Source organism: Leptospira interrogans (assembly GCF_900156205.1).
GTDB classification, from domain to species: Bacteria; Spirochaetota; Leptospiria; order Leptospirales; family Leptospiraceae; genus Leptospira; species Leptospira interrogans.
In genome coordinates this window covers 227,524-285,194 of sequence record NZ_FTNA01000002.1, presented here as the reverse complement: position 1 = coordinate 285,194, position 57,671 = coordinate 227,524, and the positions used below count along the sequence as shown (strand labels likewise).

Genomic DNA, 57,671 nt, shown 5'->3' with positions numbered 1-57,671 from the left:
TGAAAGTTATTTGGAAAAAGAAGGTCGCAACGATTTTTCTAAGGCCGTATCTGCAATTTATAAGGAATACGAAAAAAGAAAGGATGCAAATTATGCTTTCGATTTCGGAGATCTGATATGGAAAACGGTTCAACTATTTCAAAAATCTTCGGATGCAATTTCTAAATACCGTCATAAGTGGGAATACGTGATGGTAGATGAATATCAAGATACGAATAAGGTTCAATACGAACTTGTACTTCTTCTTGCAGGAGAAAAAAGAAACCTATGTGTGGTTGGAGACGATGATCAATCTATTTATTCTTGGAGAGGAGCTGACATAGGAAACATTCTGAATTTCGAAAAAGATTTTCCAGAATCAGTGGTGATCAAACTGGAAGAAAACTATCGTTCTACATCTAATATTATATTAGCTGCTTCTAATGTAATTTCAAACAACACTCAGAGAAAAGAAAAGGAAATATTTACGAATAACCCGGAAGGTGCTCCGGTTGTGTTAAACGAATTTGAAAATGAATCTGAGGAGGCTCACGGAGTGATCACTAGAATACGCTCCGCGTATTCCGGAGGAACGGAATATAAGAATATTGCAATATTCTACAGAACTAATTCTCAGTCCAGATATTTTGAAGAAGCTTTGAGAAATGTAGGAATTCCGTATAAAATTTTCGGAGGTTTCCGTTTTTTTGACAGAGCGGAAATTAAGGATTTGATTGCATATTTAAACGTGGTTTCGAACCCTCTGGATAGCGTTTCGCTTCTTAGAATCATAAATTATCCTCCGAGAGGAATTGGGGATTCTGGAGTTGAAAAAATTCGAGAGTTTTCACTCGAAAAAGGAATTTCCATTTTGGAAGTTTTGGGTCAAGAAGACATTCCTCTCAAAAAAGCAGCTAAGTCTAAAGGAAAGGAACTTTATAATTTATTTTGCGATTTGATCGAAAAATCGGAAAAAGGTTTGTCTCCTTCCGAAATCGCATTAGAACTTTTGAATCGTTCCGGTCTCATGTCTCATCTCAAAGATGAAGGAACGGAAGAATCTGTAGCTCGTTTAGAAAACCTTCAAGAATTAGTCAATTCGATAGAGGAATACGAAAAAAATTCGGATTCTCCTTCTTTGGAAGAATATTTAAATCAGATTAGTTTGATTACAAGCGAAGAAGATTCTAAAGAACTCACCGATTATGTGAATCTAATGACTGTGCATAACGCAAAAGGACTTGAATTTGAAGTCGTTTTTCTTTCTGGATTGGAAGAGGGAACTTTTCCACATAGTATGAGTTTAGAAGAATCTCATTTTGGGGACGAAGAAGAAAGAAGGCTTTTTTACGTTGCTCTTACTCGGGCTCGTGAGGAATTATTTCTAAGTTATTGTAGGACTTCCAGAAAGTTTGGTAAGGTGGAAGATAGAATTCCTTCTCGATTTTTATCTGAAATTCCAAGAAAATGTTTTGGAAATAGAGGTTATGTAAGTAGAGAACGAACTGCTAGAAAACCTCAGGGCCCTCCAGTGGCTTCTAAAATTAGACAAGCGAATAACGAATTGGAATCACACCACGCACCACCACCTGATCCAAATAATCTCTATCTAAAACCGGGAGATCGGGTAAAACACAAACAATTCGGGATAGGAACAATTTTGACTATTTCCGGTAGGGAAAAAAATACAAAGGTCGCCATCCGTTTTGGAAACGTAGAAAAGAACTTTTTTGTTGCCTATACCCCGCTTGAGAAATTATAAGAAAGTGGAAAGTTTGTCGTTTTAAAATCCGATAATAATTAACGAAAAACAGGAAACTCAAGATGAAGAAAATACTCGCAATTTGTCTTTTATTTTTCTTTGCACTTTTTAGCCTTCAGGCCGGAAAATCGCAAGGTGTTGTAGAGGAATTCAATAAGGTAGAAGAGTACAATAAGAACGTAAAACTTTCAGACGCGGCGAAAAAAGCGACTCTCGAAAAGAACCTGCTTTCCGCAGTAAAATATACTCTTCACCACAGGTATCTAGAATATAAAGAAATTACCAAAGATTTAAATACAGATACAATGCTTTACGAACCGCAAAAGGGAACTTACACAGTTTACGTAAAATTTAAAAAGTATCTATTTTTCTATAGTTTTAAAATGGACCCGGAGATTTATCTCCAAACTCCAGAAAACGAAGTGTTTTATCTTCGTCCCGAAAATTTGGATGATCCTCATAAAGAAAATACTTCGGCGCCAGATGGTAAGAGTGGAAAGTAATTTTTATTTCGAGTATTTTCTTTTTTGAATTCGATTCTATATCTTCAGTCTGCCGTAGATTCTGTACTAGAGGCTGGCAAAATTGTATTAGAAATTTATCATTCCGATTTTAAGGTCAAGGATAAAGGAAAAAACGATCCAGTAACCGAAGCAGATCTGAAAGCAAGTTCTCATATTTCGGAAAGTTTACGTTTTTTGAATATTCCAATTCTTTCCGAAGAGGACTCTGAAAAGAAGGATGTTTCCAAATTACAAACAGTTTGGATTTTGGATCCAATTGACGGAACCAGGGAATTTATACATAAAAATCCGGAGTTTGCGATCAGTCTCGGTTTGTCTATTCTTGGAAAAGCGGTTTTAGGAGTGGTTTTTAACCCGGTTACCTTAGAATTGATCTATGGAGCAGAGGATTTAGGAGTAGTTTATCAAAAGTTGGAAAATATACCTGATTTTTTTTCAGTTAAACTCCAGAACTTTACAAAAATATTAAGTGATTTTAAACCTATTCAGAAAGTTCTTATTTCCAGAACCGAAGAAAAAGAAGGTCTTTTTTCTTCTTCTATGATTCCTTTCGGTTGGGAATTTGTGGCAATGGGCTCGATCGCGTATAAACTTGGTTTGGTGGCGGCGGGAAAAGCGGCTCTTTCCATTTCTTTAAAACCAAAAAATGATTGGGACATTTGTGCGGGAATTGCGCTTATAAATTCTTCGGGAGGCTCCGATCTAGAAATTAAAACCGGTGAACCCTATAAATTTCAAACTTTAAATGGAAAGGGAGAGGGGCTTATCGCAGGACATACTCGTTCCCTTACCCAGGTTTGGGAAAATTCTAAATCGTATTTTCAATCCGGTTTACGGGATTGGAATTAATGTATTTTGTATTAAATTCGACCTGTTTTTGGCATTTGAATTTATTTTCTTAAGTGTCCTTAAGAAATTTGTTAATCCTTTTTTATCGATTTTATATATGAGAAAAATAGAATATTCAAAAAAAACAATTTCCAATATTAGAATTGGTGTAGACGCAAGACCTTTTTCCACATCCGTTTCCGGAGTAGGTAAAATGATTCATAGCGCTTTATTGGATTTAGGAAAGAATTCTAATTTTGAGTTTTATCTTTTTTCTCATAAAGATTTACATCCTAGTTATTCTAATCTTCTAAATCTTCCCGGAATTCGTTTTATCAAAGGAGAAGGTTTTTTTTCTAAAAAAGGAGGGTTCTACTTTGCTATTGCCCTTCCACTTCAGCTTCGAAAAATCAAACTAGACCTATTTTGGGGAACTCAGCAGGTGTTGCCTCCTTTTCTTTCCAAAAAGATCGCAACTGTTTTAACATATAACGATCTGGTTGCGTATCGTTTTCCAGATACAATGAGAACTCTGGCTAGAATTCAGCAAAAGTTTTACCTTTCTCGTTCTATCAAACGAGCGGATAAATTGCTCCCGATTTCTGAATCTACTCGAAACGAGGTTGCCGAATTCTTCCATATACCACTCGAAAAAATGGAAGTTGTTTATCCTGGTATCGAACTTTCAGAATTTAAAAATATGTTTAAAGAAAAACCGGGGGAAAGGGTGGATTTATTGCCAAAAAAGTTTTTCCTTTCGGTTTCCACTGTAGAACCTCGAAAAAACTATAAATTTTTGTATAGTGCATATATTGAATATTCAAAAAAAGTAAAATCTAGTCAAAAATTTTCCTGGGTAATTGGAGGTAAGGAAGGTTGGGAAGATCCAACCTTTATAGAAACCTTGAAAAGTCCGGAAAGTAAGTCAGCAGGAATCGTTTGGATTGAAAGTCCAACTAACGTGGAATTAGCTCATATGTATCGGAAATGTTCTTTATTCTTATTTTCTTCTTTGTATGAAGGATTTGGGATTCCTCTTTTAGAAGCTTTAAGCCTTCAAAAACCTGCAATTGTAACTGATCTTTCCGTATTTAGAGAAATTGGAGGAGATAAAATTCGGTATTTAAAGTTAGAGGAAAATCTCTGGACTTCTGCGCTTTTAGATTTCTCCAAAAAACCGTATCCTGGAAAAAAAGTAGATATTCGGAAATTTTATCGAAGTGTCGCTGCGAAAACGATTTCGGATCAAATTCAAGAAGTTTTAAGATCAAAGAAAAACTGATCTTGAATTAAAATTTGAAAACAAAAATTTTTATTTTCTTTAATGAATGTTTGAAATTGCTATATTTTATTTCTTTAGAAACCAGAAAATTAGATGTAAAAATGTGGGAACTACTACGAAAATTTAACGACATTTAGAACTACTTGAAAGTTTACAAATTGTCAAATACGATTTGATTTGTAGGAATTACTGTATTTGATTAAAAATTTCTAAAGAATGATCGTGTAAAATTCTTTGAGGTTTTGGGCTAAACTAAGTAAATGTCTGTTTGGTGCAAGAGTTCGTTTTTAAAAAGTTTACTTTATAGTAAAAATAAGAGTGTAGGAACTCCCATTGTTTAACTTTGAGATACTACTAACTTGCTATAAAAGCAAAAGGGTCAAATATTTGCTTTGAAATAGAGTTTTACAATAAAAACTTAAACTAATTTTCTAAGAATCAATCAAGGTAAAAGATTGATAGAACTATCTAAACGTGAGTTCTACGCAAGAAAATGAGAAAAAATTTTTCTAAAAGTATGAGTTCCTACAATTTTAGAATTTATTTATAGATCATGATTCATGGGAGTTCCCACATTTTAGGAATCGATCTGTAAAATCCAACTTTTTTAGAAAAATGAATCGTGAGAATTCCTTACTCCGAACTCAAGTGAGATTAATATTTTTGAGTAAAGTAGAATGGGATGAGAGTTCCCAAAAAAAATTTAAAAGAAGCCTCAATAAAACCTGAAAAAAATTGTCGTCTAATCAAGTTTTGCAGTCGTTATAAGGATACAACAGAAACAACTATTTTTATAAAGGTTGAGTTGAAAGTAAATTTTAAAAAAGTATAGCCTGTGAAATCAATTTTAAGTTTTTAAGATAAACTTAAGAACCATTTTTTCCAACCCGAAAGCCTGATCAATATACCCGAAAATTCCAAACCGACCTTAGAATTGATTTGGAGATGGATTCTTTTCAAGTCTAAAGGTTGAAGTCTTACCGAGAATTCGTCTTCCCCATTTTGAAAATGAAAAAAATCTGGAAGAAACTCTAACTTGTTTCTTTTTTTTCCATTTGTATCTGTAGAATTCAAAGGAATCAAAAAAGATTTCGAATTTTTTTTTCCCTCTAGAAAGACAATTAATTCTCCTCTTTTCCATTCTAAATTTGCTTTACAATTCGTTTCCGATAAATAAGGTTCTTTTTGTGCAGGTATAGAAATGATTCCGGAGCCTACAAATCGATCATTTTTGAGATAGGATAGGAATTCTTCAAGACCCGAGAAGTAATTGTAAAAAACAGGATTCACTGGAATGATTCCAATTTTTGCGAATGGATTTTGCTGAAAAGATTTTTTCCTTTTACTTTCTATTCGTTTTTTTGAATAAGATGAAATCATGTGGAATTTGCGTTTAATTTTTCTATTCGTTTTTTTTCTGCTATTTTCTTGTAGTCTTTCTAGGGAAGAATCGATCCTTTATCAGCTTTCTCTTTACGATTTGGATAAAAATTCTGTTTCTTTGAAAGAATATAAAGGAAAAGTTTTGCTTTTAGATATTTGGGCTTCTTGGTGTGAACCTTGTAAAGATGCGGTTCCTGTTTTGGAAAAACTTTCTAAAGACTTAAATGGCAAAAATGGGGTTTTGTTAGGAATCAATACGGAGCCCGAACTTTCCAAAGAAGAACATTTAAAAGCAGCTAAAGAATTTGGAATGACTTATCCGTTTTTTGTGGATCGCGATTTTACTTTGATTAACCAATATAAGGTAGAAGGTCAGCCTGCTTTGATTGTTTTTAGTCAGTCCGGAACTCTTCTTAAAATTCAATACGGCATTCGGGAAAAAGATTATCCTAAACTTAGAGCTAATTTTTCAAATTGGTTTTCTGCACCTTAATATATAAAATGAATTTTTCGTAAAACAACGATTTTATGTATATTTAATTTGAGAATGCAACTGTAAAATCTAGATTTGTAAGAATTCCCACACCTAACTTTTACGGAAGAATTTATTTTTAAAACGGATCGATCAATTTACACTGAAGTAATGAAAAATTTTGGAATTCAAAAAAGAGCCACAAATTTCCGTTTGTAAAACAAATACATAGATAAAATATTTTTCTCATACATCGATTTTGGATTTGTATATTATATAACGATTCAAATAAAAAGAGAACCTTCTCAAAAGCATTTTGAAAAAAAGGGTTTATTTCTTAGGTTCCCTATTTACCTTTGAATCCTTGCCGACAAAGATCTTTGTCGGAATTCCTAAGTTTTAATAATGAAAGATACCAGGAGTTAAATGAAGTTTAAATGGCGGAAAACTTAGCGCAGCTATTTCGTGAATCCGCGGAAAAATACAGAGATTTACCTGCTTTTTTTTCCAAGGATTCTAAAAAAAATTATTATCCAACGACTTACAGTCAATTGTATGAACAGGGAATTCAACTTGCAGAGGCTTTGATTGAATTGGGTGTTCAACAAAAACAAAAAGTTGGTTTGTTGGCAGACAATCGGATCGAATGGATCATCGCTGATTACGGTGTGATTCTTACGGGTGCGGCCAATGTCCCTCGTGGAACGGATATTACAGATTCTGAAATCGTCTATATTCTTAATCATTCAGAAGTGGAAGTTGTTTTTATCGAAAACGATAAAATGTTAGAAAAATTTAACAGAAACAAGTCTCAGCTTACAAACGTAAAAACGTTGATTATGATGGACCCTACGAGTAACTCTCCTGGAGTCTTGAAAATGCAGGAACTAATTGAAAAGGGAAAAGCACTTCGCGCCGGTGGATCTAAAAAGGCGGAAGAAAGAATTACTGCAATTGATCCGGAAGACCTTTTTACGTTGATTTATACTTCTGGAACGACTGGGCTTCCCAAAGGAGTTATGCTCAAACATTCCAACATGATGCATCAGGTAAACTACGTAAGTCCTATGTTGGATATCAAAGCAGGTGCTCGTCTTCTATCGATTCTTCCAATTTGGCACGTGTTTGAAAGAGTAGTAGAGTATGTTTGTATTGGCCTAGGTGCGGCTACCTATTACACAAACGTAAGAGATCTTCGTCAGGATTTGGCTACGGTAAAACCTACTTTTATGGGTTCTGCACCAAGACTTTGGGAAAATATCTACAACGGAATTTATACAAGAATCAATGATCCGGCTCAAACTCCAGCGCTTCGTAGAGGGCTTTTTAAACTTGCGTATTTCTTTTCTAGAAAGAAAAATCAGGCGCTTCGTTTTTTAAAAGGAATCGAAGTGGATTATACAGGAAGAAATCCGATCGTATCTTTCTTTTATGGAATTCTAATGTTCTTTCAGTTCCTACTAACCGGACCGTTTACTCTAACAGTTTTGGCGGGAGCATTAGGTGCTTATTTTGCTGGAACCGAATTGTATTTCTTGACATCTCCTTTTTACACTGTTGCTGGTTTGGCGCTTGTTTTGAATAGTTTTACCTTAGATAAAGTCGTTCTTGCTAAAATCAGAGCTGCTACAGGCGGACAATTGGAAGCTTCCATTTCTGGAGGAGGCGCACTTCCAAGACATGTGGATGAATTTTTCGGAAATATCGGGATCAACGTATTGGAAGGTTATGGAATGACGGAGACTTCTCCCGTTATTTCCGTGAGAACTTTTGAGAAACTGATTATTGGTTCTGTGGGTGTAATCGTTCCTAAGACGAGACTTCAAATTCGTAACGATAACAATGCAGTTTTAACTGAAATAGACGAAAGTGGAAATATCACTCAAGGTAAAATGGGACTGAAAGGAGTGGTTTTTATTAAAGGGCCTCAAGTTATGAAAGGTTATTTTAAAAATGAAGAAGCCACTTCTAAAGCGATTTCAGACGGTTGGATGAACACCGGTGATATGGGTATGATCAATTTCAAAAAGACTCTGACTCTTACTGGTCGTGCAAAAGATACCGTAGTGCTTCTTGGAGGGGAGAACGTAGAGCCGGTTCCGATCGAAAATAAACTTCAAGAATCTGCATATATCAGTCAGTGTATGGTAATTGGTCAGGATCAAAAGAATTTAGGGGCTATTGTAGTTCCAGACTTCGAAAAACTTCAGGAATGGGCAAAAGAAAACGGAATTAACGAATCTAACAACGAGAAGTTGATTGAAAATCCGAAAATTTACGATCTTTACAGAAAAGAAATCAAAGCTTTAAACAATACTAAGAATGGATTCAAATCTTTTGAGCAAGTGACTCCTTTCATTTTGATTTCTAAACCTTTTGAAGTTGGAGATGAACTCAATAATATGATGAAAATGAAACGTCATGTGATCACTGAAAAATACAGCGATAAGATTAAAAAAATCTATTCTACGAATCAAGATTAGAATTTTCTAATTTTTAATTTCCTTTTGAAAGCCGACTCAAGGTCGGCTTTTTTTATTTCTTCTGAGAATTTGTCGTCGGACCGATAAAATTTGTATGACCGGCACACAAAAAACCCAAAAACATTCCGTATTTTCACCTTCTGGACACGGAGATTTATATGCCCTCGATAATTTATATTTTTCTCCCTTGAGAGAGAATGAGGTTTGGGATTTTTCCAAATTGGTTCAATTTTCTCCATTCAATTTGGGTTTTTTTTGTATGAGAGCTGCATTATCGGTTCGTTGTGAGCAAAAAATTATTGCACAAGGATTCAGTCCAGGATTTGTTCTGGGGCTTTCCAAAATTGATGAATTTGAACATTTAAATTTATTTCAGACTAAGGGTTTTATTCCGAAAGTTTTTGGAAAAGAATTTCCTATGAAAATAAATTCTACAATTCATCCAATTTTGAATCCAGTTCTTGCTACGTATGAAAAAATGTTATTTGAAGAATGGAATCCGCAAGCGTTTGCCCTAGAAGGCCATTTTGAGAATCGGGAAATTTTAATAACGGGGGTTGTTCTTCCGGAAGAGGAGAAGAATCTTCCAAAACTTTTAAAACATCTGATACAACTTCTTTCTGGAAAGTCCGGAAAATTTTATTTAAGAACTGGGAAACATTCCTATCTCTGTTTAAAAAAAGAAAAAGAAAGTTTGGGACCTGTTTTTTTTCAAGGAAAGGAAAGAATTTGGGATTCCTTTGTGTTTTTAATATTAGAAATCGAAAAGTTTTAGCTTAGATGTTTGCTAAAAAGGAATGCTTCAATACTTTCATAATTTTCTTGTTCGGAAAGTTCTAGAATTTTTCTTACCAAGATTCCTGCTTGATGCAGCGAAATCGATCGAATGATTTTTCGAATTGGACTTAAAAAAGGAATTGAAACCGAAAGTTCACGGATGCCAATACCAACTAAAAAAATGGTAAAATCAGTATCTGATGCAAGTTCTCCACAAAGACTTAGGGGTTTGTCGTAATCCCTAGAAACTTCCACGATTCGAATCAAAGCTCTTAAAAAAGAAATATGATATGGATTATATAAAGAAGAAACGTGAATATTGTTTCTATCTACTGCCATGATATATTGAAGTAGATCGTTTGTTCCTATAGAAAAAAAATCCGCTTCTCTTGCGATTAGATCTAAGGCCGCAACTGCAGCAGGGGTTTCAATCATGGCACCGATTTTAATTTTTTTATTATATCTTTCTTTTTTTGCGCTCAATTTGCGTTTACATTCTTCTAAAAGTTTTCGTGTGCGAGTAATTTCTACGGGACCAGTGATCATAGGTAGTAATATACTTACATTTCCAAAAGCAGATGCTCGCAAAATTGCCGTTAGTTGTTCAGAATACCATTCTGGATTGGATAAAGAATATCTTATCCCTCGATTTCCTAAAAAAGGATTTTCTTCTAATTCTCCTGTTGAAAATTTATCGGCTCCAATGTCAAAGGTACGAATAATTACTGGTTTGTCCTGCATTCCTTCTGCAATTGCTTTATAAGCAAGGAACTGTTCTTCTCCAGAAACGTTACTATCCTGATATTTTAAAAATAAAGACTCACTTCTAAAAAGTCCTACCCCTTCCGCTCCGGACTTGATCGCTTGTTCACAATCTAATTCTGTTTCTAAATTACATTTGATCCTAACTCTGATTCCGTCCTTAGTTATCGCCCTTATCTTTTTGGTTTCATTTTCTTCTGTGGGGTAGGAAGAAGAGAATCCGTAGTATTTTACTTCTTCAAGAGTGGGAAAACGAATCGCGTTTCCGGATTCTGCGTCTAAAAAGATGAATTCGTTGTCTTTGACATGAGAGGAAAAATCTTTCAATCCTACGATTGTAGGGATTCCGTAGTTTCTGGCTAAAATAGCCATGTGTCCGGTTTTTCCGCCTAGATCAGTTGCGATTCCACGGATACGAGTTTTATCCATGAGAATCATCTGTGAAGGTGTAAGTTCTCTTGCGACTAAGATTAAATCTTCTTTTAAACCGGATAAAAAAGAATCTTCTTCTTTTTTACCTGCGATAAATTCAATCAGTCGATTGGAAACATCTTGAAAATGATCTACCCTTTCTCGGAAAAATTCATTTTCCATGGCTTTGAATTTTTCAGAAATTTCATGGGTAACGTTTTGAACCGCTAGGATTGCATTTTCTCCAAGTTCTAGAATTCTTTTTCGAACCGAGGTGGCAAGGCTAGGATCCGAACAAATCATAGCCTGTGTTTCTAAAATCTCTTGGATTTCTTTTTGATCTGGTCCAGAGGTTTCCAGAGACGTAATCAAAATTCTTAAGCTGTGAAGACTTTCTTCTAAAGCGACAGAGAACTTTTCTACTTCAGCTTCTTTTTCGGATTCGTGAACGTAGGTTCCTGTGAGAATGGTATTCCTTCTCTTTCCGGTTTTTAAGACCTTACCGTATAGTTTTCCCGGAAAGGCTGTAATTCCAGGAAAAGCTGTACGTTTGGAAGGAATCATTCTAAAACGAGTTTCAAACTCGACTACAGAATTCACCAAAAGAAGAATCTGACAATTCTTTTCTGAGTCAAAAATAGAACGAATCAAAAAGACTCAGATTTGACCGAAATTGAAATTACTAAATGAAAACGTTTAAACGACGACTGCTTTTCTTTTGAATAGTGGGATTCTACGACTTTTATATTTACTGATTTCGTCTCCAGTGACATTGCTCATCACCAATTTAGCCATAGAAATATCCAGCGCGTGCCCTGCTTTAGAAGCCAGATAATGTCCTATGATAGGACGACCGGCGATGGAAATATCTCCAAAAAGATCTAAGATTTTATGACGAACACATTCATTTTCAAAACGGAGTTGTTGGTTTAGATAACCGTCTTGAGTGAGTACAATTGCGTTGTCTAAAGAGCCGCCCATAGCAAGTCCTCTGGCTTGAAGTGCTTCTACGTCTTTTAAAAAACCAAAAGTCCTTGCAGGTAGAATCTCTTGTTTGATTTTTTCTCTGTCTAAAGAGACAGTGATACTTTGTCCTTTGAGTAGAGGGTGATTGAAATCTATCGTATAGGTTACTTTGAGTTCGTCACTTGGAAGTAAAACCAGATATTTGTCACCGTCTACAACCCAGAGAGGACTTTGAATATAAATGGGTTCTACAATTTCGGGATATTCTATGATTCCAGCTGATTCAAGTGCTTGTAAAAAAGGAAGAGAAGAACCGTCCATGATCGGAACTTCTACTGCGTCTATTTCCAGAATTAAATCTGTCAAACCGAGCGCATAGACCGCAGCTAAAAGATGTTCCACGGTTTGGATTTTATGAATTCCGTCTCCTAATGTGGTCGCGTTGCTGGTATCTACTACATTGCTGAGTTCTGCCGAAATGGATGCTTTTTCTAAACCTTTTCGATATTCAAAAACAATTCCTGTTCCGGATGGAGCTGGATGGGCGGTTAGATTGACTTCTTTGCCGGAATGAAGTCCAATTCCTTTGATTCTAACTGTGTCTTGTATTGATCTTCTATATAGAATTTCTTTCATAGTTTTAAATTCTCGATTTCCAATAACGTCCCATCTAAAAGACGGTCTATTTAGAATTCGAAGTTCGTTTTTAACTCTGTTTTTAGAGAGAAAATCGAAAGTCTCCATTTACTATTAAGCAAACTCTATGCCAAAAGATCTATGAAAATTGGTTTTTTAAGGTGTTTTAACTCATTGATTTGGGCCCAATCCGACATAATTTAGGTTCCATTTCTTTTATTCTGTCTCATTTTTACAACTGTGTAGCTCAAGGACCACAGGTTATAGTCTCATTACATTGACTTGGATTTTACCAAGTCAAACCAAGAATTTGAATAGTGGGTTCTTTGAAACGATTCCAAAATATAAATTTCTAATTCTTAAAATCGGATCTAAATTGTGGGAACTCCATCAGCAAAGTATTGATTTCTATGAAATCTTGAAATTGTAAGAGTTCCCACAATTTACCAAGGAAGTTCTTCTCCATTTTGATGAAAAAACTTTCCGGAGTTTTGTAAATTTAAGGATTCAATTCGTTTAATTAAACCTTCAACGCTTTCGGTTATAGAGATTCCTTGTCCACCACTCATTCGAGTTGCCACCATTCCAGGGTGAAAGATTCCTACTGAAATTCCCCGAGGACTTAAATCCTTGGCTAAACTGACTGCGATTGCGTTCAGTGCGGCTTTGGAAGCGCGGTATCCGTAATAAGAGCCGGAGTTATTGTCTGCGATCGAGCCCATTCTACTCGTTAAGAAGATTAACTTTGCATTTTTTTTCAAAGAAGAAAGTAAAACCTTTACTACCTTCAGAGGCCCTAACGCGTTTACTAAAAATTGAGTAAAAACGTTTTCTTCGTCTAAACTTTGTAAGTTGTCTGGAATTAATATTCCAGCGTTATTGATAAGTATATCTATCTTTGTATCTAAAAGTTTAGAAGGTAGATCTCGGATCGAGTTAGAATTTAAAACGTCCATACCTTCAAAGATACGAGTCGGTTTTAAGTGAATTAGTTCAGAAGAAGATTTTCTACACAGAGCAAAAACTTGATCTCCCTGAGAAAGAAATTGTTTGGTAAGTTCCAAACCGATTCCTCGATTAGAGCCGGTAATTAAAATGTTTCTTTGAGTCATATTCTAAACTTAACTATATGGATTTGTTCTAAAAGTACTTTTCGATTGACGTTTAGCTCAATTTATTTACATTACTGCTTCTATGAATTACGAGATCATTCACAAACCTTCGTATTCTTTTTTAAAAGTAAAACTATCACCTGGCCAAACCATCAAAGCAGAATCAGGCGCTATGGTTTATATGACTCCCGGAATTGATGTCGAAACAAAAATGGGGAGCGGTTTTTTATCTGCAATCTCTAGAAGATTTTTTGGCGGAGAATCTTTTTTCTTTAACGTTTTTAAAGCTTCCGTAACGGGAGGAGAAATCGGACTCGCTCCTGAACTTCCGGGTGACGTAGTAGGAATTGATCTTACAGATACGGGACTTATTGTGGAATCGGGCGCATATTTAGCATCGGATGAAACGATTTCGATAAAACCTATGTTTGGAGGAATTCGTTCCTTCTTTGGTGGAGAAGGAATTTTTCTTTTAGAAGCGTTTGGAAATGGAAAATTATTTTTAAATGCATACGGTGGAATCATACCGATAGACGTTCAAGGATCTTATACAATAGACACGGGGCATATAGTTGCATTCGATAAAAGTCTTCAGTATAAAATTGCAAAGGCGGGAGGAAGTTGGAAGTCCACTTTTTTCGGAGGAGAAGGATTAGTTATGGAATTTACCGGTCATGGAAGGGTTTTGATTCAAACAAGAGTCCCTTCTGGATTTTTATCTTGGCTTACTGCTCTTCTTCCTAATTAATAAAAAAGGAATATTATGAATATTGAAATTATTAGCAAACCGTCTTATAGTTTTGCAAAGGTTCTTTTAAATGGAGGAGAATCGATCAAAGCGGAATCCGGTTCTATGATGTCTATGAGTTCTGGAATTACGATTCAAACTCATAAAGCACAACAAGGCGGATTTTTTAAAAGTTTAAAAGTAGCTTTTTTAGGCGGAGAATCTTTTTGGATGAATACTTTTACTGCTTCTTCTGGAAACGGAGAAGTATTACTCGCACCAACTCTTCCGGGAGACGTGGAAAGAATAGAATTATCTGGAACGGTTTATGTACAGTCCAGTTCTTTTCTTGCATCTTCACCGAACATTGAAATGGATACAAAGTTTCAAGGACTCAAAGGGTTTATCAGTGGAGAATCTCTATTTTTTCTTAGACTTTCAGGAAACGGTTTTCTTTTAATTTCGAGTTACGGTGGAATAGACGTTTTAAACGTAGACGGAGAAATGATCGTAGACACTGGACATATCGTAGCCTTTGAAGAAGGTTTAAACTACGAGATGACTAAGTTTGGGGGTTGGAAGTCTTTCTTTTTAGGTGGAGAGGGATTTGTGGCCCGTTTTAAAGGAAAAGGAAAGGTTTGGATTCAGTCTAGAAACGTTCCTTCTTTAGGAAGTTGGTTTAGAAACCAACTTCCTCCGATTAAAAGATAAGGGAGAAAAATCTTGAAATACGAAATATTATTAAAACCTGATTTTCCAATTGTTCAAGTTCAGTTGAATGATGGAGAATCGATACGCGCGGAATCGGGTGCGATGGTTGCAATGAGTCCCACTGTCAAAATGATTACAAAAGCAGAAGGTGGAGTTTTTGCTTCCGCAAAACGCGCGTTATTGGGTGGTGAGTCTTTTTTTCAAAATACATTTAAATCGGAAGGTGGAACCGGAACTCTTTTTTTGACAAGCGCAACTCAAGGAGATATTGAATATCGTAAAATGAACGGAGAAGATCTGATCCTAAGCCGAGGAGCTTATGTGGCTGGCTCTGAATCTATTACGATTGATAGTAAATGGGGAGGATTTAAAGGTTTTTTTTCCGGGGAAGGTTTGTTCTTTTTAAAAGTTGGTGGAACTGGGGATTTATTTTTTTCGAGTTTTGGCGCGATTCATACGATTGACGTAAACGGGCAATATGTGGTGGACACTGGGCATATCGTAGGGTTTGAAGGAACTTTGGATTATACGATTCAAAAAGTAGGGGGATTGAAGTCTCTTTTTCTTAGTGGAGAAGGTTTAGTAGCGGTGTTTTCCGGAAGCGGTAAATTATACATTCAATCTAGAAATCAAAATTCGTTTGTATCTTGGGCCAATCAATGGAGAAGAGTGGAAAAATCTTCTTCTGACTGATTTTACTCAGAACTATAAAATACATCCAATCATTTAACTTCAATCCTGTGAAATTCTGCGTAAGAAAAAAAATTGTAGGAACTCATACTTTTAGAAATTTTTTTTTCAGACGAACTGACTAAAATAGAATTTAAATTTTGATAATGGCCGCAAAACAACGGTTTTGTGCAAAAATCGGATGGACGATGATTCTTTTGGTATTTCATAGTTCCCACAATTTTCAAAGTTTAATAAATACACCATTTATGAGAGTTCCCACATTTATTTTTTTACGAAAAAATTGATTTAGGATAAAACGGATTTTTTACACCTAACAAATATTAGATTAGACGATTACCTGAAAATCAGTTTTGGATTTCAAATTTCCGTTGATATATATTTCCAAAACGTGTTTTCCAGAAATGTGAACTCTGGTTGTCATCTGTTTAAAAGATTGTTTTTTTTGATAAGAAGTTGATTCGTTAGGTTGAAAAAGTCGTTCTTCTACTTGAAAAACTTTTTTGGAAGTTTTTCCGGAAATTTTTGCGTATTGAATTTTATATTCGATCCTAAGACGGGTTTGTTTTGATTGTTCTGATCGTACGGTAAAGCTGAAAAAAAGGTCTTCTCCGATTTTGACAGTTTTAGATTTTAATTTTAGATTTGAAATTTTTACTTTTACATCGGAATCAAACTTGAAAATTGCAAGAGCTTTTGAATTTCCAGATTTTAAAAGACCGCGTAACGCATGTTTTAAAAGTAGATCTCTTTCTTTTGAAAAGCCTATCCATTGTTGTGCGATTTTTAAAACTAAATCTGGATGATCTTTGGAAATATCGTTTAAATGATTTGCCACACTTCTTCTTACAACTTCATCTTTGTCGTCTTTTAAGTTTTCCAGTATTGGAAGTGTTTTTTCAGGATCTTGTTTTAAACCTGGAATCCCCATTCCCCAGGGTAGTCTTGGTCTACTTCCTTCAGAGGACAATCTGCGAACGCCTGGATGTTCATGAGAAGACCATTCCAACATCTGTTTCCAAGTGAGTTCTGGATGTCGGATTAAAAAAGGACGAATTGAAAATTCACAAGAGATTAATTTCGTAATTCTTTCTATTGCTTGCATTGATTTTTTAGGATAATCGATCCCAAGTATTTCAACTACGTCTCCCAAAAAAATTGTAAGAAAGATTTCTTTTCCCTCAAAGGATTTTTCAAGAGAATCCGTAATTTTGAGCAGACTTTGGGGAAACGGTTTTGGTAATACTTCTGCTAAAACTTCTCCTATTCTTCGAATCCTTTGTTTTAGTTCGAGTTGTTTCCAATCTTTTTGTTTGAATTTTTGAATCCATTCTTTCTCAGAAATGGAAGGAATTTCTTTCGAAAAAGAAATTGCAATTCGTTCTAACACATTTTTTGAATATAAATCTTTGAGTAAATCAGGCATAAAAGGATTCAAAAGGTATTAAATATTCATAAAATTCTTCTCTTTTACAAATGCAATCGTTTTGTTTTACTACTTAGAAATATATAACAGAGTACATAATATTTTGCACTCAAATAGTTCTTTATGGCGAAAATTTCTGATACCCAATTTTATAGAGATTGATAAATTCTATAACATGAGTTGTTTAAAACGATTCGTCTGATACAAAAATTTAAGAAATCTTTTCGATATAAATTACTGATTTCTATAAAATTGAGTACCGTTAATTTTATCACAAAACGCTGATTCCATACAAATATTAGGTACTTTATTATATAGTTATAAATAGTAGTATCAAAAACTTTCGTTTATTTTAAAAATTCAGATAATAAAGTTAATAGCTGATTTGTTTTTTCGTTAATTTGGGGTTTATCAGGGAAATTCCCTATAGACACTTTCATTAAATCCGATAGAATTTAATTTCTTAGGAAACGTTCTATAACAATGAATGCAAAATTTTTATTATTGGGATTATTCTTATCTTTAAATTGTTATACAGGACCTTATCGATATTACGATGATTGTTCCTTACAGTATTCTATCGATTGTGGTCGGAATTTCGATTACAGAAATCGCTCGGGGTATTATCCATATCGAAATCATTCTAATTACTACAAGGTGATAAATAATGGCAGATATAGGCATAATCCTTTTTACGTGCCTTCGGGTAGGTTTCATAATTTCGGAAGACCTTCTAAGTGGAAATTTTAAAAATCCGTTCTTAGTAGATAAAAAACGATATAGAGTATTCAAATTTATGAATGTTTTTAAGTTTAGAATTTGTTCCAAGATTTAATCTTAAATTTTACTGGGAGCAGGTTTGTTTATTTTCAATTTCTTCCAGAGTATCCGATTACGTCCATAAAAGCGGAAACGGAAAAAACAGCTTTTCCGGGGCCTGGCTCACCGTAACCTGGTGGAATCGGTAAATTATATTTTTCGAATGTAGCTTTCCATACAGTCAGAAGTTCACAGAAATATTCTAAAGGTGGGCCTGCCTGTGTTCCTAACGTTGTATAGGGTTCGGGACACCAAGCTGTAAATCGAGGCATGATTCCTTTCGACATAAAAAAATCTAAACCCTCTCTTGTAGAGGTGATTGCTTCTGCGACGGTTGAAAATCCGTAAGGTTTGGAAAGTTCTACTCCACCTACAAAGTTTGGAATTACATAAGAAGGACCGAACACTTCTGCAGAATCTACAACTCTTCGAATCCAATTGTCTCTTCCTATATAAGCTTCCTTACCGGGACAGATTTTTTGAAATAGATTTTTGTCCCAGACTTCATAGTTAGGATGGTAAACTTGGATTCCTGCTTCTTTAAATTTTTTACAATCTTCTATCTCCCATGCCTGAGAAACGATTTTACCCATCCATCTTCCAGGAAATTTGGATTCGATTGCAGTTGCATAGTCTAGATAAAAATCGATTTCATTTTTTTTCTTTAAGGAAGTAATTACACTCCCACCGGTAATTGTATAAACTTTTGCTGTATGGTCTTCTGAATCGATCCAAGATAAAACTTCTAAAATATCTTCTATATCTTTAACACCAGTGTAAGGACGCCCCGCGTTTTTTTGCTGACGATAGTTGTGATTGATATCACAGTAAGCACATTCTTCTTCTTTACCAAAATACTGACAGTTTCTAAAAACTGTGAGATAGATTAAATAACCCCATTCGATTACAGGTGCAATTTCTCCTGGGATTTTTCCGTTTTTAGTTTTATGACGATACCAAGCGGGAAGTGGAGGAAATTCCAAATTTCCTAAAAACGTTTCTCCAAGATAAAGAACTGGTTTTCCATCTGAGGACTTTTTTACTTTATACGGTGAACTTGGATTATTTCGAGTGGAGATTACCGTAGGAAGCAGATCAAAATGACCACCTGAGACTTTAATTTCTTCGGGAGCTTTTACGTCTCCTAATTCGGAAAGAGGAATATGATCAAAAGAGAATATAAAATAATCTTTGGTTTTGTACGGATCGGTTACTTCAAAAACTTCTTTGAGAAAATGAATTCCTTGTCTAAGAATATCTTGTTTAACGATCGCTTCGATTGGAATGGATTTGTATTTTTTTTCCATTTCTTCCAGAAGCGAAATAGTAGAAATTTGGCGGACTGAATTTGTAACTTCCATCTCGATTCTACATTTTTTTCCGAAGATACTGAAATGACACGCAGTTTTTAAGGGCTTTTTTAGGGATCTCTATAAAATTGAGTACTTCAAATTTTTGTCGTAAAACTCTATTCTAGAATAAAAGATTAAGTATTGTTCTGAGTTTTTACATTTTTAAAAAATACTTTAAAACTCTCGAAATGAAAACTCGTTTCTAAATTCAAATTGACTCATAAATAGAAAAAATTGCAAATCAGTATCATGTTTCAGATTCGTGATATTTGTTCTATTTTTTTAAGAATCTATTTTTATCGATTTTGTCGGTTAGAATGGATCTTGTTGTTAGTGTCTAAGTTGTTCTCACTTTTTTGCAATCTTGAAAATTTTATAACTCGTTTTATTCGATTGTATTCTTGTATTTTTTTATTCAGAGTTCTTTTGACGATTGGAGTCGTTCTTATACTTGATTCCCCATTGACCGCAGATAAGAAACAACCTAGAAGAAATGTTATAAAGACAAAAGTTGAATCGATTGGATATGTCTCGGTTGCAGATGGATTTCAAGAACCAACGGATATTCAATTTTTTCCCGGAGATCCAAAACGAATGATCATTTTGGAAAAAAGAGGAAAGTTGATAGAGGTTGATTTAACTACAAAGGTCAAGACTCTCAGAGCTGATTTTACGGGTCAGATAGAGACTCGTTCAGAAGAAGGGCTTTTAGGTCTTGCATTTTCTCCGGATTTTCAAACAGATTCTAAATTTTTTGTAAATGTAATCGTAAAAGAAGGAGGAAAGGATTATTCTAAAATTTTAGAATTTGAGTGGAAAGAGCATTTAGTTCAAAAAATTGAACATTCCAAAAGAATGATATTAAAGTTGGAACAACCTTATTCGAATCATAACGGAGGACAACTTGCGTTTGGTCCGGATCGAAAACTATATATAGGTTTTGGAGACGGGGGAGGAGCAAACGATCCATATAAAAACGGACAAAATCCAGGTACATTTTTAGGAAAATTATTACGAATTCTTCCCAATCCTCATGCTGCAGGAGCCGCTTATAAGGTTCCGGAAGACAATCCATTTGTACATCACCCCGGTTTTTTACCTGAAATTTGGAGTTACGGCTTTCGAAATCCTTGGAGATTTTCTTTTGATAAACTTACCGGTGAACTGTATGTAGCCGATGTAGGACAAAACGAATTTGAGGAAATCGATCTGATCCAGAAGGGAGGTAATTACGGTTGGAACATTCGAGAAGGATTTCATTGTTTTAAAAAAAATCCAGGTTGTGTAGATAATTTTTTGATCGATCCAATTCATGAATATTCCAGAGAAGAGGGGCAATCGATTACGGGTGGTTATGTGTATAGAGGAAAGGAAATCCCGAAACTTGTAGGTTCTTATCTATATGGAGATTTTGTAACTGGTAAAATTTGGGCTTTAAAACAAAAAAATGGTAAAAAAATTTCCAATGAATTAGTTATACAAGTTCCGTTTCAAATTAGTACTTTTGGTCAAGATATATCCGGAGAGGTATATTTTACCGACTTTGGTTCAGGAAATATCTTTCGTATAGCAAAAAAAAATTGAAAGATTTGCGAAAAATGATTCTATTGCTTGTTGAGAAACAATAGATAGAGGCTGCCCCACCGCAGTCCTGTTATCAATCCAATCTTAAGGAAAATGGGTATGAAGAAGTTCTTAATCGTTTTCTCAAGCGTATTGACCACTGGTCTTCTCGTGTTTAACGCTTGTAAGAAACCTACCGAAAGTTCCAAGGCAGCCGCTACTAAAGGAAATAGTCCTTCCGCCGTTGTTGTGTTTAGCGTAGGAGAAGCTAAAATTCTTCACGCAGATCTAACCGAAGAAAAAGCTGCTTTAGGTGCAAGTTTGAAAACTGGAGACAAAGTCAGTACCAAACAAAAGTCCAAAGTTGATATTCAATTTGCAGACGGATCTGCAATTCGAATCTCCGAAAATTCAGTCATCGATTTTGATGCACTTTCTATCAATTCTCATGGAAATTCCGATACAAGACTTGCACTTGTTTCCGGAAAAGTTTTTGCAAAAGTCAACAAGGCTTCGAAAGAAGATCAGTTTTCAGTGGTCACTCCAACTGCGATCGCTGGTGTTAGAGGAACTTCCTTTATCGTAGACAGATCTAAATCTGACAAAGCGGTTGTGAAAGTTTTAGAAGGAGCAGTCGCAGTGGCTCCACGAGTTGTGGTTTTGGAAGGATTGAGCGATGAAGAAATTGCAAAGGATGAAGATCTGAAAAAAATTCAGCAGACCGTTGCTTCTTCAGAGATTGTTTTGGAAAAAAACCAGGCTTCCGTAGTAAAAGCGGATGAAAAATCTTTAGATGTAAAAGATACTTCTAAAATCAGTGAAAAGAATATTACCGGCGTTGTGAAAAAGCTGGATAATTCTGGAATTTCTAAGAAAGAAGAGGAAGAGATCCGTACGATTGTAACCGTAGATAAAGACACTACGGAAAAGATGGTTCGGCTAAACGAAGAATCTTCAGGGAAAGTTGACGAACAAAAAGCAGCCGTTTTAGAGGCTGAGAGAAAAAAATTAGAAAGCGAAGTAGCAGCTCGTCAAGAAGAAGAGGCTAAGAAATTCAAACAAGTATTGATTTCTGCTCCTAAAGAACTGAAGTCCAGCAAAGACATAGTAAACTATTATGAAAGAATCGAGAAGATTATTATGATGGATGGATCTTCTATGATTGGTGCTATTGTAGATCAGCAAGGATCAACAATGATTGTTCATACAGAACAGGGGATCAAAAAGATCAATCAAGCAGATGTTCAAGAAGTAATTTATGACTTCCAAACAAAAGCTAAATTCTGATAGCAGAGACTGAAATTTACTCTGGTGGAAAAAACCCGGGTTTTTACGCCCGGGTTTTTTTTGTACATGCTCAAATTCTCGTTGGAATTAATTCTATTTAAAGATCCCATAATTTAACATTTTATTCCTTTGTTTGCGGTTTTAAAATGTACATTCTTAAAAAATATCGTAGTAAAATCGAATTTTCAACAATTCTAATAATAGAGTTGTTGAAAAATTAATTCTCTATCTTGTTTCTGTTTCATGAAATGCTCGATTGAAGCAGTTTGCTAATTGCCGCTATATTATTTTTCAATAATTCTAATGTTTTTATCGTAAAACCAGAAGATTAATCTTTTAAACGCGAAAGGTTTATTGTGGATTTATTATATAAAATCATTTTTCATTTTTGTGATAGTCGTAAAACAGTGACTATATGCAAAAATTTGATTGAACGAGTAACTTTTTAATTTTATTGCTCAAGAACCTGCATCATAAAACATCCAATGCAAATAGTTTATACTTCAATAATATAAATTCAGAGTGAGAGAATCTTGACGAATGCTTGATCGGCATTCAGAGACGCTTTAGTTTGAAAGAGTGTTTAATCGCTGCTATGAAATTTTTTAACAACTCTAATAATGTGGATTCTGCGTAAGAAAATTTGGGCGAATTCGGTGTCACTTGGCTGAGTTTTCAGATCCAATTAATAAATTGTATGAAAAAAACGTAATACTGCATTTCGTCTTAAGTTACAATTTAAAACGTGATTTGTCGAACGACCTGCAGCGACCCGTAGGAAGCATCACCTTACCCACAAGTTGAATAGGATTTTAGAATCAGAATGAACTCAACAGAACGGGCTTTCTATGGATCGCCGTTCTGGGCTCAAAAAGGCACATTTTTCAAGTGTTCCTACAAGAATGAGTCTTTTTACTTGCAAAAAGTATGTTTTTCTGATAAAGAAAACCTTTTCACCTCCTCCCCCACCCAAAAATAAGGAAAACTCAACACAACGCTCTATGAATCGCGTTGGAAAACTCAGCACAACGCTTTCCTATGGGTCGCGTTGTGGGATGGGAACTAAGTTTTACAGAGGATTTGTCGTAATTCCGACGATAGATCTTGAGATCCAATTATTTGTGGATAAGGTTATGATAGGAAGTGATGCATTGAGTTCAGGGAGTGAGACGCTTTAGTTCCTTCAAACGACCTGCAGCGACCCGTAGGAAGTGATGCATTGAGTTCAAGAAGTGAGACGGATTTAGTTTGAAAGAGTGTTTAATCGCCGCTATGGGATTTTTCAATAACTCTAATAAAATGAGATTAAATATCGAATCTCTGGTTCCAGAGTAAATCAATGGATTCTAGAATTTCTTCCATATCGATGAGCATAACTTTTTTTTTCCAATGAAGAATCATTTTATTTTTTCCAAATCGATTGATTTCCGCCCAGTGAGCTTCCAGATCCGGAATCAAATTGATTGTTTTTTCTAAAAGCTCTTTAATTTCAGATCTACTAATCGGAGTTTCTCTGTTAGAAAGAAATCGAATTATGGAGTGATAGATAAGTTTTTTAATTTCTTCGGAAGGCGGACCTAGGTGAGAATTTTCTACGGGTTCCATGAGATTTGTTCGTCCGCGTGATAAGAACTTCTTACAAGGGGTCCTGAAAAAACTCCCTTAAAACCGATGGACTTTCCGTATATTCGTAAATCCTTAAATACTTGGGGAACTACGTATTCTTTTACGGGAAGATGAGTCGAAGTCGGTTGTAAATACTGTCCCAGTGTCAAAAGGGAAACTCCAACACTTGCAAGATCTTGCATGCATTCTTTTACTTCTTCTAAAGTTTCTCCCATACCCAAAATTAAACCACTTTTTGTCAGAAATCCTCTTGCAGAAGCAATTTTCAAAACGTCTAAAGAACGTTCATATCTTTTTTGAGGAGCCACTTCTGGAAAAAGTCTTTTTACCGTTTCTAAGTTATGATTGAATATATCAGGATTACATTCAAAAATAATTTCTAAAGCCTCTTGTTTTACTTTCAGATCTGGAATCAAAAGTTCTATTTTACAATCTGGAAGTCCTTTACGGATTTCTTTTACGGTTTTTGCAAAATGAGCTGCGCCTCCGTCTTCAAGATCGTCTCTATTAACCGAGGTAATGACTACGTGTCTGAGACCTAAAGCGATCGAAGATTCTGCTATCCTTTTAGGTTCTTCTGGATCCAGAGGAAAAGGTTTTCCAGAAGCTACGTCACAATAGGAACAACGTCTTGTACAAATATCTCCACCTAACATATAAGTCGCTGTTTTTCTGGACCAGCAGTGATTTAGGTTAGGGCAAGAAGCGCTTTCGCAAACTGTATTGAGTTTTTTTTCTTCTAGAGAATTTCTTACAATTGCGACAGGGTTATTTTTTGGATCAGGAAAGGCGAGTTTTACTTTGAGCCAATCTGGTTTTTCAGGAGCATTTTGAAGAGAATGAGTACGAGGTTTTTTTTTAAGAGGATTCATACAATTCTATACTTTTTACGTGATAAATGGCAAAGTCTTTCCTTCTATCCTTTGAATATTTGTAAAACCGGTCAACGAAAGTTTTAGGTAGAAGATTTTTTGAATCTTTCTGAAATGGAAGAATTCATGCAGCATTTAGAGATTCGATTGAATCGTTTTCTTGCAGATTGTGGTCTTGGTTCTCGTAGAAAAACGGAGGAACTGATTCAAAAGGGTCATATTGAGATTAATGGTAAACGAGTGACAAACTTGGGGACAAGGATTGATCCCGAAATAGACGTAGTGTCTTATTTAGGAGATGTAGTAAAACCAATTGTAGAATCTAAAAAGATTCTAATTTTTAATAAACCCATTGGTTATCTTTGTTCTCATGCAGATCGTTTTCACGAAAAAACGATTTTTTCCCTTTTGCCTTCTGATTATAAAAACTTTAAAATTGCAGGACGTCTAGATCTCAATTCAAGGGGACTTTTGATCTTAACCAACGACGGTGCATTGGCTCAAAAAATTACACATCCTTCTAACGGTTCAGAAAAAGAATATCTCGTGACCTTAAAACACGATCCGGGAGAAAAGTTGATTCAAGCCGCTTTTCAAAAAGGGATTTTGGATGCAGGAGAAATTCTACATGCAAAGATGGTTAAACTCGTCCCTGGAAAAAAATGTGTCTATCGAGTGATTTTAGAAGAAGGAAAAAAAAGACAGATTAGAAGGATGTTTCGGTGGTTTGGGGTGAGTGTGGTCGATCTTCAAAGAATTAGAATCGGTCCGCTAAAATTAGAAAAATTTAATTTGGAAGAAGGGCAATACCTTCTGGCCGAAACTGGAATTTGGAAATGAATTTTATAAGTATTGAATTTCTTTTATTTTTTTTAGTGTTTTATCTGCTCTATTGGAATATTCCAGCAAAGAGTAGAAAGTATCTTTTGATAGTAGGGTCCGCGTTTTTTTATTCCATATTTAGTTTAAATTTTTTATTTCATCTCATTTTAGTCGTTCTAATCAATTGGTGTTTATATAGATATTTTTATGAAAAGTTTTGGTATGTTAAATCCGTAGTTGTATTTAATCTTTTGAATTTAGGTTTATTCAAATATTTTTATTTACTTATGGAGTTTATCGGTTTTATATTTTCGATTCCGACGCTTCAAGAAAAAACATCTTTAGATGTTAAATTTTCGGCTTTGTTTGGATTGGCAGGATTTGAAGTAATTCTTCCGGCAACGATCAGCTATTACACGTTTCAATTGATTTCTTTTGCGGTGGATTCTAAACGGGAAAATTTTGATAAAAAGGTTTCTCTGACTGGATTTTTTTCTTTTCTCTTTTTCTTTCCGGTAATGATTGCGGGACCGATTCTAAGATTTGATCAAGTTAGAAAACAATTTGAAAATCCTACGATGACCCCTTCTAAATTGATAGACGGTTTATGGCTTTTTTTAAGAGGTTTGGTTAAAAAAGGATTGTTATCGGCTGCTATTCTTCCACTGATTGCGCCTGTATTTTTATCTCCAAAAGACTATTCAGGAATTGCACTTTTACTGACTTGTTTTCTTTTTGCAGCTAACCTTTACTTTGATTTTTCGGGACTTACTGATATGGCAAGAGGGATCGGAAAATTGATTGGATTTGAATTGCCCGAAAACTTTAAGGCACCATTTTTCTTTCAGAATTTTGGAGATTTATGGCGTAGATGGCACTTAACGTTTTCTCTTTGGATACGGGATTATATTTATATTCCGTTAGGTGGATCCAGAAAGGGGGAGTTTAAAACATCGATTAACTTGATCGTAACGTTTATGTTAGGCGGGCTTTGGCACGGAGCTAATTTAAATTTTTTGATTTGGGGTTTACTCACCGGAATTTATCTTTCTTTGGAAAGATTGTTTGAAGTTCAAAACTGGAAAGTATTTCCAGAAATTCCATATATAAAACCGATTTTACGTTATTTATTTGTGCTTTTAGTCTATTCCATTTCTTGGACTTTCTTTTTTACTCCGAATTTCAATTCTGCAATTTCCTCTATCGTAAGAATTTTGACGTTCCAAAAGGGACAGTCTTTAACCGGACTTGAAACCGGAATGTATATGCTGTTTTTCTTATTCTTATTTCACGTTTCGGAAGAATGGCCCGAAAGGTATTCTGTTCCAGAAAAATGGAGAGTTGGACTTTTACCAATTTTAGGACTTCTAATACTTTTTATTATGGTTGGAATGAATGCAGGGAATGCAGACTTTTTCTACTCTAGATTTTAACGGATTCTAATTGATGAAAAAAATTTATATCTATTATCCCATTTTATTTCTTGGGTTTGTGTTTTGTTTAGATAAAGTATTTACTCTCGAATATTTTCAGAAGAATTTTATTCAGGCTGGAAACACTGTCTATTATACTCAAAGAAAATCACTTTTTGAAAAGTTGATTCGCGATAAAGATTTAGAAGTTAAATCTTTGGCGCTTGCTTTTGGAGATTCTAGGGCTTATCCATATTCTTCTATGGGAATTGAACAGAAATTACAAAAAGATTGGGTGTTGTATAATTTTTCGGGTCCTCAAGCGGTTCCAGCTTATGGTCTTTATTGGTTTGAGAAAATTATCAAACAAGGTCTAAAACCTAAATTAGTATTTTATGTAGTAAGTCCAGAGGGTTTTGATGATACCAAAGGAATTTTTTACGATCCATTTTTAAAATATGGAGCGGATGACGATTTCTTGCTTAAATATATGGATCAGATTTCGTTTGAAGATCGTAAGAAATTATTTTTGGATCGACTTTTTGCTGTTAGGCGAATCAACCCGGATCTAAAACTTTTTATAAAAAGATTCCAGGAGAAAAAACTTTCTGAATACGATCCTGCGTTTAATACTGATTATATGGTTCTCAATTTGAAACGTGGAGAACAATTTGCTTACACAACTTTTGTGAACGATCCCGATCGTTTAGAAAAAGACGCGGTGAGAATTCGAAATTTATATCTTTCTACGTTTATTCTTGGAACAACTCAGTTCTTTTTTGTAGAACAATTTCTGAAATTGGCAAAAGAAAATGATGTAAAAGTTTATCTCATTTGGCCAAAAGTTTATGAAACTTATCGAAAACGTTATTATGAATTAGAAATGGAAAAAAGCTGGTGGCCTAAAATTGAAAATCTTGCAAAACGTTATTCTGCCGTTCCTGTGGATCTAAATACACAAACTTCTTGCGATTTATTCTACGACGCGTCCCATCAATCGATTATGTGTTTTTTAGAATCTATGAAATTGATGATAGACGATTATTACGGTTTTAAAAAAATTCCTTTATATCATCCCTAATTCGTTTATGGAACTGTCACATTCGTTATAAAACTCTAGATAATATAAAAATCGGTCCCAAAATTTTATAATAATCATATTTAAATTCTGATAAAATCTGTTAGTTATTATAGAAATCGTAGTATTTACTGTTTTATAATATTATAGTTTTCGTATGAGTTTCTGCAATTTTAGAGTTTATTTGTAAAATCGCGATTTATAAGAGTTCCACAAATTATGGTAATTTTATGTCTCTCAGCGATTTTATTTGGGTTTATGGGTTTTATAAAATTAAAGTATCTAACTGTTTATCCCAAAATATTGTTTTACATAAGCTAACGCGAGTACGGCGTAAAACACTCATGATTCTGAAATAAGTTGAAATCTGAACTTTATAGATGGATTTTTAAAGTGTGGGAACTATCACAATTTAAAAATAGAAATTTATAACAATTGAATCTATCGTACTCAAGTGTAAGAACTTACACAAAACTAGGTTTATCCGTAAAATGATGTGTGAGAACACTCCAAACCATGATTTTACGTACAAATTCTAAAATTGTAGGAACTCATACTTTTAGAAAAATTTTTCTCAGTCAAACTCACGTTAAGATAAAACGGATTTATTAGTTCACGTAAACTATTACTCGGACCTATAAAAACAATACCAAAAATTAACAATCGATTTTATCAAAGATGTGGAAGTCATTCAAAAAATGGTGTTAACCCGGATTTGTTGATTTTTTAAAGGAGATCCACATTCTAACTTTTAAAACAAGTTCGTGGTATAGTATTATTTTCATGCGTCTGAGTAGTAAATGTAATTCAATGCCATCGCTTCCTGAATGCAGATCCTTAGAAAGGGGCATCTGCTGAGTTTTTTTGGTCGTTCGAAGTAACTCAGTATCTCTTTTCTATGGTCGCTCGACAGATCGCGTTTTATAGTAAATTGAAAACCAAAGAGGAAATATTGTATTACGTTTATTTTATGTAGTTTATTGACTGGAGCTGGAAGTGCACGCCGGATTCGCCAGGACTTTCTTACGTCGTGTCTATCACGTTAACCTAATAGCGAAGATCTGATTTAAAGATATTTTAAGTTTTATAGAGTTTTCTCTAAAATAGTTTTTAAGAATATTCTAAATTTCTTCAAAAATACAATGAATTCCTTTCTACTTAAGAGAGGTGATTACGAGGTTTAGAAATGTTTCTCTGTCTTTTTTTGTGGAAATTCTAAAAGAAACAATCAATCCGTTTTCGGTCTGAACAATTTCTACGTAAAAAGACCCATGGTTATCACTAAGTCTAAACTTAAGGTTTTCTGGTTGAAATTTGTTTTGTAGAGAAGTTTCTAAAAGAATATAATTTCCATTGTTCAAAATAGAAGTTTCTAAAATTTGAATTTGCTCTATTGTCAGTCTGGTAGAAGTGTGATACTCGATACTCACGATTGATACTTTTTCTTAGGATTTTCTGATAGAGATGCAAATTAGAGTTTTAGAAAATTAAAAAGAACCTTTTTAAAAGTATGTATTTGGGTTAAAAATTGTGATCCTAAAATTCGCACGATTTAGAAAATTCTAAAATCGTGCGTCTGTTTAATTACCACTTTAGTTTTTTAGAATCTTCTAAAAATTTTTCCAGACCGATGTCGGTTAACGGATGTTTGAAAAGTTGTAAAAACGCAGAATGGGGCATTGTCGCGCAGTCTGCACCTCTGAGTGCAGATTCTTTTAAATGTATTGGGCCACGAATGGAAGCTGCTAAAATTCTAGTGTCGTATCCGTAATTATCATAAATTTCTCTAATTTCGGAAATGAGTTCCATCCCGTCCCAGCTAGTATCATCCACTCTACCAATAAACGGAGAAATAAAGGTAGCTCCCGCTTTGGCTGCAAGTAAAGCTTGAGGTGCGGAAAAACAAAGAGTTACATTTGTAGGAATATTTCTTTTTGTTAATTCTACGACTGTTTTGAGTCCTTCCGGAATCAAAGGAACCTTGATCACTACGTTTTCGGCAATTTCTACGAGTTCGAGTGCTTCTTTCATCATTCCATCGAATTTTGTAGAAAGTACTTCCGCGCTCACTGGGCCAGAAACGATCGAACAAATTTCTTTGATTACTTCTTTAAAACTTCTTCCAGACTTTGCGATCAGAGAAGGGTTGGTTGTGACTCCATCTACAAGTCCGTAAGATGCAATTTCTTTAATTTCATCTACGTTTGCCGTATCTAGATATAATTCCATCTATAAGCTCCATAAAAATAGGATGCTTAGATCATGGTTAAAAAGCTGGAGTAAGGTCAATAGAATTTTCTTTTATCCAGAAACAACACTTCTTAAATTCAGCATCTCATTTCCTGAACTACAGATCAGCATTCAATTCACGATTCAACTCAAGTATAAAATTCTATGAGTTGTAAAGTTTATGGAATCAAATCTCGGAGTGTTTTGATTTCTTCTGCGTTGAAAAATTCTTTATATTCTTTTTCGATCTGAAACTTGATCGAAGAACTAAAATAATCCACTCTTCTGGTAAAAGGCATTTTTTTATAAGCCTCTTTCCATTGAACTACATACCCACCCCGAGGAGGAGATTGTTTTTCATCTGTTTTTTCCCAAAGAACCGCTCCTCCGATTTTATTCTCAGCCAAAGATTCTTTTTTAGGTTTTCCATATTTTTGTTCTAACTTCTGTTGTACTTCTTTGCCTGGAAGATAACGAAATAAAACTCCTACGGAAAATAAAACTCCGGGAGCAGAATGATTTTCTTCTTCTATCTCTGATTTGTTTTCGGTAGTTGGTTGTCTTTGATCCTTGGGTCTGGATTCGGTTACAATTTTAGGAGTAGAGTAGAAACGATAAGAATATAAAATCCCATTTCTGCGAATTAGAAGAGTCTTTTCTTTGTCTTCGTAGACGATTTCCACCTTCTCATCGTTTTGTGGATTTGTGGAAAGAGATAAAAATTTTTCGCGTAAGTTCGCATAACTTTCTCCCCAAGAAGATTCTGCAAACCCTTCTAATAAATTGATTGCCTGTTGGGTTGTATTTGTTGGTTGTCTCCGGTTTGGTGTTGGAGTTTCGTCTGGAAGTTGTGCAAAAAGTTCGGCTGTAGAAATTAGAAATAAACAAAATAAAAGTGCAAAAATTCTCATATTCTACCTATCGGCAATTTTTAGAGAAATTTATTCAGAATCTTCCTGGAAAGAACGGTTTTTCGAACCTGAAAATTGGATTCCTCCGATTTTTACTTTTCCGTTCCAACGTAGAACGAGTAAAACCGCAATGATAGATATATTCGGAAAAACGAATAAAAACGAAATTTCATGAAATAACCCGTAAACCGCAAGATTAGAGGCGATTACCGAAATAGAACATCCGCTTAGAATGGCGACTTCTTGTTCTAAAAATAGAACTAAAAAATGATTTGGATTTGTGGAAGGAAGATCTTTCAGAACTAGTTCTACAAGAATTCCATACGTAGTGAGTAGAGTTACCGGCAACAGAAATGATAGAAAAAAATAATTTCCAAAGGAATCTGCGTAATGAGGAGCACCTATCATTCCTCCTAAAAGTGTCCAAAGGTAGGAAACAAATGCAGAAACAAAAAATGCAATTCCAGCATATTGTAGACTTCCACCGGATTCTAAAAGTTTGATAAGTTCGTTTGGAACGATTCGTATCCAATCGACTAACTCTAATCTTTCAAAAGATTCTCTTCCGGATAAAAAGAGAAGTTTAAAGTAATAACTTGCTAAGACGAGTAAGATGGAAACAATTCCAAAAAAGATTAGATAAAGTAGAAATTCCATAATCAGTGTCTAAAATGCCTCATTCCAGTAAAAACCATAATCAGTCCGTGTTCGTCTGCGGCTTGAATTACTTCCTCGTCTCGGACAGAACCACCTGGTTGAATGATCGCTTTTGCTCCTGCTTTTGCAAGTGTGTCGATTCCATCTCGGAATGGGAAGAATGCGTCGCTTGCAACATAAGAACCTACTACGGAAAGACCTACGTTCAGCGCTTTGTTGGCGCCTAACTGCACTGAGTCGACTCTGGACATTTGTCCCGCTCCGATTCCTAGAGTTGCATTTTCTTCCGTATAAACGATTGCGTTGGATTTGATAAAACGAACACAAGACCAAGCAAACATCAAACCACGAATATCATCGGGAGAAGGTTGTTTTTTAGTGACTACTTTTAGATCTTTTTCAGTGATTGTTGTATAATCTCTATCTTGTATAAGCAAACCGTGATGGATCGGTCTTAAATCCAACTCATCAAGGGCTTCTTTGAAATCTTGGATTTCTATTAAACGAATATTTGGTTTTTTAGAAAATACTTCCAGAGCTTCTTGAGTGAATTTTTGAGCGATCACTCCTTCTACAAAGTTTTCAGTGATCGAAGTCGCCAATTCTCCGTTTACTTGTCCTTTAATTCCTATTACTCCACCAAATGCGGAAATAGGATCGGTTCTTCTTGCAAGTTGAAATGCTTCTAATGGATTGTCTGCATAAGCAATTCCACAAGGATTGAGATGTTTGATGATACATACTGTATTTTCGGGAAGAAGGCTAGAAATATGAAAGGCAGCGTCAAAATCTAACATATTGTTAAACGACAACTCTTTCCCTTGTAGAGGTGAAAAATCGCTCTTTGTAAAAAGTGGTTCATAAAATGAGGCGGCTTGGTGCGGATTTTCGCCGTATCTCAGTTTTTGTTTTTTGATAAAGGAAAGATTGAGAACATCTGGAAAAACTTCTCCTGATTGTTTGTAAAACCAGGAAGAAATCGCGGCATCATACATCGCAGTGTGAGAAAATGCTTTTCTCATATAACTCGCTGAAATTTCTTCTGAAATTCCACTGGAGGAGATTAAATTTTGAATTTCCTTGTAATCATTTGGATCAGTGAGCACTAGAGTATGTTTATAATTTTTAGCGGCGCTTCGAATCATAGAAGGCCCACCAATATCTATGTTTTCGATTGCTTCTTCTAATTGAACTTCTGGTTTAGAAACGGTCTTTAAAAAAGGATATAAGTTGACTACGACTAAATCTATTTTAGGAATTTTTAATTCTTCCATTTTTTGTTTGTGAGCAGGATTGGAAATTACACCTAATAGACCTCCGTGAACTTTAGGATGAAGGGTTTTGACTCTTCCATCTAAAATTTCCGGAAAACCGGTGTAATCGTCGATAGCTATGGCTGCAATTCCGTTATCTTTTAGAAGTTTTAAAGTTCCACCTGTGGAAATGATTTCCACTCCGTTTTGGTTTAGAAACTTTGCAAATTCCACTAAACCGGATTTATCGCTGACGGAGATGAGAGCTCTTTTGATTTGTATCATTATTTATCCAATCTTTACCTTTCTATTTTGAATCGTAAGCCTATCCTCGCAAAAATATTGAACCGCGAGTGGTAGTATTTTATGTTCCTCTTTGAGAATCTCTAAAGTCAAATCTCTTTCCGTCATTCCTTCTTCGATTTTCACAACTCCTTGTAAAATGATCGGACCTGAGTCTATACCTTCGTCTACAAAATGAGCGGTGCAACCCGCAATTTTAACTCCGTATTCTAGGGCTTGTTTCTGTGCGTTTAATCCTGGAAAGGCGGGTAAGAGAGATGGATGAATATTGATGATTCGATTGGAAAACGTTTGAATGACTGGGCTCTTAAGAATTCTCATATAACCGGCGGTTACGATGAGGTCCGGTTTGATTTCTAAAAGAAGTTGGAGAAGTTTTGTATGATATTCCGACTTATTCGAAAAAGAAGAGAAGTTTAATACTTGAGAGGTGAGTTCAAATTCCTGAGCAACTTCTAAAGCTTTGGCATCCGGATGATCGCAAATCAGTATTTGTGCGATTCCTCGAATTTTTCCTACTTTGATATTTTGTAAAACTGCTCTGAGATTAGAGCCTCTTCCGGAAGCTAAAAATACGATCTTTTTTTTAGGTTTTGTAAACAGAGTTGCCAATAGAATTTTATCCGTATAAAATCGAATCGTTTTCGAATTTGTAAAAAAATGTAGTTTGGAAAACTTTAAGCGATAATTTGTCTAACCAAAAGTCCATGAAATTTTTGATGTTATAATTTATCCCAGAACGTTAAAAAAAATTGAGTCTGATCTTTTGCTAAGTTCGTAAAAAAATGTGGTAGTTCCCACAGATTAAGTCTCTTCGGAGGATTTAGACGTTTTTGGATCATTTTTTATTGTTTTAGAGTTCCTACATTTTTGCAGTCTAGTTTGCTATTTTTGGATGGATTTTACTCTTTTTGAGTTTCCGAATTTTCAAAACCGTTTAAAGTTTTGAAAGAAACCGCAAGAATGTTCAGACCCAGCATTAAGGAGCCAAACATTTTTGTCGAAAAGTATTTCAGGAGAGATACATGTCACTTGCTAGAAAATCCACAGCGACCGTTGAACAATATAAATCCAACGAAATCTCGACTGTCAGTCAGGGAAAACTGATCGTCATGCTTTATGACGGTGCGATCCGTTTTCTAAATATCGCTCTGGAGAATAATACTCCCCGGAAATACGATGTGGTAAACAATCATATACTGAAAGCCGGAGAAATCGTTACTGAACTTATGCTTGCACTCAATTTAGAACAAGGCGGGGAAGTGGCTAACAACCTCCTAGGAATTTACGTTTATATTAAAAAACGTCTTCTAGAAGCAAATATGAAGAAAGATTCCGAAATCATCCAAGAAATTATTAAATATATGGAAGATCTAAAATCCGCTTGGGAAGAAATCGAGAAAAAAGAGAAATCCAATGTTGTTTCGGCACCTTTCCAAAGTTCCAATCGTGGAAGTGGTTTGTCCATTCAGGGGTGAACTTTTTGTCGGATTTAAATTCAATCCATCCAGATCAAAGTTTAATTGTTCTTTACGGAGATAAGATTTTACTTTTAGATCAATTGATTTCTAATCAGAAAAGACAAATAGAAGTATTTGGTTTTGGAGACGGAGAAGGTGCGGCAAAAATTGAGGACTCTAATTTAAAAATTATTCATCAACTTTGTTCTTTGGATCGTTTGATAGAAAAGACGGAAGAGGCAGTTCCACAAACTTCTCAATTGATCGAACTTACGGAAATCTTGTTTCAAAAGATGGAAGAATCTAGGCTTCTACATTCTCAAACCGAAAAAAAGATGAAGGAAATTCTCAAAGAATATCAGAAAGAATTGAATCAGGTACAAGTTCAGATTCAATTAAAACGCCATCTCAGACAGGACTATTGGAAAACGGGGACTTGTTAGAAAGGGCTCTTGAGTTCCTCGGATTGGAACCAAGTTTCCAGGAAGTAGATTTAAAAGAGCGTTTTTACTTTCTTTCCAAAAAATACCATCCCGATACAGGAGAATTTTCAAATGATTCTCTATTTAAAGAACTGATTGAATACAGAGACGTACTTCAATCTTATTTAATTCAAAAAACATTCAAAAAATCAAATGTTTCTTCTGGACCAAAAAATTTTAACCAAGACGATTATCATATTTATAAATATGCCAGAGAAATCTACGATTCCGCAGTTTATGAATATTATAAAATTACCGAGGGTAATCCTATTTTTTTAAAGGGGGATGAAAATTCCGCATTGCGTAAACTGAGACAATCTCTAGAGATTTCCAAATCTAAATTTGAGGAATTGATCGTTTTGTATCCTCAGAGTATTTGGATTGCAGACGCTAAACACACCCTCGAAAAAATAGAAGTTTGGTTTAAGGAACCCTAAGCGAATTAGAAGGCATAGAAAACACAAAACCAGTAGCGGTTCCGTTTGTGATGCTGACTACCAAAACCTGGGAACGTAGAGTTAGATACTGACCTGAAGTAACAGAGACTTGCATCTTACAGATTCGATTTGTATTTTCCCCGGTTCCGATTGCGGCTAACGGACCTTCGGTCTGACTTAGTTCAATCGAATACTCTAAAGGTTGATTTGGTAAAATATTTAAAATCCCGTTCATACATTCAATGCCTGAATTTAGATCTGCAGGAAATCTAGAATCGTTTTCCGTATTGCCCACGTATAATTTATAACCATCAAATAGAAGTTCCGGATTTCCAGCTCTCAATCTGAGTTCGTATCCAGTTGCAATAGGAACAATACTGATCAAAGTAGGAGGAGTGGAGATCAGACGTGTGGTAGAATAATGAGGACATCCGATAAAAAGAAAAAACATCAGAAATATAAGTAGAAAATAAAGTCGTTTCAAAAAGAAATATACTCCCTCCAGCCAAACTTTTCAGCCTGCTGATCCGTTATTGAAAAGAGTGGAAATCGTAGTTTAGGTGTCACCCGATTTTCTTCCGGTAAATTCCACTTCAATTCTGTTAGAAGTTTATTTCCTTTCCGGGTATTACAGTTTTTACAGGCTGCGACTAAATTTTCCCAAGAATTAAATTCTTTTGGTCTTTCTTTTTTAGGAACGTGTTCCCATCTACTTCTTGGAATTACGTGATCCAATGTAAGTTTAGAACTTGGAAATTTTTTACCACAATATACACAGTGGTAATTATCTCTTTGAAATATGTTTTCTCTGGAAACTTTATCTTTTCTGGGAGGAACTTTATAATAGTCTCTTAAAAGTATGATCCTAGGTGCTGTAAATCTTAGTTTTTCGGATCGAATGAAAAGACTTTTATCATCTTTGATGAGTTGTGCTTTTTCAAGAATAATCAGGATGAGGGCGTCTTTGACCGACCGGATCCCGATGGGGACGTAACCGGCATTCAGCACAAGCACCGGCTGCGCAAGAATGTCCATAACTGGTCAAACAATAATCTGCGCTTGGAAGATGTAAAGAAATTCTCGAGTTTAGGAACGTTTCTTGCGAATCCAATAAACGATTCCAAACAACAAAAAAGCAGTTCCTAAAAGTCCAAATACGAAAAGTTGTCCGTTGTGAACCCAGTCCATGAGCTTATCGAAGTTATAAGCTCCGAAATATCCAAGATAAACCCAAACCGGAACAGAAATAATTGCTGCAAGAAAATCTAAAATTACAAAACGGTAAAATGAAATTCGGTCGGAGGTACCTGCAGTGAGATAAATAGGCATTCTGAGACCTGGCATAAAACGTGCCATAAATGTAACCCAGTTTCCATAGCGAGAAATTTTATCTTGGACTTTGGCAAATCTTTCCGGTGTAACAATTCTAGAAATCATTGGGATTTGAAGTACACGAACCCCATAAATTCTACCAATCAAAAAAACGGAACTGTCTCCAATGAGTACTCCTGCCATTCCAACTAAAAACATAAAATGTGGATCTGCTTTTCCGAGTCCTGCGATGACCCCTCCGGAAACCAGAGAAATATCTTCTGGAACGGGGAGTCCAAATCCACAAAAAATTAAAACCAAAAAGACGGCAATATAACCGTATTCGGAAAATACATTCACAAGAATATTTAAAAATTCCATCTTCTGAGCAGATCCTATTTTTTAGGATTCCAAAGTCAATAAAATGGAATGAGGGTAAAATAGCAGTAAACAAACAAAAAAAGTGGAGGGACTTTTCAGAAAACTCTCTAAATTTTGTAAAACGTGTATTTTTCCAGAGACGATTTGCTTCAAAAAGAGACGGAAACGTTGGCTCCTTATGCTATTTCTAATGCGAATAACGGAGGCCGGATTTACGAAGAAGAGGAACATTCTTATAGACTTCCATTTCAAAGGGATAGGGATCGAATTCTTCATTCCAGTGCATTCAAACGCCTACAATACAAAACACAAGTGTTTATCTTTTCCGTCGGAGAGAATTATAGAAATAGGATGACTCATACGCTTGAAGTTGCGGGGCTTTCTAGAACTATTGCAAGCGCTCTTGGACTCAATTCTCTCCTTTCTGAATCGATTGCCTTGGCTCATGATTTAGGCCACACTCCTTTTGGTCATGCAGGTCAAGAAATTTTATCCGGGCTTATGAAGGATTACGGAGGATTTGAGCATAATAAACAATCCTTAAGAATTGTAACTTCGATTGAAAAAAAATATCCCAATTTTCCTGGACTTAACTTATGTAGAGAAACTTTAAAAGGTCTTATGAAACACGGTGCTGATTATGATTCTTCTGTTATACTTTTGGAAAGAAAGGAAAATGGTCCTTCTTTAGAAGGAATGATCGCAGATCTTTCCGATGAGATCGCTTATACCAATCATGACATTGAAGATGGTTGGGAAATGGGTTATCTTCATTTAGGGGATTTATTGGAAAATCCTTTTTGGAAAGAAGTCTATGAGGAATGTAAAGATCAGTATAAGGAAGTAGGTGAAAAAATTCTAATTCGAACTTCGATTCGAACTCTCACCAATTTTTTAGTTTCGGATTTAATTCAAAATATTGCCCATAGATTGGAAAAAAAACAAATCAAGTCCACCGAGGATTTGGCGCTTCTTTGGAAACAAGATTTTAGAATTGCTTCTTTTTCAAAAGAAGTGGATCTTAAATTTAGAGAACTGAAATCTTTTCTATACGAAAAATTATATCGTCATGAGGACTTGATTCGTATGAGCGATTATGGAAAAAAAATCATAGAATCCTTATTCGATTACTTTTTAAAACATCCTGAAAAAATTCCTGATACGTATAAGGAGAGGATCGAGGAAGAATCTTTATACAGAGTAATCAGCGACTATGTAGCGGGTATGACGGATCGTTATGCGGAGAAAATATATCAGTCTCTTCCTTAATATTTGAAAGTTAGAATGTTTCTCTTTTTTGAACGTAATATAGGAATATATTAATTTTTGAATGTTTATTTTGTAGATTCTGATTGTTTTTTTATTCCGACTGTGGAGAAGGACTGGAACAATAATTTGCGACAAGCATAATTGGGATTGTATTGTTAGGACAATAGTTGATGATTCCGATTTGGAATCCGACGTCTCTACTCGATCCGATATTGACTGCTCCTATACTGAATGCCGAGCCTTCCTGGAGGTTGATGATTCCTAAATTGAATCCTTCTGTATTTTTATTGATCACAGCTACATTTATTCCTTTTGAAGAAAGGTTGATCGCGCCGATCATTAGGCCGTTTGTCTCGTAATTTCCGACTCCAATCGTTAGATAAAAGCCGCCTCTACGTTCATTTAGTTTTATATCCGGAAAAATATTGGTTCCCAAATTGAAAATTCCTACTTGTAAACCGGCGGAATTTTTTTGAGTTCCAGTAAGTAGATTTGCAATGCCTGTCTGAATCTTGAATAATCCGTTTTTTTCAGCCATATTTATAATCGCGAACTGCCATCCATATGTGTTTTTGTCTGATAAATTTACGATTCCGACCTGAGCCCCGATCATACTGTTGTTAACAGAGTTAAAGATTCCTACATTGAGCCCGTAGAGATTTTCTACATTACCATGGATAAGATTCAATCGAAACACTTCGGTTTGCGTTTTAGGAGGAATTTTAATCGTCTTTTCCGAAGTCAAAGCGACTCCACAATTCAACATCGATATTACATATAAAATAAGAAATGCATTTGTGGTGTGTTTAAAATTAATTTTCATAGTAGGACTTTATAAAAAATAAAATGATTGATCAATGAAGTTTTGTTTAATACGAACATTTGTTTGGTCATTCACAATAGTTTAGTCCTATGGTAGTTGAAAACTTTTTTCCAAGGCAAACATTGAGTAATCCGTATTGAATTTTTGATTTTTCAAAAGTGTTAGATAAATTGAGTATTCCAAATTGTACCGTTGACTTCTTGGAGACGTTGGAAAGATTAATTAAGCCAATCTGAGTATCGCCTATTTCTTGATTTCCTATATTAAAAATTCCTAAACTAATTCCTTCTGAATATAAATTTAGAATTCCAAAATTGAATCCAACTACATTCTGATTGTATAATGCGACGTTGATTCCTTTGGATAAAAAGTTGGAGATACCGATCGTTAAACTTCCAGTTTTATAATTTACTAATCCAATCGTAAGTTCTAACCCACTGTTTCGGTTTGTTCCTAAGTTTACAATACCTGCTTGTAACCTAACAGAAGCTCCTTCTATGTAATTTACGAGTCCTACTTGAATTCCTAATAATTTTTCACCCGATACATTTATAACTGCAAGTTGAAGTCCAGTTGTTTGTCCGGTGGATTTGTTAAAAATTCCAACTTGAGCTCCTATCATTCGCCCCTTAATTTCGTTGACGGTCCCGATATTAAGTCCATAGAGATTTTGAACTTCTCCATAAATTAAATCTGAAAAATTCCGAGTTTGTATTGGGAAAAATTTCTAAAGTTGTTTTAGGAGTTAAAGCAAAAGCGCAATGACAAACTAAGAAACAAAAAATAAAAAGATTTATAGAATATAACGTTAAACGGAATCGATTCATAAATTGAATGAAGATCTTTTGATTGAATGAGGGGGTTGTCAATTTCATTTTATGAGTCTGTCCGTCCTAAAATTTAAAAAAGAATAGTATCGAATCAGCAGTATAAGTTTTCTTGTTGTCAGTTCAAAAGTTTTAAGTCGTTTTTTTATTGCTAAAATTTTTAAATGAATTTCCACGATTTAATATTCTGTAGACTATTGTATTTCGATTTCATGTATTTCTTCGATATTTTTTTAAAATAAAAATGTTTCAAAATTGATTGTAATGATAGAAAAAGCAAAGTTGAAATTTTGATTCTGAATATTCAAATATAGTGACTTCAAATTTAAATGTTGCACATTTGATCTTTATTTTACGAATATCATCTCGTATAGATTTTTTAGAAAGAAAAATCAATTCTTTCTATAACGAATTCGATTTGAAAATTTAAACTTTTTAGTGTGATACAAATTTGAACTGAAATTATGTAAATGCTGAAACAGTTCGATATAAGAACACAGAAATCAAAAGCAAAATAACTTTAAAAATTATTTCTTTTACAATGTCAAAGCTTGTAAAATACTTTGTATCTGGATACAAAGTTCGTTCACTTCTTCTTGGGTAGTAAACCAACCGGTCGAAATTCTAATGGCGCGTAACGCTTCTTCTTCCGAAAAACCCATGGATAAAAGAGAAGGTGCAGGTTCTCTAGATCTAGACTTGCAGGAAGAACCTGTAGAAATTACAAAACCTGCTTCTTCCATTCCCATCATAAAAAAGTCAACGTCGTCTGTAGGAAGAATACAAAAAGAAGTAGAAGAAATTCGATTTGCATTTTTCCCTATTATTTTACAATTGCATTTTTCCAAAACGGCTTCAATTTGAGTTTGAAAACATTTTAGAAGTTCGTTTTTTTCTTTTTGTTTTAGGATTCTATGTTTTAGTACTTCAGAAAGTGATAATATAGAAGGAGAATTCTCCGTTCCGGCTCTGTGATTATTTTCTTGATTTCCTCCTCGAAAAATTGCATATTCTTTTTCAGAAATTAAATCGGATCGAATCCAAGTTCCGGAAGCCCCCATCCCTGCTCCGATTTTATGACCAGAAAAAGTAAAACCGTCTAAAAATTCAAAAGGGACTTTGATTTTGCCAAAGGATTGCATCAAATCTGAAAAAAGTGGAACTGAATATTTTTGAGCAAGTAAATAAACTTTTTCCAAAGGCTGAATTACACCTGATTCATTAGCAACTTGTAATATAAAAATCGGTGAAGGATTTATTTTTAAAAGTCCTTCCAGATGATCTAAATCAATTTCACCGGAAGGTAAGGAACGGATTTTTTGAAAATCAAATCCAGCAAATTCTAAAGCGGAATATAAAGAAGAATGTTCTAAAGAAGAAACGATCGCAGAACCAGAAAATTTTCCTCGGATTGATTTTGTAAGTAAATGATTGGCTTCGGTTCCCGTAGAGGAAAAAACAAATTCTTTTGCAGGTTTACTCGTATAAGATTCTAAGGTTTTACGAGCTTCTTCTATTTTTCCTTGACGAGCTAAAGAAAATCGGGTTGGACCGGAAGGATTGTAAAAATCGGAAAAGTAATCGTTTTGAATTTTTACGAGTATATCCGTAAAAGGAGGGTGGGTCGCGTTGTAGTCAAAGTATCGAATCTTCTTCGACATAAAGTTCGTCCGCTTCTTCGTATCTTCCCTTTTTTCTCAAAATGTATCTAAGTAGTTTTTTACGATCTTCTAATAGATCATTTCTTCCTCTACCTGTGACTCTATAAGCTTTGTCGATCGTATAAAGTTCTGTTTCTAGTTGTTGTAATTCTAACAGAGCTGGATCTAGTTGTCCTTTACGAATTTCTGATCGTACGATCATAAGTCTAGATTCAAAAACAGAACCCTTGTCTAAGTAAGTCGATTTAGAAGATTCTCTAAAATAAAAAATTGCCTTATCAAAAAAAATGGGGTCTCGTTTGCCTAATTGATAATTTAACATTCCTCGTTTCATTAGTAATTCATCATATTCTATAGTATTTGGATCGGAAAAAAATAGAAGTTTTTCTAAAACTCCGTCTGCTTCTATAGGAGAAATTGAGTTGAGTCCGGTTTTATAAATTCCAAATGCGAGTATGTTAAGTGCTTTTTTAAAATCGTTTGCATTAACCTTTAGATTTTGATCCGGATCGATTACAAATGAATTCGATTTGATCTGAGACCAAATTCTCATTAGATTTTGTTTTTCGGTCAATACATTTGGTTGTTCTTCTGTTTGATTGCAGGAAAAAAAAGATTTAGGCTTTTGGGTTTTTTCCATCACGATTCGAACCGTTTCTTCCGTATTTCGAATGTAATCCGCGTATGCTAACAATACTTCTTCTGGGCGACAAACTGCTAGGGCAGTTTTTTCAATTTTTTTAGGAACGTTTAGGTCTGGTCCTGAAAAATTCAAAGCCCTTTTATAATAATCTAAAGCTTCTAGTACATTCGGGGCAACTACCTTCCAATAATCTCCCGGATTAAAACTCCCAGTAATAGGACTTCTGGATTGTGTTTTAGTTGAATTTTTTTTATCTTCGGATTCTTCTTCGGTTTTAAATCTCCAGGTCGACATAGAATCGGTCCAAGAAGGTTTATATAAAACCCTATCTATTTCGCTCAAAGAATAATAATACAAACAAGCTTCTCGCATTACATTCAAGTCGGGGATCCGTTCACCTAAATCTTGATAGGTGACTTCTTTTGCTAAAATAGAATCTCCCTTTTTTATAAATTCTTTCGCAGTTTTTGGGTCGTAACCGGGAGATTGAATTATCAGCGCGAGTCGGTTTAGTAAATGGTACCGATTGGGAAGAATCCATGCGGTTGCGATTATCCAGACAAAAAGTAGGAATAATATGTACTTTCTATTTTCTCGAATGTAAGTTAACAAAGTTTTGAACTCTCCGAGATTGGAAAATTGATTCGACTCCTGGACGGATCGATCGCAGAATGAAATTCCGGGCCTGTGAAAGGATGGTTCCTGATAAATGGAACATTCTTTTCAAATCTGTTCCGTTACCTGAATGAATCAAGCAAATATTAAAACCGGTTTCCATTTCGTTTTTTGTATATTTTTGATTTTTGGAATCTGTTTTTTTCCAATATCCGTCTTTTCTCAATCAGAATGTGGAAATTCTCCTCCAGAATATTTTCTTTCTCTTGCATTTGAAAGACAAGCGAATGCTGCAAGAATTCAATCTCAAGAACAATTTCAAGAGGAATCTAAAAAGATTTATGAAGAATCTTTGGAGTATTACAATCGTTACATTCATTGTTCCGAAGAATTACAGAAAGAAGTTTCTCCGGTTTCCAGAGTTGCAAAAGCAAGTGTACATTTTTTCTTAGAACAATTGGAAAATGCTTCCAAAGAAGTAGATGCAGCACTTATTTCCGATTCAAGTTTTAGAGAAGGTTATATTTTAAAGGCTAAAATTTTAATTCGTTTCGGTGAATTTCAAAAAGCGAGCGATTTTTTAGAAACAAACCTAAGTCGTTTTCCGGACGATTCCGATTTTCTTTATCTTTTAGGTACTCTCAACCAAGAACTTAAAAATTATCCGAGAGCAATTCTTTATCTAACTTCTTTGAGCGATACCATTCGAAATCGGGAAGGAAATCCAAAATATAGATCTTTTGTGGACAAGTCTTTGGGGGAGATTTATTTTGCAAACGCACAACCTAAAAAAGCGCTCTATTTTTTAAATTCTTATCTACATCAAAATCCAAGTGATCTTTCTGCAAGACTGACTCTTGCAAAAATCTGGAATCAATTGGGTAAATTCTCTTCTGCCCGCAAAGAGCTAAACAGAATTTTAAAGACTAAAAAAAATCTTTCTTCTGTGGAACATCTTCTTGCGGAAATGTATTTTATAGAAAGTAGAGCGTCAGCATTTGAATATTTTAATATTCTTAACAAAAATTCTAAAATTCCTAAGGGAGGAGTTTTGGAAGGACTTTATTTGATTCTTCAGGGTAAAACTAAGCAGGCGAAAGTCTTGCTTTTGCCTGTAAAAGAAAAATTTCCGAGTCGTTTAGCTGTTAGACTGGCTATGTTAGACGTATATGAAACGGAAAATAACACTTCTTTATTTTTGAAAGAACTCAAAGAAGTAGCCGAACTTGTGTTCGGGATGCAGCAGTTTGAACTTGCGGAAAGAATCGCACAGAGGGCGTTATCGGTGTCCAATAAATCTTCGGAATGGAGTAAATCGGAGATATATGATTTTCTTGCTTCTTGTCATGAACAATCAGGTTATATTTATCGTGCCATTTTGATGTCAAGAAAAGCAGTAGAAAACTCTAAAAAGGAAGAGGAGACTCTTAAGTTTCAATTACATCTTGCGTATTTACTTAGAAACGACCCTCCCGATAAAAAAGAGGAAGCGGAAACACTCATTCGAAACGTTTTGCAAATTCGTCCAGAAATGTCTTATGCTAGATATTTACTCGGGGTCGTTTTAGCTTCTAACGAGAAGTATAAAGAAGCATTAGAGGAATTGAATGTAGCGATAGAAACGGATCCAGAAAATCCGGTTTACTATTTTTATAGGGCTTCGGTTCATGAAAGATTGGAACAACAAGAATTTATGGAAAGGGATTTAAAAAAATCGATAGAAATTGATCCAGGAAATCCGGTTGCATACAATTATTTGGGATATTATCTTTCTGAAAAAGGGGTTCGTCTGGAAGAATCTCTTTCTCTTGTTCAGAAAGCTGTAGAACTCGCACCTGACAATGAGGCTTATCAGGATAGCCTAGGTTGGATTTTTTTCAAACTAGGAAATCACGAAGAAGCACTTTTACATCTTCAACTCGCCTATCAAATTCTAAAAGACAAAGGAGGAGAAGATCCGGTCATTTTAGAACATTTAGGAGACGTTTATAAAGAAAAAAACCAAGGTGGAAACGCGGTCGCTTATTGGGAAAAAAGTCTAAAACTTTTTAAAAAGAAAGAAGATATTTATAGGATTCAAAAAAAAATACAAACCGGTGTTAGACAAAATAACAAATGAGTTATTATGAAATTTAAAGTATATTTTAATATTCTAATATTATTTTTAATCTTAAATGGTGGCAATTGTAGTACTGCTCAAATTGAAGAAATTTCTTTTCCAGACAAAGGAAATTTGAAGTTCCTGTCTTCTAAAAATCCGGAGGCTGCTAAAATTTTAAAAGCAGTCCGAGATTTAGAGGCTAAAAATTCTTCTTATTCTGGAGAATTTTCGATGCGAATAGAAAACTTTGTTCCAAAAAAGGAAAATTTTTCTGCGGATGGAAAGATCCTTTACGATAAACCTTCTGGGAAAATGTATATAGAACTTGCCGATCCTTTTTTTGGAATGATTGTATCTAAAGTATATACGGACGGGAATTCGATCCATATCAAAACTGCAAACAGTGGGATGCAGGTTCTTCCGATGGGAGATATTCTTCTTAAAGATCCAAGCGGTAAAAAACAATCTACAATTCCATTTCCGATTTTATATTCTCTTTTATCCAATAATAGTTCCGGTCTTGCGGGTGCAGATCCGGTTTATGTGAATCTTTCCGAAAATGCGATTCTTGTTAAGAAACCCGGAGAGGACATCACTTTTTGGATGACTGATTTTGGAATTTCTTCTGTGGAATTACTTTCTAAAAAAAGTAATCTCAAGGCGATTACAAAGGTTCAAGGAACGGTTTCTTTTCCTCCAAAAACCACAATTACAAGAATCGTAGAACCAAAAACCAATTTAGATCAGAATAAAATAGAGATTAAAATGAAAAAGATTTCTTTGACCGAAACAATTTCTGCTTCTAAATTTCAATTTTAAAATTAAAGATCTATAATTCTTATTAAAATGAATTTAAGGGTTGATTCTAAAGTTATAAATAGATGTAAGAACATGCAGATTTTAGAATATATTTAATAGATAATAGACTATTTCTGAGAAATATATTCTTTAATTTATTTGAGATTTACAAAAAAATTATAAACTAGGTTTTTAAATAAGGAGAAACGAATATGCTTTCCGAAATCAAAAATGATCATATCTTGGAACTTTATATTGAAACTAACGAAGTGAATTCTTTGAACGTAGAATTTTTCAAAACATTCTCTGCAAAACTGGATTTGATTGCTAAGGATCAGTCGATCAAATCGGTCATCTTAACTTCTAAAAACGAAAAGTTTTTTTCTAATGGTTTTAATCCAGAAATTTTTGTAGATAAATCTTCGGAAGAAATCAAAAACGTTATGCGTATCGCTTTGGAAACTGCATCCAAATATTTATTTTTGGATAGACCCGTAGTTTGTGCGATGAACGGACATTCTATGGGTTTAGGTGCTGTGTTTGCGATCTTTTCTGATTATAGAATTATGGTGGAAAAAAAAGGAAGATTGGGTTTTCCAGAATCGCAGATCGGAATTAATTTTCCTGCTGTTGCCGGTTTTATGCTTAAGGAGGTTGTAGGAATTACGAAAGCAAGAGATCTTTTGTATTCCGGAAAAGCTCTCAAAGCGGAAGAAGCTCTGGAAATCAGTTTGATTGATGAGGTTGCTTCTTCTTCGGATGATCTTATAACTCGTGCTCGAAAATATTGTGATCAGTTCAAGAATATGGCGATCGGTTCCGTGGTTGGAATTAAGGTTTCTTTGCGTGATCCGGTTCGTATTTTTGCGGAACATAACGCAGAAAGGGATGTGGAACTGATTTCAAAGGCTATATTTTCTAAAAACGGCCAAGAAGGTATGAAATCTATCTTGGAAAAAAGAAGGCCCGTATTTCAGTAAATTATAATTTAAAAAAGAAGAATGAAAAAACGGCCGACGTTTTGACCTGCCTTTTTTATTAATTCTTATTCTAGGCATTTCATTTTTTTCGAATTGAGTTTTTGTTTGAATGTCAACAGGGGCTTTGATTGGATTCTTTCGACTTCTTTTTTGTAAGTTTTGAATTTTAGTTACTTATTTTTGAAAAGATCCGACATATGCTGCCTATGCCCCATTCTTTTTGCCAATTCAGCCGCGCTTTCCTTATTAAAACCATCTTTGATATTTGGATCGGCTCCATATTCCAGAAGTATTTTCGCACATTCTATAAAGTTGAATGTGACGGCAATGTGCAATGGAGTGTTTTTTTCCCGCCCGGAATCGTAAATATTGGGTAACGCGCCGTTTGCAAGTAGAAGTCGTATGATTTGCGGATCGTTTTTATTCACTGCGATATGAAGCGGAGTCTCGCCATTATCGAACAGTTTGGCATTTATATTCGCTCCGTTTTGAATCAGGAACGGAATTAAATCTAAATTGGCACCACCGTGGCCGGCGGCAATATGAATCAGAGTGTAACCTTCTTCAGATTTAACTTTGGGATTTCCTCCCTTGCGGATCAGAATTTCGACGGTATTTTTGTGTCCACCTGAGGTTGCACTGTGTAATGGCGTCCATCCGTTTTGATCACTCGCATTCGGGTCCATCTTTGCGGCGATCAAATCTTCTACGAACCAATCCAGTCCCCTATATGCAGCATAGTGTAGCAGGGTCATTCCAGATTTACTCTTAGCCAACGGATCGGCTCCTTTCAATAACAAGTATCGAATCTTTTCTGAGGAAATCGAAGAAGTTGTTACAGAATTAGAATCTTTGTTGTAGTACCGGTGCTTCGTGCTTACGGCTATCATAAGGGGAGTCAATCCAAGTTCGTCTTTGGCATTGACGTCGAGCCCTTTCGATATGAGATATTCGATTATTTCCAGCCGATCCCATTTACAAGCTTCGTGCAGCAGATTTTGCTTATGAGTTCTGAGCCCCGACGGATAAGGCTCATTTAGAGCATCAGAGATATTCTTCCCCTGAGCTATAAAAGATTCTACAAGAGGTTCTAGTTCTTCAAGTTTTCCCCTTCGTACTGCTTTGAACAAATCCGTATATTCTCCGTTTAATTCAAAGCTATCCGCTCTCAGCTCCCAGGTAAGCAAGGCCATCGCGAGAATAACAAAGAGTTTGTTCCAAAACGTCTTGGATTTTTTAGACATTGGATTGATTCCGCATTTTGATCCGTCTTTCGTTGATTGAAAAGAATCTATTAAAAAATTTCTACTCAATGAAACAATTTTCCCGGATTCAGAATTTCCCTTTGATCCATTTCCTTCTTAAATGCCTTCAAGGCGGATAACGCAGGTTTAGAAGTTGCTTTTTCATACCAAACTTTGTGATCAAATCCGACGCCGTGATGATGGGAGATCGGAGCGCCATTTTGAAAAAAAGTTTCTGAAACTGAACGTTTCATCTTGAACCACTGTTCTGCGGGTTTCTTTTCATCCATAGGAAAGAGAATGGTAAAATATAAACAAGCTCCTTCATGATAACTATGAGAGATATGACACATAGATATCGAACCTGGGATTGATTTTTCCAAAGAGTCAATTCCTTCTTTATGAAGTTGAAGAACCCGATCGTATGTAGTGGATGTCTCCATCGTATCCACACCGATTCCGTTTTCCATTAAATGATTTCTAAGGAAAGGCATGTTGTATCTGGAATGAATCCATTGTTCTCCTAAATGGGTTCCTGCGTAAAGTCCTCTATGTTTGCGAAGAATCGATTTGATTCTTGAAAAGTTTCGAGATACTTCTTCTCGAGCACCGTCTAATCCGAGTAAGACTACACATTTGTCTCTGCCAAGGGAATTCCATTTTAAAATTAAATTTTGAACTTGGTTCTTGATCCAGCGGGTTAGGGTATTTTTTTTACCAAGAGTGCCTAACGTTTGATAAAGACGAGTTTCATTTTGATCGGAGAGACGGATCATAGAAGTTGGAATTTCCCTATGATTGATTTCTCGGATAAAATTAACTCCTGACTCAAAATTAGGAAATAGAATTCCAAAATACTTTCTAGTTTCCGGAAGTTTGTGAACTTTGATTGTAGCCTCTGTGATAATTCCGAGCAAACCTTCACTTCCCGCAAAAATTCGATTTAACTCCGGACCCGTAGAAGAAGCTGGCTCTTTTAGAGTTTCGACAGTGCCCATTGGAGTTACTACTTTTAAACTAGTAAGAATTTCCTCAATCTTACCATATCGATTTGATTGTTGTCCCGCGCTTCTCGCTGCGATCCAACCACCTAACGTAGAATATTCGAAAGACTGAGGAAAATGACCTAGCGTGAATCCTTTTTCATTTAAAGATATTTCTAGAGGAGGACCGTAGATCCCGGTTTGAAACGTGGCTAAATGACTTTCCAAATCTAAGGATAAAAGAGAATTCATTCGAGTAGTATCTAAAGAAAGGACTTGTTTTTGTCCTTTAGCTTTGATTACTTCTAAACCTCCTACTACAGAAGAACCACCTCCATAAGGAATTATCGTGATGTGATTTTTAGAACAGTATTCTAAAATTTTGAAAATTTCAGATTCTTTACCGGGATAAATCACTCCGTCTACGAAATTTTTAAGAGAATTGAATGAAAGCCTGAATACATCGTAATAACTTCTTCCGGCCGAATGAAGAATTCTTTCTCTTCTTTCGATCGAAAAATGTTTTGCTCCGCTGATTTTACTCAAATCTCGAATCTGAGTCTGTGTGAAAGAAGATTTAGGAAGAGTAATTTCTTCCAAAGCGACTGGAGGTGTTTTTCGTATTTCCGAAATTTTAAGTTCGTCTGATAAAAATTTTAGAATTTCCTGCATCTGTCCAACTTTAAAGAAATCCTGACCGTAAGCTCCCCAAGAATTCCATCTTAGATTCTCTCTTGTATAATCTATCTTAGAGTTAAGTTCTGTATAAAACATATGCTTTGAAAATCTCCAGTGATAACTGTGTAATGTTCATTAACGTTTAATTTTTTTCAAATAGAAGATCATATTTTGAAACAAATCAAAAAAATAAATATCTTATATAAACCAACGATCGGATTCTTGCGCTTTTAAAATCGAAAGATCCGTTTCATTTCTAAAAAATCGAGATGAATATGCCAACTAATAAAAAGTTATCTTCTTTAAAAACAAGATCATCTGGAAATTCAGAATCTTCCGTTTATGACTTGTTAGTGATTGGAGGAGGAATTACGGGAGCACACGTGCTCTGGGATTCCACTTTGAGAGGAATGAAATCGATTCTTTTAGAAAAAAACGATTACGCTTCTGGAACCAGCCAGGCGACGTCTAAAATGATTCATGGAGGGTTACGATATTTAAAAAATTTAGAGCTGGGACTTGTCAGAGAATCTTTAAGAGAAAGGGCTACTTTGGCAAGAATTACACCACAAGCGGTTCAGACAATGGGGATTTTGGTTCCACTCTATTCGAACTTGGATCGGATCGTTCTAAAGTTCGGAATGATTTTATATGACGCTCTTTCTTATGACCGAAACACAAATATATGTAAGGATAGATTGATTCCTAGATATGATTTTCTTTCTAAAGAACAAACACTTTTGGAATCTCCTACAATCGAACGCGAAAAACTTAAAGGCGCTTACTTATATTACGATTATTTAAATATCAATCCAGAAAGACATACCTGTGAATTTATCTTTTCCGCAAGGGAAAGAGGAGCAGAAGCAAAAAATTATACAGAAGTGGTTTCTATCACTCGTTCGAACAATTCCCTATACACAATCATTGCAAAAGATAGAATTTCAGGAAAGGAAATCGTATATAAAACTAGGGCAGTCATTAACGCGGCGGGGCCTTGGGCGGATTTTATAGAATCTCTTGTAGGAGTTGAAATTGATAAACACCTTATCAGATCCAAGGGAATACACGTAGTTACCAGAAAGATAGGTGGGGATAAGATTTTAGTAACGAAAAAAAAAGACGGGACACATCTTTTTGTAATTCCTTGGAGAAACAAAACGATTATTGGAACTACAGATACAGAATATGCGGATCATCCGGATCATTTTAGGGTTACTAAAAAAGATATAGAAGAATTGTTAAGCGAAATCAACAATTCCTTTGGATATACAAATCTGACTTTGAAAGACGTGGATTTTTATTACGGGGGTTTGAGACCTCTTGTAGAAGATTCGGGTGAGGGTGGATCTACATACAATACTTCCAGAAAGACAGAAATCATCGATCATAGAGATCTGGGTTTTCCAGGCTTTTTTACGGCTATGGGAGGGAAATATACAACGAGTCGTGGTGTAGCAGAAGAGGTCGTCAATAAGGTAGCCGATTATCTTCCGGGAAATTTTCGAGTTTGTGAAACTTCGTCGGTTCCACCTTCTAGTGGAAATTATTCCGATCTTGTTTCGCTCATCAAGGATCTACAAAAAAAATTTGCTAAATTTAACGGAGAATTGATCGAGACGTTAGCATTTCGTTATGGATCTCAGTCGTATCGAATACTTGAAAAGAGTAAACCGGAAGAAGAATTTTATATTCTTCAAAATGGCGAAAAATTTTACGAAAGTGAGGTAAAATTTATCACGAACAGAGAAGACATACGATTTGCGACTGATTTTTTCTTTCGTAGATCTGGAGTGGGTGTGCCAGGTTTACTGGAAGAACAAGAAATGAATAGGCTTTTCAGATCCTTAGGAAGACATCTTGGTTGGAACCAGAATCAAATCCGTCAAGAAATCAAAACGGTAAAAGATCGTTATAAGATTTATTAGAAAATTAGAATGTAAATGAATTGGAAAGAAGGATTGATAAAAAATCTTTAACAACATCTGAAGTTTCCGAAAGACTAATCGCCTCTGAGTCTAGAATTCTTTGAACCACAGTTCCTAAAATTACGCTGATTAGAATTCGGTTGAGAGCGGGGTTTGTAACTCCTAGATGTTTTGTTATGATATGAACGTATTCTTTAATGGTATCTGCGATTAAAGATTTTTCTTCTTCATGATTTTTTAATCTGGAAACGTCACAAATGATGTAGAGTAAATTTTGAAAATACGCTTCTCTTGCTTGAACCATTTGAAAAAGGGATTCTATTCTCGTTTCTAATGTTTGTCCTAGATCTCCTTTAGAGTGAATTTGTAATTCTTCAATATCTTTATTTAATACGAATTTAACTAGTTCCTTAAATATATCTTCTTTGGTCGCGAAATAGTGATACAATGTTCCTGTGGAAACGTCCAACTCCGCCGCGATTTCTCTCATAGAAACCGCGGAATATCCTCTTCTTGCAAGAATATCTACACACTTGGCTAGTATCTCCGTTTTGTATTTTTCATGATTTACTATCTTAGGCATCGAATTCCCTCGGGATATTTTTTTTGATAATTTGTAGTGTACAAAATAATGCTGAATATCGATTTTTTTTTGCACTAAATTGGAACGATCAATAGGCGATTTTCATCTTTTTATAGATAAATCCAAGTAACCAGATTGGGCCGATCATCAAAAATTGAAGATCCTTAAAGAAAGAAGGTTTTTTACCTTCGATTTTGTGCCCAATAAATTGTCCGATCCAGGCCAAAACAAAAATCGTAATTGAAAGTTCCAAAATTCCGTAAGAATAACTTCCAATCATAATTGGTAGAAGAGTTCTTTGCAAAAGAATGATCAGATACATCATCAAAGAACTTAAAACCAACATTCCAAAAGCCAATGTAGCTGAAAGTCGTATGTAAAACACAAGCGCCAAAACAAGAGCGATTGTTGCAAAGTTTAAGTAAGGTACGGATAGAAAAATTGAAGGAACTGGGATTGCCCAAAGAAGTCCAACGACCGTAAAATAAATCGAAGGAACACAAATCCAATGTATGTTTTTATTGATAGGATTTTGATGACTTTCCCCGTACTCGTCTAACCAGGTTTCTACAGATTTCATAACAACTCCTTTAGATTTAAAAATTTTAAACGTTCGAAATAGGACCGCAAGTGTTTTTTATCAAACTTCTCGAATAAAATATAAAATAGTCGCAATTTCGGGAAACGTTATCAAATTCGTAAAACGTAATTGAATTCTAAAAATTTTACTTTTCTTGCTAAACTTTAAAAAAATTTGGATTTTGAAATTTGAGATAAAATGCGGAGAAAACCTCTATAAAATAAATCTTTAATTGGATCGTGTTCGCCAAACGTTGATTTAACGAGGAATTTGACCGTTTATTTTTTTACTCTTCAGAAGGTTCTGTTTCCAAAGGTTTTGTAATTCTTTCGATGGGTAATTTTTTTACGTGATTTGCCATTTCTTTCAAAATTCCTTCCGTGACTTGTTTCATGATTTCTCCGGTAACTTCGTTTTCTAAAATTTCGGTAATCATAGAACTTATATCTTCTCCTAATCTTTTAGAAATTTCTCCCATGAACGGAATTTTAGATAATTCTCCTAGTAAAAATTTAGATTGGAGAGATTCATTTACCTTTGCGTGGAATCGATCTTGATGAAGTTCAAAAGCTTTTTTGGCGAGTCCATTGTAGTCTAAGCGAATCATCACTTCTTCCACTCTTTCCAGAGAATGTAAAAAAACTGCGTCCGCAATTGTATCTACGATCACGTCTCTGAATCGGAAAGTAATTTCTCTAGTGACAATGTCGCTTAGGTTTTGTCCGGATTGACCTAACTTGTAGAATGCGATCAGTAATTTGATTCCCCTTAGAATCAAAAAAGGACGTAGAAAATAAAATGGAACTACTCCTATAATTTCATACCAATTCATAGAAAAATAGGAGCTTGGGTCTTTTGATTTTCTGAATTTTGAAACGAGTTCCAGAATCCAAATGGTTAAGACAAAAAAATCAAAACCAATCACATAGACGTATAATTCTTTTGGAAGAATTTCCTTATACGAATTGTAAATTAAAAGAAGAAGAATGTCTAAAACGGCGAAAGAAAGTAGAAAGACTTCTCTTCCAGAACCAGGAAGCGCGCGAAGCCAAAGATAAAAATGCCAGATGTTAAATTTGTTGATCCTGACCGGAAAACGTTCGGAATCAGCCATTTTACTTATAATCTCTCAAGAAAGGATGGTTTACAGTATTTAAGAGAATGGGATTTTGGTCACTACAATTCCATGTTATTTCAAGTGGCGATTGACGGTTTTAATCTGATCTATAAATTTCCAGATTTGGAAGAATCCATGTATCAAAATCGGCTTTCTGACGCCAGGCGAACCCTTTTGGAATGGATCGAGTTGTATTCCAAAAAAAAGAAAAAACAAAACTTTCACATTTTTTTTGATGGAAAGAAAGAAATAGGAAACGAAGTTCTCCAAGAAACATTCGGAAAATTGAACGTATATTATAGCCGAGATAGAAAAGCGGACGACTTGATTAAGGAGTTTGTTCGAACTCAAATTCGTCCGGCGGATGTTCAAGTAGTCAGTTCGGATAAGGAAATTTTTTATCACGCAAAAAAATGGGGCGCTCATCCAATTACCTCGGAAGAATTTGCGTCTATCATTACTGCGGAGATTTTCCCTTCTAAACAGAAAACCGATCTAGAAGAACTCAAAGATAAAAAGTTGAGTTCCGAAGAATTGGAATATTGGAAAAATTTATTTAGGAAGGGTAAATAAACCGTGCTGTTCAATTCGATTACCTTTGCGATTTTTTTTGCAATTGTTTATTGTATCTACTGGTCAATTTCTAAAAGAAGACGTCCCGATTTTTTGATTCTTTCTAGTGCTTTTTTCTACATTTGGTTTTCTTGGGTTTTCTTTTTTCACTTTCTTTTTGTAATTTTACTCAACTATTTCTTTTATATTCGTATTAAAACTTCCCAAAATAATCCGAAGTCTTGGATGATTGTGTCGGTTCTTTTTAACTGTATCAATCTTGGATTTTTTAAATACTTTTATTTCTTTTCTAGGGTTTTGGCGGATTTGACTGGTTATCCGTTTTTTACGGAGATACAGGGAATTGTTCATATTGTTCTTCCTCTTGCGATTAGTTTTTATAGTTTTCAGATGATCGCTGCCGCTGTGGACGCGGGAAGAAATCAAGAAGGAAAAACGATTTCTCTAAAAGAATACTTTTTATTCGTATTGTTTTTTCCTGTTTTGATCGCCGGACCTATTATGAGGACTGGAGATTTTTTTCCGAATTTAAATAATTTAGAACCGGATCGAGATAAAATCTATAATGGTTGTTATTTGATGTTGGGTGGATTGATCAAAAAGGTTTTGATTGCAGACCCAGCTGCTGGACTGATTTCTCCTGTATTTTCCAATCCTGCAACGTATGATTTTACTTCTTTGATTCTTGCTGGGATCGGGTATTCGATTCAAGTATTCTGCGATTTTTCGGGCCTCACCGATATGGCAAGAGGAGTAGGGGCATTGTTAGGTTTTTATCTGCCTGAAAATTTTAAGGCTCCTTTTTTTTCCTTAAGCGGAAGAGAACTCTGGCAGAGATGGCACATAACGCTGTCGTTTTGGCTTCGGGATTACATATATTTTTCGTTAGGTGGAAGTAAGGTAGCGGTTTGGAGAACACATTTAAATTTAATTTTAACCATGACAATTGGAGGTTTTTGGCACGGTGCGGATTATACTTTTATTGCGTGGGGTTTTTATTGGGGAGTTTTGCTTGCTGTAGAAAGATATTTGGAAACTTCTTTGGGATGGAAACTAACTCCCAATAAAAATTTTGTTTTGAAGATAGTCAAGGTTTGGATTGTGTTTTTGCTTTTTTCTTTTGGAGCTATTCTTTTTCGGGCAAATAACGCAAATATGATGATACAACACGTATTTGGAATTTTCGAAAACGTTCCCAATAAAATTGAAACTGAACTTATTTTTTCTTCTTTATCCTGGTTGGGAAATGCGGGAAGTTTGATTGATGGAAATTCTTTCTTTTTACTCAATCAGATGGAGAATTTAGAAAAATTCTTTTATCTTTTTTTGGGTTTGGTATTTTTCAATTGGGTTGAGTATGTTCCAGATTTTTGGAAACGATTTAGAAAATACGATCCTTGGTTGCTTACATTCGTTGGTGTTGTCTCCGTTTTTTTGCTCGCTTTGTTTTCGGAAGATTCGAGCGCGTTTATCTATTATAAATTTTAGGAAAATGGAATGTTTCGAAATCGATTTCTTCTAATTCCTTTTGTTATATTCTTGATTTCGTTTGGAATCGATAAATTAATTAGTTCCACGATTTTCGAACCTTATTATTCTTTGAGTCTTTCCGATTTGAATTTCAAACATAAAGAATTTCTTTTTGAAGAATTGAAAGATTATCTGAAAAAAAAGGACCGTAAAAAAGTTTTGGTTTATTTTGGAAATTCCAGAGCACTTTTATTTAGAAATGATTATATAGAAAAAAAATATCCGGATTGGTTTTTGTTCAATTTTTCCGTTCCCGGAGGATCTCCCGATTATTATTTGTATTGGTTGGAAAGGTTTCAGTCTGATGGTGTAAAACCGGATTTTATCTTAATGGATGAATCGATCGAAATCTTCAATTCTTCTTCTATTTTGACCTTAGATGAGGTTCTTTTTTATGGATTAAGTCCTATTTTTGTATTCAGGCATTTAGATCGATATTCTTATTCGGATCTTACTGGTTATATAGTCAAAAAATTATTTCACACGGCCAAAAATCGCCCTAGATGGAGTGTGATTCGTGCTAGGGCTAAGGACGGAGGAATTTTAGCAAAAGGTTATAGTAAGCTACGTTCCGAAATTTGGGAGAACCTTAAAAAACAAAGAGGTAGTGCTACTTCGGATTCGAGTCCTAGGGTTGTGTTGCCTGCAGAACTTCTTAAAAAGAGGTCGAATACTGATTTTAAATCTTATCTAAGTAATTTTACGTTCAATCCTAAAATGCTAGCAAATCAAGCAGATGCAATTCAAATCGTAAAACAAATGGGAATTTCCTACGCTATGATTTGGGTAAGAGTCGCTCGTCCTTACTTTGAACTTTATAAAACTAAAAAAGTTTCTACGGGCAATCTAAACGAAAAAACTCCCTATGAAATTATGATTCCTATTTTACAAAAATTGCATGAATCTACTGGAACTTCTTTTTGGAACATGAACGAAGATAAGGAATATCATTGTGATGATTTTAGCGATCCTGGTCATATGTCTCCGAATTGTTTTAATGACTATGCTGATTTTATATTCAAAAGATTGCCGAAATAGATAGAACGGATTTTTTCTTCGTGTGAAAAGTTATTTACGACGTGTCTTTTTATTTTATCAAAAGATTAAACTGAAAAAGTTCTGCTTAAGTTTAAGACGGATTTTATCTCCATTGGAAATTAAGTTGGGTGTGTATTTGGATTCAAATTTTAAGATTCGTTTTTCGTAATAAAAGGTTTTGAATTCTTTCTGAATTTTAGTTAACGCGAGTTCGATGTAAGAAAAACTAAGAAAATTTTTCTAAAAGTAGTAGTTTCTACATTCATATACGAGAAAACTAAAGCCGTCTCGCTTCTTGAACTTAATAAAACACTCCCTGAATATCTTTCTACGGATCGCGTTTGAAATTCAATAGAACTCTCTCTATCATAACCAACCCCACAAATATTTGATCTCAATATAAATCTGTCGAAGTTACGACAAATCCTCTGCAAAACTTAGTTCCCACCCCACAACGCGATTCATAAAGAGCGTTGTGCTGAGTTTTCCAACGCGATTCATAAAGAGCGTTGTG

Annotated in this window: 52 protein-coding genes and 1 pseudogene (1 of these 53 running past the window's edge); 27 read left to right on the top strand and 26 right to left on the bottom strand. The window is 34.9% G+C overall.

Going from position 1 to position 57,671, the window contains the following annotated elements; all coding sequences use genetic code 11:
• The 4 genes from BW942_RS02845 to BW942_RS02830 form a co-directional block, all read left to right on the top strand.
• Positions 1–1,741: the 3' portion of an ATP-dependent helicase gene (locus tag BW942_RS02845; protein WP_000378420.1), read on the top strand. It extends 458 nt beyond the left edge of the window; 1,741 of the gene's 2,199 nt are visible here — the last part of the coding sequence; its start codon lies off the left edge, out of view; the stop codon is at positions 1,739–1,741.
• A 62-nt stretch (positions 1,742–1,803) separates the two neighbouring features.
• Complete coding sequence (locus tag BW942_RS02840; RefSeq protein ID WP_000721620.1) at positions 1,804–2,244, top strand: LIC11625 family surface-exposed protein; 441 nt, start codon at positions 1,804–1,806, stop codon at positions 2,242–2,244.
• 24 nt (positions 2,245–2,268) lie between these two features.
• The gene (locus tag BW942_RS02835) at positions 2,269–3,114 is read left to right on the top strand and encodes a 3'(2'),5'-bisphosphate nucleotidase CysQ (RefSeq protein WP_001084700.1); all 846 of its coding nucleotides are present in this window, start codon (positions 2,269–2,271) and stop codon (positions 3,112–3,114) included.
• Positions 3,115–3,211: 97 nt separating this feature from the next.
• Positions 3,212–4,375 (top strand): glycosyltransferase family 4 protein, encoded by a 1,164-nt coding sequence (locus BW942_RS02830; RefSeq protein ID WP_001225794.1) that lies wholly within the window; start codon positions 3,212–3,214, stop codon positions 4,373–4,375.
• Positions 4,376–5,230: 855 nt separating this feature from the next.
• Here BW942_RS02830 and BW942_RS02825 read toward each other — a convergent pair.
• Positions 5,231–5,755: a hypothetical protein gene (locus BW942_RS02825; protein ID WP_000625956.1), complete on the bottom strand. Its 525-nt coding sequence runs from the start codon at positions 5,753–5,755 to the stop codon at positions 5,231–5,233.
• On the opposite strand from BW942_RS02825, the gene BW942_RS02820 reads away from it, so the two are divergent.
• The 3 genes from BW942_RS02820 (at position 5,754) to BW942_RS02810 (ending at position 9,488) form a co-directional block, all read left to right on the top strand.
• Entirely contained in the window at positions 5,754–6,251 is a 498-nt protein-coding gene (locus tag BW942_RS02820; protein ID WP_000267308.1) for a TlpA disulfide reductase family protein, read from the top strand. The two genes, BW942_RS02825 and BW942_RS02820, sit on opposite strands and share 2 nt — an antisense overlap.
• Before the next feature lie 416 nt (positions 6,252–6,667).
• Positions 6,668–8,713, top strand: coding sequence for an AMP-dependent synthetase/ligase (locus BW942_RS02815; protein WP_000829707.1), 2,046 nt, complete (start codon positions 6,668–6,670; stop codon positions 8,711–8,713).
• A 94-nt stretch (positions 8,714–8,807) separates the two neighbouring features.
• Entirely contained in the window at positions 8,808–9,488 is a 681-nt protein-coding gene (locus BW942_RS02810; RefSeq protein ID WP_000148177.1) for an LIC11631 family protein, read from the top strand.
• On the opposite strand, the gene ptsP is transcribed toward BW942_RS02810, so the two are convergent.
• From ptsP to BW942_RS02795, 3 genes are all read right to left on the bottom strand, one after another.
• Complete coding sequence (gene ptsP, locus BW942_RS02805; RefSeq protein WP_000621271.1) at positions 9,485–11,314, bottom strand: phosphoenolpyruvate--protein phosphotransferase; 1,830 nt, start codon at positions 11,312–11,314, stop codon at positions 9,485–9,487. The genes BW942_RS02810 and ptsP overlap by 4 nt on opposite strands.
• A 45-nt stretch (positions 11,315–11,359) precedes the next feature.
• Positions 11,360–12,373, bottom strand: a complete 1,014-nt coding sequence (lpxC, locus tag BW942_RS02800; protein ID WP_000447207.1) for a UDP-3-O-acyl-N-acetylglucosamine deacetylase — start codon at positions 12,371–12,373, stop codon at positions 11,360–11,362.
• A 335-nt stretch (positions 12,374–12,708) separates the two neighbouring features.
• Entirely contained in the window at positions 12,709–13,377 is a 669-nt protein-coding gene (locus BW942_RS02795; RefSeq protein ID WP_000194186.1) for an SDR family oxidoreductase, read from the bottom strand.
• 82 nt (positions 13,378–13,459) lie between these two features.
• Between BW942_RS02795 and BW942_RS02790 the strand changes: the two genes are divergently transcribed.
• From BW942_RS02790 to BW942_RS02780, 3 genes are read left to right on the top strand one after another with little or no spacing between them, the layout of a single operon-like run.
• Complete coding sequence (locus tag BW942_RS02790; protein WP_001105364.1) at positions 13,460–14,125, top strand: TIGR00266 family protein; 666 nt, start codon at positions 13,460–13,462, stop codon at positions 14,123–14,125.
• Between the two features lie 15 nt (positions 14,126–14,140).
• Positions 14,141–14,815 carry a TIGR00266 family protein gene (locus tag BW942_RS02785; RefSeq protein WP_001019283.1) on the top strand — a complete coding sequence of 225 codons (675 nt, stop codon included), beginning with the start codon at positions 14,141–14,143 and terminating at the stop codon, positions 14,813–14,815.
• Between the two features lie 12 nt (positions 14,816–14,827).
• Positions 14,828–15,508, top strand: a complete 681-nt coding sequence (locus BW942_RS02780; RefSeq protein ID WP_000873009.1) for a TIGR00266 family protein — start codon at positions 14,828–14,830, stop codon at positions 15,506–15,508.
• A 325-nt stretch (positions 15,509–15,833) separates the two neighbouring features.
• On the opposite strand, the gene BW942_RS02770 is transcribed toward BW942_RS02780, so the two are convergent.
• Positions 15,834–16,931, bottom strand: a complete 1,098-nt coding sequence (locus tag BW942_RS02770) for a DNA alkylation repair protein (RefSeq protein ID WP_001113029.1) — start codon at positions 16,929–16,931, stop codon at positions 15,834–15,836.
• A gap of 483 nt (positions 16,932–17,414) precedes the next feature.
• On the opposite strand from BW942_RS02770, the gene BW942_RS21375 reads away from it, so the two are divergent.
• Positions 17,415–17,681, top strand: coding sequence for a hypothetical protein (locus BW942_RS21375; protein WP_154213693.1), 267 nt, complete (start codon positions 17,415–17,417; stop codon positions 17,679–17,681).
• Positions 17,682–17,800: 119 nt separating this feature from the next.
• On the opposite strand, the gene BW942_RS02760 is transcribed toward BW942_RS21375, so the two are convergent.
• Complete coding sequence (locus BW942_RS02760; RefSeq protein WP_000454163.1) at positions 17,801–19,111, bottom strand: radical SAM protein; 1,311 nt, start codon at positions 19,109–19,111, stop codon at positions 17,801–17,803.
• Between the two features lie 240 nt (positions 19,112–19,351).
• Here BW942_RS02760 and BW942_RS02755 point away from each other — a divergent pair, with 240 nt between their 5' ends.
• Together BW942_RS02755 and BW942_RS02750 are read left to right on the top strand one after the other, a co-directional pair.
• Complete coding sequence (locus BW942_RS02755) at positions 19,352–20,686, top strand: PQQ-dependent sugar dehydrogenase (RefSeq protein ID WP_000486431.1); 1,335 nt, start codon at positions 19,352–19,354, stop codon at positions 20,684–20,686.
• A gap of 99 nt (positions 20,687–20,785) precedes the next feature.
• Positions 20,786–21,952 carry a lipoprotein LipL45 gene (locus BW942_RS02750; protein WP_000714033.1) on the top strand — a complete coding sequence of 389 codons (1,167 nt, stop codon included), beginning with the start codon at positions 20,786–20,788 and terminating at the stop codon, positions 21,950–21,952.
• Positions 21,953–23,257: 1,305 nt separating this feature from the next.
• On the opposite strand, the gene BW942_RS02740 is transcribed toward BW942_RS02750, so the two are convergent.
• Both BW942_RS02740 and lipA read right to left on the bottom strand, forming a co-directional pair.
• Entirely contained in the window at positions 23,258–23,557 is a 300-nt protein-coding gene (locus BW942_RS02740) for a hypothetical protein (RefSeq protein ID WP_000433870.1), read from the bottom strand.
• Entirely contained in the window at positions 23,545–24,450 is a 906-nt protein-coding gene (gene lipA / locus BW942_RS02735; protein WP_001068719.1) for a lipoyl synthase, read from the bottom strand. Before lipA ends, BW942_RS02740 begins: the two co-directional genes overlap by 13 nt.
• A gap of 99 nt (positions 24,451–24,549) precedes the next feature.
• Here lipA and BW942_RS02730 point away from each other — a divergent pair, with 99 nt between their 5' ends.
• From BW942_RS02730 to BW942_RS02720, 3 genes are read left to right on the top strand one after another with little or no spacing between them, the layout of a single operon-like run.
• Entirely contained in the window at positions 24,550–25,290 is a 741-nt protein-coding gene (locus BW942_RS02730; protein WP_001053850.1) for a pseudouridine synthase, read from the top strand.
• Positions 25,287–26,705: an MBOAT family O-acyltransferase gene (locus BW942_RS02725; protein WP_001009415.1), complete on the top strand. Its 1,419-nt coding sequence runs from the start codon at positions 25,287–25,289 to the stop codon at positions 26,703–26,705. The genes BW942_RS02730 and BW942_RS02725 overlap by 4 nt, the downstream gene beginning before the upstream one ends.
• A 13-nt stretch (positions 26,706–26,718) precedes the next feature.
• Positions 26,719–27,765, top strand: coding sequence for a DUF1574 domain-containing protein (locus BW942_RS02720; protein ID WP_000725565.1), 1,047 nt, complete (start codon positions 26,719–26,721; stop codon positions 27,763–27,765).
• Positions 27,766–28,916: 1,151 nt separating this feature from the next.
• On the opposite strand, the gene BW942_RS02715 is transcribed toward BW942_RS02720, so the two are convergent.
• The 6 genes from BW942_RS02715 to purN all read right to left on the bottom strand — a co-directional run bounded on the left by BW942_RS02715 (position 28,917) and on the right by purN (position 33,727).
• On the bottom strand, positions 28,917–29,192 hold the full coding sequence (locus tag BW942_RS02715; RefSeq protein ID WP_000021495.1) for a hypothetical protein: 276 nt from the start codon (positions 29,190–29,192) through the stop codon (positions 28,917–28,919).
• A gap of 154 nt (positions 29,193–29,346) precedes the next feature.
• Positions 29,347–29,991, bottom strand: coding sequence for a fructose-6-phosphate aldolase (gene fsa, locus BW942_RS02710; protein WP_000424879.1), 645 nt, complete (start codon positions 29,989–29,991; stop codon positions 29,347–29,349).
• Positions 29,992–30,170: 179 nt separating this feature from the next.
• Positions 30,171–30,902, bottom strand: a complete 732-nt coding sequence (locus tag BW942_RS02705; protein WP_001217817.1) for a hypothetical protein — start codon at positions 30,900–30,902, stop codon at positions 30,171–30,173.
• A gap of 30 nt (positions 30,903–30,932) precedes the next feature.
• Entirely contained in the window at positions 30,933–31,559 is a 627-nt protein-coding gene (locus tag BW942_RS02700) for a hypothetical protein (protein WP_000394962.1), read from the bottom strand.
• Positions 31,560–31,561: 2 nt separating this feature from the next.
• Positions 31,562–33,097, bottom strand: a complete 1,536-nt coding sequence (gene purH / locus BW942_RS02695) for a bifunctional phosphoribosylaminoimidazolecarboxamide formyltransferase/IMP cyclohydrolase (protein ID WP_000614725.1) — start codon at positions 33,095–33,097, stop codon at positions 31,562–31,564.
• A 3-nt stretch (positions 33,098–33,100) separates the two neighbouring features.
• The gene (purN, locus tag BW942_RS02690) at positions 33,101–33,727 is read right to left on the bottom strand and encodes a phosphoribosylglycinamide formyltransferase (RefSeq protein ID WP_000212325.1); all 627 of its coding nucleotides are present in this window, start codon (positions 33,725–33,727) and stop codon (positions 33,101–33,103) included.
• Between the two features lie 413 nt (positions 33,728–34,140).
• Here purN and fliS point away from each other — a divergent pair, with 413 nt between their 5' ends.
• From fliS to BW942_RS02675, 3 genes are read left to right on the top strand one after another with little or no spacing between them, the layout of a single operon-like run.
• Positions 34,141–34,593 carry a flagellar export chaperone FliS gene (gene fliS, locus BW942_RS02685; protein WP_000050477.1) on the top strand — a complete coding sequence of 151 codons (453 nt, stop codon included), beginning with the start codon at positions 34,141–34,143 and terminating at the stop codon, positions 34,591–34,593.
• 5 nt (positions 34,594–34,598) lie between these two features.
• A complete protein-coding gene (locus BW942_RS02680; RefSeq protein WP_001281703.1) occupies positions 34,599–35,018 on the top strand; it encodes a hypothetical protein in 420 nt (139 codons plus the stop codon).
• Positions 35,012–35,494, top strand: coding sequence for a hypothetical protein (locus BW942_RS02675; protein WP_000893412.1), 483 nt, complete (start codon positions 35,012–35,014; stop codon positions 35,492–35,494). The genes BW942_RS02680 and BW942_RS02675 overlap by 7 nt, the downstream gene beginning before the upstream one ends.
• Here BW942_RS02675 and BW942_RS02670 read toward each other — a convergent pair.
• Genes BW942_RS02670 through BW942_RS02660 form a run of 3 tightly spaced genes read right to left on the bottom strand, consistent with a single transcriptional unit; the run spans position 35,481 to position 37,186 of the window.
• Positions 35,481–35,978, bottom strand: coding sequence for an LIC11661 family lipoprotein (locus tag BW942_RS02670; RefSeq protein WP_000827044.1), 498 nt, complete (start codon positions 35,976–35,978; stop codon positions 35,481–35,483). The genes BW942_RS02675 and BW942_RS02670 overlap by 14 nt on opposite strands.
• Positions 35,975–36,529 (bottom strand): HNH endonuclease, encoded by a 555-nt coding sequence (locus BW942_RS02665; RefSeq protein ID WP_000352015.1) that lies wholly within the window; start codon positions 36,527–36,529, stop codon positions 35,975–35,977. Before BW942_RS02665 ends, BW942_RS02670 begins: the two co-directional genes overlap by 4 nt.
• Before the next feature lie 51 nt (positions 36,530–36,580).
• Entirely contained in the window at positions 36,581–37,186 is a 606-nt protein-coding gene (locus BW942_RS02660; RefSeq protein ID WP_000395055.1) for a DedA family protein, read from the bottom strand.
• Between the two features lie 123 nt (positions 37,187–37,309).
• Here BW942_RS02660 and BW942_RS02655 point away from each other — a divergent pair, with 123 nt between their 5' ends.
• Complete coding sequence (locus tag BW942_RS02655; RefSeq protein ID WP_000273947.1) at positions 37,310–38,455, top strand: deoxyguanosinetriphosphate triphosphohydrolase; 1,146 nt, start codon at positions 37,310–37,312, stop codon at positions 38,453–38,455.
• Between the two features lie 91 nt (positions 38,456–38,546).
• On the opposite strand, the gene BW942_RS02650 is transcribed toward BW942_RS02655, so the two are convergent.
• From BW942_RS02650 to BW942_RS02630, 4 genes and pseudogenes are all read right to left on the bottom strand, one after another.
• Positions 38,547–39,278, bottom strand: coding sequence for an LA_2272/LA_2273 family lipoprotein (locus BW942_RS02650; protein WP_000700129.1), 732 nt, complete (start codon positions 39,276–39,278; stop codon positions 38,547–38,549).
• 67 nt (positions 39,279–39,345) lie between these two features.
• Positions 39,346–40,105 (bottom strand): annotated as a pseudogene (locus BW942_RS02645) (LA_2272/LA_2273 family lipoprotein).
• Between the two features lie 536 nt (positions 40,106–40,641).
• Positions 40,642–41,766 (bottom strand): cysteine desulfurase family protein, encoded by a 1,125-nt coding sequence (locus BW942_RS02635; RefSeq protein WP_000037912.1) that lies wholly within the window; start codon positions 41,764–41,766, stop codon positions 40,642–40,644.
• Complete coding sequence (locus tag BW942_RS02630) at positions 41,741–43,021, bottom strand: hypothetical protein (protein ID WP_000959052.1); 1,281 nt, start codon at positions 43,019–43,021, stop codon at positions 41,741–41,743. The genes BW942_RS02635 and BW942_RS02630 overlap by 26 nt, the downstream gene beginning before the upstream one ends.
• A gap of 133 nt (positions 43,022–43,154) precedes the next feature.
• On the opposite strand from BW942_RS02630, the gene BW942_RS02625 reads away from it, so the two are divergent.
• From BW942_RS02625 to BW942_RS02615, 3 genes are all read left to right on the top strand, one after another.
• On the top strand, positions 43,155–45,143 hold the full coding sequence (locus tag BW942_RS02625; RefSeq protein ID WP_001070615.1) for a tetratricopeptide repeat protein: 1,989 nt from the start codon (positions 43,155–43,157) through the stop codon (positions 45,141–45,143).
• A gap of 6 nt (positions 45,144–45,149) precedes the next feature.
• The gene (locus tag BW942_RS02620; RefSeq protein WP_000669875.1) at positions 45,150–45,944 is read left to right on the top strand and encodes a LolA family protein; all 795 of its coding nucleotides are present in this window, start codon (positions 45,150–45,152) and stop codon (positions 45,942–45,944) included.
• 191 nt (positions 45,945–46,135) lie between these two features.
• Positions 46,136–46,903, top strand: a complete 768-nt coding sequence (locus tag BW942_RS02615; protein ID WP_000947684.1) for an enoyl-CoA hydratase/isomerase family protein — start codon at positions 46,136–46,138, stop codon at positions 46,901–46,903.
• 170 nt (positions 46,904–47,073) lie between these two features.
• On the opposite strand, the gene BW942_RS02610 is transcribed toward BW942_RS02615, so the two are convergent.
• Complete coding sequence (locus BW942_RS02610) at positions 47,074–48,216, bottom strand: ankyrin repeat domain-containing protein (protein ID WP_000089239.1); 1,143 nt, start codon at positions 48,214–48,216, stop codon at positions 47,074–47,076.
• On the bottom strand, positions 48,213–49,904 hold the full coding sequence (locus tag BW942_RS02605) for an FAD-binding oxidoreductase (protein WP_000500122.1): 1,692 nt from the start codon (positions 49,902–49,904) through the stop codon (positions 48,213–48,215). The genes BW942_RS02610 and BW942_RS02605 overlap by 4 nt, the downstream gene beginning before the upstream one ends.
• A 179-nt stretch (positions 49,905–50,083) precedes the next feature.
• Here BW942_RS02605 and BW942_RS02600 point away from each other — a divergent pair, with 179 nt between their 5' ends.
• A complete protein-coding gene (locus BW942_RS02600) occupies positions 50,084–51,736 on the top strand; it encodes a glycerol-3-phosphate dehydrogenase/oxidase (protein WP_001142835.1) in 1,653 nt (550 codons plus the stop codon).
• Positions 51,737–51,740: 4 nt separating this feature from the next.
• On the opposite strand, the gene BW942_RS02595 is transcribed toward BW942_RS02600, so the two are convergent.
• The 3 genes from BW942_RS02595 to BW942_RS02585 form a co-directional block, all read right to left on the bottom strand.
• The gene (locus tag BW942_RS02595; protein ID WP_001124477.1) at positions 51,741–52,319 is read right to left on the bottom strand and encodes a TetR/AcrR family transcriptional regulator; all 579 of its coding nucleotides are present in this window, start codon (positions 52,317–52,319) and stop codon (positions 51,741–51,743) included.
• Positions 52,320–52,407: 88 nt separating this feature from the next.
• Complete coding sequence (locus tag BW942_RS02590; RefSeq protein ID WP_000843542.1) at positions 52,408–52,899, bottom strand: Mpo1 family 2-hydroxy fatty acid dioxygenase; 492 nt, start codon at positions 52,897–52,899, stop codon at positions 52,408–52,410.
• Between the two features lie 286 nt (positions 52,900–53,185).
• Positions 53,186–54,013, bottom strand: a complete 828-nt coding sequence (locus tag BW942_RS02585) for a hypothetical protein (RefSeq protein WP_000785351.1) — start codon at positions 54,011–54,013, stop codon at positions 53,186–53,188.
• Positions 54,014–54,085: 72 nt separating this feature from the next.
• Here BW942_RS02585 and BW942_RS02580 point away from each other — a divergent pair, with 72 nt between their 5' ends.
• The 3 genes from BW942_RS02580 to BW942_RS02570 are packed head-to-tail and all read left to right on the top strand — an operon-like array spanning position 54,086 to position 57,157.
• On the top strand, positions 54,086–54,589 hold the full coding sequence (locus BW942_RS02580) for an NYN domain-containing protein (protein ID WP_000898859.1): 504 nt from the start codon (positions 54,086–54,088) through the stop codon (positions 54,587–54,589).
• A gap of 3 nt (positions 54,590–54,592) precedes the next feature.
• On the top strand, positions 54,593–56,077 hold the full coding sequence (locus tag BW942_RS02575; protein WP_000898533.1) for an MBOAT family O-acyltransferase: 1,485 nt from the start codon (positions 54,593–54,595) through the stop codon (positions 56,075–56,077).
• Positions 56,078–56,086: 9 nt separating this feature from the next.
• On the top strand, positions 56,087–57,157 hold the full coding sequence (locus BW942_RS02570; RefSeq protein WP_000489551.1) for a DUF1574 domain-containing protein: 1,071 nt from the start codon (positions 56,087–56,089) through the stop codon (positions 57,155–57,157).
• The last annotated feature ends 514 nt before the right edge of the window (positions 57,158–57,671 follow it).

Coding starts and splice junctions, on each gene's coding strand:
- BW942_RS02590 (WP_000843542.1), bottom strand. CDS start 52,899: ATGAAATCTGTAGAAACCTGGTTAGACGAGTACGGGGAAAGTCATCAA.
- BW942_RS02740 (WP_000433870.1), bottom strand. CDS start 23,557: ATGGAACCCGTAGAAAATTCTCACCTAGGTCCGCCTTCCGAAGAAATT.
- BW942_RS02750 (WP_000714033.1), top strand. CDS start 20,786: ATGAAGAAGTTCTTAATCGTTTTCTCAAGCGTATTGACCACTGGTCTT.
- BW942_RS02595 (WP_001124477.1), bottom strand. CDS start 52,319: ATGCCTAAGATAGTAAATCATGAAAAATACAAAACGGAGATACTAGCC.
- BW942_RS02815 (WP_000829707.1), top strand. CDS start 6,668: ATGGCGGAAAACTTAGCGCAGCTATTTCGTGAATCCGCGGAAAAATAC.
- BW942_RS02840 (WP_000721620.1), top strand. CDS start 1,804: ATGAAGAAAATACTCGCAATTTGTCTTTTATTTTTCTTTGCACTTTTT.
- BW942_RS02760 (WP_000454163.1), bottom strand. CDS start 19,111: ATGGAAGTTACAAATTCAGTCCGCCAAATTTCTACTATTTCGCTTCTG.
- BW942_RS02570 (WP_000489551.1), top strand. CDS start 56,087: ATGTTTCGAAATCGATTTCTTCTAATTCCTTTTGTTATATTCTTGATT.
- BW942_RS21375 (WP_154213693.1), top strand. CDS start 17,415: ATGAATGCAAAATTTTTATTATTGGGATTATTCTTATCTTTAAATTGT.
- BW942_RS02665 (WP_000352015.1), bottom strand. CDS start 36,529: ATGGACATTCTTGCGCAGCCGGTGCTTGTGCTGAATGCCGGTTACGTC.
- BW942_RS02785 (WP_001019283.1), top strand. CDS start 14,141: ATGAATATTGAAATTATTAGCAAACCGTCTTATAGTTTTGCAAAGGTT.
- purH (WP_000614725.1), bottom strand. CDS start 33,097: ATGATACAAATCAAAAGAGCTCTCATCTCCGTCAGCGATAAATCCGGT.
- BW942_RS02620 (WP_000669875.1), top strand. CDS start 45,150: ATGAAATTTAAAGTATATTTTAATATTCTAATATTATTTTTAATCTTA.
- fsa (WP_000424879.1), bottom strand. CDS start 29,991: ATGGAATTATATCTAGATACGGCAAACGTAGATGAAATTAAAGAAATT.
- BW942_RS02635 (WP_000037912.1), bottom strand. CDS start 41,766: ATGTCGAAGAAGATTCGATACTTTGACTACAACGCGACCCACCCTCCT.
- BW942_RS02755 (WP_000486431.1), top strand. CDS start 19,352: ATGTTTCAGATTCGTGATATTTGTTCTATTTTTTTAAGAATCTATTTT.
- BW942_RS02720 (WP_000725565.1), top strand. CDS start 26,719: ATGAAAAAAATTTATATCTATTATCCCATTTTATTTCTTGGGTTTGTG.
- lpxC (WP_000447207.1), bottom strand. CDS start 12,373: ATGGAGACTTTCGATTTTCTCTCTAAAAACAGAGTTAAAAACGAACTT.
- BW942_RS02795 (WP_000194186.1), bottom strand. CDS start 13,377: ATGACTCAAAGAAACATTTTAATTACCGGCTCTAATCGAGGAATCGGT.
- BW942_RS02700 (WP_000394962.1), bottom strand. CDS start 31,559: ATGGAATTTCTACTTTATCTAATCTTTTTTGGAATTGTTTCCATCTTA.
- BW942_RS02705 (WP_001217817.1), bottom strand. CDS start 30,902: ATGAGAATTTTTGCACTTTTATTTTGTTTATTTCTAATTTCTACAGCC.
- lipA (WP_001068719.1), bottom strand. CDS start 24,450: ATGAATCCTCTTAAAAAAAAACCTCGTACTCATTCTCTTCAAAATGCT.
- fliS (WP_000050477.1), top strand. CDS start 34,141: ATGTCACTTGCTAGAAAATCCACAGCGACCGTTGAACAATATAAATCC.
- BW942_RS02600 (WP_001142835.1), top strand. CDS start 50,084: ATGCCAACTAATAAAAAGTTATCTTCTTTAAAAACAAGATCATCTGGA.
- BW942_RS02660 (WP_000395055.1), bottom strand. CDS start 37,186: ATGGAATTTTTAAATATTCTTGTGAATGTATTTTCCGAATACGGTTAT.
- BW942_RS02790 (WP_001105364.1), top strand. CDS start 13,460: ATGAATTACGAGATCATTCACAAACCTTCGTATTCTTTTTTAAAAGTA.
- BW942_RS02725 (WP_001009415.1), top strand. CDS start 25,287: ATGAATTTTATAAGTATTGAATTTCTTTTATTTTTTTTAGTGTTTTAT.
- BW942_RS02605 (WP_000500122.1), bottom strand. CDS start 49,904: ATGTTTTATACAGAACTTAACTCTAAGATAGATTATACAAGAGAGAAT.
- BW942_RS02830 (WP_001225794.1), top strand. CDS start 3,212: ATGAGAAAAATAGAATATTCAAAAAAAACAATTTCCAATATTAGAATT.
- BW942_RS02820 (WP_000267308.1), top strand. CDS start 5,754: ATGTGGAATTTGCGTTTAATTTTTCTATTCGTTTTTTTTCTGCTATTT.
- BW942_RS02625 (WP_001070615.1), top strand. CDS start 43,155: ATGAATCAAGCAAATATTAAAACCGGTTTCCATTTCGTTTTTTGTATA.
- BW942_RS02825 (WP_000625956.1), bottom strand. CDS start 5,755: ATGATTTCATCTTATTCAAAAAAACGAATAGAAAGTAAAAGGAAAAAA.
- BW942_RS02650 (WP_000700129.1), bottom strand. CDS start 39,278: ATGAAAATTAATTTTAAACACACCACAAATGCATTTCTTATTTTATAT.
- BW942_RS02615 (WP_000947684.1), top strand. CDS start 46,136: ATGCTTTCCGAAATCAAAAATGATCATATCTTGGAACTTTATATTGAA.
- BW942_RS02810 (WP_000148177.1), top strand. CDS start 8,808: ATGACCGGCACACAAAAAACCCAAAAACATTCCGTATTTTCACCTTCT.
- BW942_RS02580 (WP_000898859.1), top strand. CDS start 54,086: ATGTTATTTCAAGTGGCGATTGACGGTTTTAATCTGATCTATAAATTT.
- BW942_RS02770 (WP_001113029.1), bottom strand. CDS start 16,931: ATGCCTGATTTACTCAAAGATTTATATTCAAAAAATGTGTTAGAACGA.
- BW942_RS02585 (WP_000785351.1), bottom strand. CDS start 54,013: ATGGCTGATTCCGAACGTTTTCCGGTCAGGATCAACAAATTTAACATC.